61 protein-coding genes and 8 pseudogenes (1 of these 69 running past the window's edge) are annotated in these 55,706 nt (G+C 56.8%); 33 read left to right on the plus strand and 36 right to left on the minus strand.

What is annotated here, in order from left to right; genetic code table 11:
* Positions 1-798: FAD binding domain-containing protein (locus tag LB462_RS28080; protein WP_224514894.1), on the plus strand; the 798-nt coding region annotated here is incomplete at its 5' end.
* 3 nt (positions 799-801) lie between these two features.
* Complete coding sequence (gene paoC, locus LB462_RS28085) at positions 802-2,997, plus strand: aldehyde oxidoreductase molybdenum-binding subunit PaoC (RefSeq protein ID WP_224514896.1); 2,196 nt, start codon at positions 802-804, stop codon at positions 2,995-2,997.
* Between the two features lie 228 nt (positions 2,998-3,225).
* Here the strand turns inward: paoC and LB462_RS28090 are convergent.
* A pseudogene (locus LB462_RS28090) lies at positions 3,226-3,881 on the minus strand (IS6 family transposase).
* 309 nt (positions 3,882-4,190) lie between these two features.
* On the opposite strand from LB462_RS28090, the gene LB462_RS28095 reads away from it, so the two are divergent.
* The 3 genes from LB462_RS28095 to LB462_RS28105 all read left to right on the plus strand — a co-directional run bounded on the left by LB462_RS28095 (position 4,191) and on the right by LB462_RS28105 (position 5,529).
* Positions 4,191-4,502: an aldo/keto reductase gene (locus LB462_RS28095; protein ID WP_224515011.1), complete on the plus strand. Its 312-nt coding sequence runs from the start codon at positions 4,191-4,193 to the stop codon at positions 4,500-4,502.
* Positions 4,503-4,540: 38 nt separating this feature from the next.
* Complete coding sequence (locus tag LB462_RS28100; protein ID WP_224514898.1) at positions 4,541-5,095, plus strand: nuclear transport factor 2 family protein; 555 nt, start codon at positions 4,541-4,543, stop codon at positions 5,093-5,095.
* A 107-nt stretch (positions 5,096-5,202) separates the two neighbouring features.
* A complete protein-coding gene (locus LB462_RS28105; protein WP_224514900.1) occupies positions 5,203-5,529 on the plus strand; it encodes an Atu4866 domain-containing protein in 327 nt (108 codons plus the stop codon).
* 104 nt (positions 5,530-5,633) lie between these two features.
* Here LB462_RS28105 and LB462_RS28110 read toward each other — a convergent pair whose 3' ends face one another.
* Together LB462_RS28110 and LB462_RS28115 are read right to left on the minus strand one after the other, a co-directional pair.
* Positions 5,634-5,849, minus strand: coding sequence for a LysR substrate-binding domain-containing protein (locus tag LB462_RS28110; RefSeq protein ID WP_370637327.1), 216 nt, complete (start codon positions 5,847-5,849; stop codon positions 5,634-5,636).
* 418 nt (positions 5,850-6,267) lie between these two features.
* Positions 6,268-6,795 (minus strand): invasion associated locus B family protein, encoded by a 528-nt coding sequence (locus LB462_RS28115; RefSeq protein ID WP_224514902.1) that lies wholly within the window; start codon positions 6,793-6,795, stop codon positions 6,268-6,270.
* 728 nt (positions 6,796-7,523) lie between these two features.
* Between LB462_RS28115 and LB462_RS28120 the strand changes: the two genes are divergently transcribed.
* The 7 genes and pseudogenes from LB462_RS28120 to LB462_RS31840 form a co-directional block, all read left to right on the plus strand.
* Positions 7,524-7,988 carry a DUF992 domain-containing protein gene (locus LB462_RS28120; RefSeq protein WP_224514904.1) on the plus strand — a complete coding sequence of 155 codons (465 nt, stop codon included), beginning with the start codon at positions 7,524-7,526 and terminating at the stop codon, positions 7,986-7,988.
* Between the two features lie 2 nt (positions 7,989-7,990).
* The gene (locus tag LB462_RS28125; protein ID WP_370637328.1) at positions 7,991-9,268 is read left to right on the plus strand and encodes an alpha/beta hydrolase; all 1,278 of its coding nucleotides are present in this window, start codon (positions 7,991-7,993) and stop codon (positions 9,266-9,268) included.
* A gap of 12 nt (positions 9,269-9,280) precedes the next feature.
* The gene (locus LB462_RS31675; RefSeq protein ID WP_224514908.1) at positions 9,281-11,143 is read left to right on the plus strand and encodes a mechanosensitive ion channel family protein; all 1,863 of its coding nucleotides are present in this window, start codon (positions 9,281-9,283) and stop codon (positions 11,141-11,143) included.
* A 362-nt stretch (positions 11,144-11,505) separates the two neighbouring features.
* Positions 11,506-12,558 (plus strand): AraC family transcriptional regulator, encoded by a 1,053-nt coding sequence (locus tag LB462_RS28135; protein WP_224514920.1) that lies wholly within the window; start codon positions 11,506-11,508, stop codon positions 12,556-12,558.
* Positions 12,559-12,913: 355 nt separating this feature from the next.
* Positions 12,914-13,399: a hypothetical protein gene (locus tag LB462_RS28140; protein ID WP_224514922.1), complete on the plus strand. Its 486-nt coding sequence runs from the start codon at positions 12,914-12,916 to the stop codon at positions 13,397-13,399.
* A gap of 197 nt (positions 13,400-13,596) precedes the next feature.
* Positions 13,597-13,935 carry a nucleotidyl transferase AbiEii/AbiGii toxin family protein gene (locus tag LB462_RS31835; RefSeq protein WP_444359188.1) on the plus strand — a complete coding sequence of 113 codons (339 nt, stop codon included), beginning with the start codon at positions 13,597-13,599 and terminating at the stop codon, positions 13,933-13,935.
* Between the two features lie 72 nt (positions 13,936-14,007).
* Positions 14,008-14,631 (plus strand): annotated as a pseudogene (locus LB462_RS31840) (nucleotidyl transferase AbiEii/AbiGii toxin family protein); the annotation flags it as partial.
* A gap of 13 nt (positions 14,632-14,644) precedes the next feature.
* Here LB462_RS31840 and LB462_RS28150 read toward each other — a convergent pair.
* The 7 genes and pseudogenes from LB462_RS28150 to LB462_RS28180 form a co-directional block, all read right to left on the minus strand.
* Positions 14,645-14,857 carry a hypothetical protein gene (locus LB462_RS28150; protein ID WP_224514924.1) on the minus strand — a complete coding sequence of 71 codons (213 nt, stop codon included), beginning with the start codon at positions 14,855-14,857 and terminating at the stop codon, positions 14,645-14,647.
* Positions 14,858-15,022: 165 nt separating this feature from the next.
* Positions 15,023-15,256, minus strand: a pseudogene (locus LB462_RS28155) (MFS transporter); the annotation flags it as partial.
* 301 nt (positions 15,257-15,557) lie between these two features.
* Positions 15,558-15,956: a hypothetical protein gene (locus LB462_RS28160; protein ID WP_224514926.1), complete on the minus strand. Its 399-nt coding sequence runs from the start codon at positions 15,954-15,956 to the stop codon at positions 15,558-15,560.
* An 18-nt stretch (positions 15,957-15,974) separates the two neighbouring features.
* Entirely contained in the window at positions 15,975-16,211 is a 237-nt protein-coding gene (locus LB462_RS28165) for a hypothetical protein (protein ID WP_224514927.1), read from the minus strand.
* 147 nt (positions 16,212-16,358) lie between these two features.
* Positions 16,359-16,802: a DoxX family protein gene (locus tag LB462_RS28170; protein WP_224514929.1), complete on the minus strand. Its 444-nt coding sequence runs from the start codon at positions 16,800-16,802 to the stop codon at positions 16,359-16,361.
* A gap of 53 nt (positions 16,803-16,855) precedes the next feature.
* Complete coding sequence (locus LB462_RS28175) at positions 16,856-17,317, minus strand: tetratricopeptide repeat protein (RefSeq protein ID WP_224514931.1); 462 nt, start codon at positions 17,315-17,317, stop codon at positions 16,856-16,858.
* Between the two features lie 20 nt (positions 17,318-17,337).
* On the minus strand, positions 17,338-18,312 hold the full coding sequence (locus LB462_RS28180; protein ID WP_224514932.1) for an MBL fold metallo-hydrolase: 975 nt from the start codon (positions 18,310-18,312) through the stop codon (positions 17,338-17,340).
* A 594-nt stretch (positions 18,313-18,906) separates the two neighbouring features.
* Between LB462_RS28180 and LB462_RS28185 the strand changes: the two genes are divergently transcribed.
* From LB462_RS28185 to LB462_RS28195, 4 genes and pseudogenes are all read left to right on the plus strand, one after another.
* Positions 18,907-19,443 carry a sigma-70 family RNA polymerase sigma factor gene (locus LB462_RS28185; RefSeq protein WP_370637329.1) on the plus strand — a complete coding sequence of 179 codons (537 nt, stop codon included), beginning with the start codon at positions 18,907-18,909 and terminating at the stop codon, positions 19,441-19,443.
* 5 nt (positions 19,444-19,448) lie between these two features.
* Positions 19,449-19,556, plus strand: a pseudogene (locus tag LB462_RS31680) (anti-sigma factor family protein); the annotation flags it as partial.
* Between the two features lie 114 nt (positions 19,557-19,670).
* Entirely contained in the window at positions 19,671-20,237 is a 567-nt protein-coding gene (locus tag LB462_RS28190; RefSeq protein ID WP_370637331.1) for an anti-sigma factor family protein, read from the plus strand.
* A gap of 207 nt (positions 20,238-20,444) precedes the next feature.
* A complete protein-coding gene (locus tag LB462_RS28195; protein WP_224514936.1) occupies positions 20,445-20,738 on the plus strand; it encodes an anti-sigma factor family protein in 294 nt (97 codons plus the stop codon).
* A 587-nt stretch (positions 20,739-21,325) separates the two neighbouring features.
* On the opposite strand, the gene LB462_RS28200 is transcribed toward LB462_RS28195, so the two are convergent.
* Positions 21,326-21,454 carry an ABC transporter gene (locus LB462_RS28200; protein ID WP_106666649.1) on the minus strand — a complete coding sequence of 43 codons (129 nt, stop codon included), beginning with the start codon at positions 21,452-21,454 and terminating at the stop codon, positions 21,326-21,328.
* Between the two features lie 339 nt (positions 21,455-21,793).
* Complete coding sequence (locus tag LB462_RS28205) at positions 21,794-22,456, minus strand: tyrosine-type recombinase/integrase (protein ID WP_224515015.1); 663 nt, start codon at positions 22,454-22,456, stop codon at positions 21,794-21,796.
* 158 nt (positions 22,457-22,614) lie between these two features.
* Here LB462_RS28205 and LB462_RS28210 point away from each other — a divergent pair, with 158 nt between their 5' ends.
* On the plus strand, positions 22,615-22,836 hold the full coding sequence (locus tag LB462_RS28210; protein ID WP_224514938.1) for a hypothetical protein: 222 nt from the start codon (positions 22,615-22,617) through the stop codon (positions 22,834-22,836).
* A 19-nt stretch (positions 22,837-22,855) separates the two neighbouring features.
* Here LB462_RS28210 and LB462_RS28215 read toward each other — a convergent pair whose 3' ends face one another.
* Both LB462_RS28215 and LB462_RS28220 read right to left on the minus strand, forming a co-directional pair.
* The gene (locus tag LB462_RS28215) at positions 22,856-23,083 is read right to left on the minus strand and encodes a hypothetical protein (RefSeq protein WP_224514939.1); all 228 of its coding nucleotides are present in this window, start codon (positions 23,081-23,083) and stop codon (positions 22,856-22,858) included.
* A gap of 277 nt (positions 23,084-23,360) precedes the next feature.
* Complete coding sequence (locus LB462_RS28220; protein ID WP_224514941.1) at positions 23,361-23,576, minus strand: hypothetical protein; 216 nt, start codon at positions 23,574-23,576, stop codon at positions 23,361-23,363.
* Positions 23,577-23,982: 406 nt separating this feature from the next.
* On the opposite strand from LB462_RS28220, the gene LB462_RS31685 reads away from it, so the two are divergent.
* Complete coding sequence (locus tag LB462_RS31685) at positions 23,983-24,234, plus strand: helix-turn-helix domain-containing protein (protein ID WP_224515017.1); 252 nt, start codon at positions 23,983-23,985, stop codon at positions 24,232-24,234.
* 767 nt (positions 24,235-25,001) lie between these two features.
* Here LB462_RS31685 and LB462_RS28230 read toward each other — a convergent pair.
* Both LB462_RS28230 and LB462_RS28235 read right to left on the minus strand, forming a co-directional pair.
* Positions 25,002-25,187: a hypothetical protein gene (locus tag LB462_RS28230; protein WP_224514942.1), complete on the minus strand. Its 186-nt coding sequence runs from the start codon at positions 25,185-25,187 to the stop codon at positions 25,002-25,004.
* A gap of 291 nt (positions 25,188-25,478) precedes the next feature.
* Positions 25,479-25,631 carry a hypothetical protein gene (locus LB462_RS28235; RefSeq protein WP_224514944.1) on the minus strand — a complete coding sequence of 51 codons (153 nt, stop codon included), beginning with the start codon at positions 25,629-25,631 and terminating at the stop codon, positions 25,479-25,481.
* 496 nt (positions 25,632-26,127) lie between these two features.
* Between LB462_RS28235 and LB462_RS28240 the strand changes: the two genes are divergently transcribed.
* Both LB462_RS28240 and LB462_RS28245 read left to right on the plus strand, forming a co-directional pair.
* Positions 26,128-28,857 (plus strand): aminotransferase class I/II-fold pyridoxal phosphate-dependent enzyme, encoded by a 2,730-nt coding sequence (locus tag LB462_RS28240; protein WP_224514947.1) that lies wholly within the window; start codon positions 26,128-26,130, stop codon positions 28,855-28,857.
* A gap of 13 nt (positions 28,858-28,870) precedes the next feature.
* The gene (locus LB462_RS28245; protein ID WP_224514949.1) at positions 28,871-30,568 is read left to right on the plus strand and encodes an aspartate:alanine exchanger family transporter; all 1,698 of its coding nucleotides are present in this window, start codon (positions 28,871-28,873) and stop codon (positions 30,566-30,568) included.
* Positions 30,569-31,234: 666 nt separating this feature from the next.
* Here the strand turns inward: LB462_RS28245 and LB462_RS28250 are convergent.
* A complete protein-coding gene (locus LB462_RS28250; RefSeq protein ID WP_224514951.1) occupies positions 31,235-32,329 on the minus strand; it encodes a porin in 1,095 nt (364 codons plus the stop codon).
* Positions 32,330-32,837: 508 nt separating this feature from the next.
* Between LB462_RS28250 and aspT the strand changes: the two genes are divergently transcribed.
* The gene (gene aspT / locus LB462_RS28255; protein WP_224514953.1) at positions 32,838-34,529 is read left to right on the plus strand and encodes an aspartate-alanine antiporter; all 1,692 of its coding nucleotides are present in this window, start codon (positions 32,838-32,840) and stop codon (positions 34,527-34,529) included.
* A gap of 54 nt (positions 34,530-34,583) precedes the next feature.
* On the opposite strand, the gene LB462_RS28260 is transcribed toward aspT, so the two are convergent.
* The 4 genes from LB462_RS28260 to LB462_RS28275 all read right to left on the minus strand — a co-directional run bounded on the left by LB462_RS28260 (position 34,584) and on the right by LB462_RS28275 (position 38,078).
* Positions 34,584-35,240 carry a MarC family protein gene (locus LB462_RS28260; protein WP_224514955.1) on the minus strand — a complete coding sequence of 219 codons (657 nt, stop codon included), beginning with the start codon at positions 35,238-35,240 and terminating at the stop codon, positions 34,584-34,586.
* A gap of 242 nt (positions 35,241-35,482) precedes the next feature.
* Entirely contained in the window at positions 35,483-36,580 is a 1,098-nt protein-coding gene (locus tag LB462_RS28265) for an AraC family transcriptional regulator (protein WP_224514958.1), read from the minus strand.
* A gap of 547 nt (positions 36,581-37,127) precedes the next feature.
* Entirely contained in the window at positions 37,128-37,655 is a 528-nt protein-coding gene (locus LB462_RS28270) for a hypothetical protein (RefSeq protein WP_224514959.1), read from the minus strand.
* Between the two features lie 165 nt (positions 37,656-37,820).
* Positions 37,821-38,078 carry a hypothetical protein gene (locus LB462_RS28275; RefSeq protein WP_224514961.1) on the minus strand — a complete coding sequence of 86 codons (258 nt, stop codon included), beginning with the start codon at positions 38,076-38,078 and terminating at the stop codon, positions 37,821-37,823.
* Positions 38,079-38,361: 283 nt separating this feature from the next.
* On the opposite strand from LB462_RS28275, the gene LB462_RS28280 reads away from it, so the two are divergent.
* A complete protein-coding gene (locus tag LB462_RS28280) occupies positions 38,362-38,577 on the plus strand; it encodes a hypothetical protein (RefSeq protein WP_224514963.1) in 216 nt (71 codons plus the stop codon).
* Between the two features lie 73 nt (positions 38,578-38,650).
* Here the strand turns inward: LB462_RS28280 and LB462_RS28285 are convergent, their stop codons facing one another.
* On the minus strand, positions 38,651-38,854 hold the full coding sequence (locus LB462_RS28285) for a hypothetical protein (RefSeq protein WP_224514965.1): 204 nt from the start codon (positions 38,852-38,854) through the stop codon (positions 38,651-38,653).
* A 429-nt stretch (positions 38,855-39,283) separates the two neighbouring features.
* Here LB462_RS28285 and LB462_RS28290 point away from each other — a divergent pair, with 429 nt between their 5' ends.
* From LB462_RS28290 to LB462_RS28310, 5 genes are all read left to right on the plus strand, one after another.
* Positions 39,284-39,679 (plus strand): hypothetical protein, encoded by a 396-nt coding sequence (locus LB462_RS28290; RefSeq protein WP_224514967.1) that lies wholly within the window; start codon positions 39,284-39,286, stop codon positions 39,677-39,679.
* A 155-nt stretch (positions 39,680-39,834) separates the two neighbouring features.
* Positions 39,835-40,158, plus strand: a complete 324-nt coding sequence (locus tag LB462_RS28295) for an aquaporin (protein WP_224515019.1) — start codon at positions 39,835-39,837, stop codon at positions 40,156-40,158.
* 312 nt (positions 40,159-40,470) lie between these two features.
* Complete coding sequence (locus LB462_RS28300) at positions 40,471-40,671, plus strand: hypothetical protein (RefSeq protein WP_224514970.1); 201 nt, start codon at positions 40,471-40,473, stop codon at positions 40,669-40,671.
* Positions 40,672-40,912: 241 nt separating this feature from the next.
* Positions 40,913-41,290: a hypothetical protein gene (locus tag LB462_RS28305; RefSeq protein WP_224514971.1), complete on the plus strand. Its 378-nt coding sequence runs from the start codon at positions 40,913-40,915 to the stop codon at positions 41,288-41,290.
* 593 nt (positions 41,291-41,883) lie between these two features.
* Positions 41,884-43,413, plus strand: a complete 1,530-nt coding sequence (locus LB462_RS28310; protein ID WP_224514973.1) for a phospholipase D family protein — start codon at positions 41,884-41,886, stop codon at positions 43,411-43,413.
* A gap of 344 nt (positions 43,414-43,757) precedes the next feature.
* Here the strand turns inward: LB462_RS28310 and LB462_RS28315 are convergent, their stop codons facing one another.
* From LB462_RS28315 to LB462_RS28335, 5 genes are all read right to left on the minus strand, one after another.
* Positions 43,758-43,973: a zinc-ribbon domain-containing protein gene (locus LB462_RS28315; RefSeq protein WP_224514975.1), complete on the minus strand. Its 216-nt coding sequence runs from the start codon at positions 43,971-43,973 to the stop codon at positions 43,758-43,760.
* A 92-nt stretch (positions 43,974-44,065) separates the two neighbouring features.
* On the minus strand, positions 44,066-44,389 hold the full coding sequence (locus tag LB462_RS28320; protein ID WP_224514977.1) for a hypothetical protein: 324 nt from the start codon (positions 44,387-44,389) through the stop codon (positions 44,066-44,068).
* 25 nt (positions 44,390-44,414) lie between these two features.
* Positions 44,415-44,624: a hypothetical protein gene (locus LB462_RS28325; protein ID WP_224514978.1), complete on the minus strand. Its 210-nt coding sequence runs from the start codon at positions 44,622-44,624 to the stop codon at positions 44,415-44,417.
* Positions 44,625-44,782: 158 nt separating this feature from the next.
* Complete coding sequence (locus LB462_RS28330; RefSeq protein ID WP_224514980.1) at positions 44,783-45,025, minus strand: hypothetical protein; 243 nt, start codon at positions 45,023-45,025, stop codon at positions 44,783-44,785.
* A 77-nt stretch (positions 45,026-45,102) separates the two neighbouring features.
* Positions 45,103-45,288, minus strand: coding sequence for a hypothetical protein (locus LB462_RS28335; protein ID WP_224514982.1), 186 nt, complete (start codon positions 45,286-45,288; stop codon positions 45,103-45,105).
* Between the two features lie 387 nt (positions 45,289-45,675).
* On the opposite strand from LB462_RS28335, the gene LB462_RS28340 reads away from it, so the two are divergent.
* Positions 45,676-46,353, plus strand: a complete 678-nt coding sequence (locus LB462_RS28340) for a sugar transferase (protein ID WP_370637330.1) — start codon at positions 45,676-45,678, stop codon at positions 46,351-46,353.
* Between the two features lie 338 nt (positions 46,354-46,691).
* A complete protein-coding gene (locus tag LB462_RS28345; protein ID WP_224514984.1) occupies positions 46,692-47,207 on the plus strand; it encodes a hypothetical protein in 516 nt (171 codons plus the stop codon).
* Between the two features lie 136 nt (positions 47,208-47,343).
* On the opposite strand, the gene LB462_RS28350 is transcribed toward LB462_RS28345, so the two are convergent.
* The gene (locus LB462_RS28350) at positions 47,344-47,547 is read right to left on the minus strand and encodes a hypothetical protein (RefSeq protein ID WP_224514986.1); all 204 of its coding nucleotides are present in this window, start codon (positions 47,545-47,547) and stop codon (positions 47,344-47,346) included.
* 107 nt (positions 47,548-47,654) lie between these two features.
* Between LB462_RS28350 and LB462_RS28355 the strand changes: the two genes are divergently transcribed.
* Entirely contained in the window at positions 47,655-47,885 is a 231-nt protein-coding gene (locus LB462_RS28355) for a hypothetical protein (RefSeq protein ID WP_224514988.1), read from the plus strand.
* Here LB462_RS28355 and LB462_RS28360 read toward each other — a convergent pair.
* Entirely contained in the window at positions 47,878-48,315 is a 438-nt protein-coding gene (locus LB462_RS28360) for a VOC family protein (RefSeq protein ID WP_224514991.1), read from the minus strand. The two genes, LB462_RS28355 and LB462_RS28360, sit on opposite strands and share 8 nt — an antisense overlap.
* Positions 48,316-48,515: 200 nt before the next feature.
* Positions 48,516-49,250, minus strand: coding sequence for a DUF8692 domain-containing protein (locus tag LB462_RS28365; protein WP_224514993.1), 735 nt, complete (start codon positions 49,248-49,250; stop codon positions 48,516-48,518).
* A gap of 622 nt (positions 49,251-49,872) precedes the next feature.
* Between LB462_RS28365 and LB462_RS28370 the strand changes: the two are divergent.
* The 3 pseudogenes from LB462_RS28370 to LB462_RS28380 form a co-directional block, all read left to right on the plus strand.
* Positions 49,873-49,992 (plus strand): annotated as a pseudogene (locus LB462_RS28370) (oxidoreductase); the annotation flags it as partial.
* A gap of 87 nt (positions 49,993-50,079) precedes the next feature.
* Positions 50,080-50,235: pseudogene (locus tag LB462_RS31290) on the plus strand (PPC domain-containing DNA-binding protein); the annotation flags it as partial.
* Between the two features lie 85 nt (positions 50,236-50,320).
* Positions 50,321-50,741 (plus strand): annotated as a pseudogene (locus tag LB462_RS28380) (IS5 family transposase); the annotation flags it as partial.
* Between the two features lie 45 nt (positions 50,742-50,786).
* Here the strand turns inward: LB462_RS28380 and LB462_RS28385 are convergent.
* The 6 genes and pseudogenes from LB462_RS28385 to LB462_RS28410 all read right to left on the minus strand — a co-directional run.
* Positions 50,787-51,857, minus strand: coding sequence for an alkene reductase (locus LB462_RS28385; protein ID WP_224514995.1), 1,071 nt, complete (start codon positions 51,855-51,857; stop codon positions 50,787-50,789).
* Between the two features lie 50 nt (positions 51,858-51,907).
* Positions 51,908-52,894: an NAD(P)H-quinone oxidoreductase gene (locus tag LB462_RS28390; RefSeq protein ID WP_224514998.1), complete on the minus strand. Its 987-nt coding sequence runs from the start codon at positions 52,892-52,894 to the stop codon at positions 51,908-51,910.
* A 49-nt stretch (positions 52,895-52,943) separates the two neighbouring features.
* Positions 52,944-53,837 (minus strand): alpha/beta hydrolase, encoded by an 894-nt coding sequence (locus LB462_RS28395; protein ID WP_224515000.1) that lies wholly within the window; start codon positions 53,835-53,837, stop codon positions 52,944-52,946.
* Between the two features lie 12 nt (positions 53,838-53,849).
* Positions 53,850-54,674, minus strand: coding sequence for an enoyl-CoA hydratase/isomerase family protein (locus LB462_RS28400; protein ID WP_224515002.1), 825 nt, complete (start codon positions 54,672-54,674; stop codon positions 53,850-53,852).
* A 196-nt stretch (positions 54,675-54,870) separates the two neighbouring features.
* A complete protein-coding gene (locus tag LB462_RS28405) occupies positions 54,871-55,221 on the minus strand; it encodes a DUF1330 domain-containing protein (protein WP_224515004.1) in 351 nt (116 codons plus the stop codon).
* Positions 55,222-55,418: 197 nt separating this feature from the next.
* Positions 55,419-55,706, minus strand: a pseudogene (locus LB462_RS28410) (response regulator transcription factor) (its annotated part continues 21 nt past the right edge of the window); the annotation flags it as partial.

Raw genomic sequence — 55,706 nt, forward strand, 5'->3', positions numbered from 1 at the left:
AACGGTCTTGGTCTGGATAAGATCGAACCGACTCCAGAGGGTGGCGTCCGCATCGGCGCCCTGGTGCGTAACACCGATCTTGCCGCCGACGAGAGGATCCGCCGCGATTATGGTCTTCTGTCGCGCGCGCTCGTGGCGGGAGCCTCCGGCCAGTTGCGCAACAAGGCGACGACCGCGGGCAACCTCCTGCAACGCACGCGCTGTCCGTACTTCTACGACACCAACCAGCCGTGCAACAAGCGCCAGCCGGGTAGCGGATGTTCCGCGATCGGCGGGATCACACGCCAGCACGCCGTCGTCGGCACGAGCGAATCCTGTATCGCCACCCATCCGAGCGACATGGCCATCGCCATGCGAACGCTCGACGCCACGATTGAGACAGTGAATGCTGACGGCGTCCGGCGCTCTATCCCGATCGCCGACTTTCACCGCTTGCCAGGCGACACGCCTGAGCGCGATACTGTTCTTGAAAAGGGCGAGTTCGTCACCGCCGCCATGCTGCCGCCCCCGATCGGCGGCAAGCATATCTACCGCAAGGTCCGCGACCGCGCATCCTACGCCTTCGCCCTCGTTTCCGTCGGAGCGGTTATCCAGCCCGACGGGACCGGCCGTGTCGCCGTCGGCGGTATCGCGCACAAGCCGTGGCGCATGGAATCTGCGGACGCCGAACTGCCCAAGGGCGCAAGAGCGGCGTCCAGCGTTCTTTTGTCGGACGCGCGTCCCACCGATCAGAACCGGTTCAAGGTCGCTCTCGTCGAGCGCACACTCAGCGCTGTCATTGCGGAAGCCAAGGGGTAAGCCATGCAGTTCGATACACCAGTCACCAACAATCCGATCGATCGCCTCAAAGTGGTCGGCCAGCCGATCCACCGTATTGACGGTCCGCTAAAGGTGACCGGCCGGGCGATCTACGCCTATGAATGGCATGATCCCAAAGTACAGTGCGCCTACGGATATCCGGTAGGCGCCGCCATCGCGAAGGGCCACATCAAGTCGATGGACGTCTCCGGCGCCAAGAAGGCCGCAGGCGTGATTGCCGTCGTGACCGCGCCCGAAGTCGGTGATCGGAAGAAAGGCAAGTTCAACACCGCGAAACTGTTCGGCGGCGACGAGGTGCAGCATTATCATCAGGCGATCGCAGTCGTCGTGGCAGAGACGTTTGAACAGGCGCGTGCCGCCGCTGCGCTCGTAAAGGTCGACTATACCGAGGAGTCAGGCGCGTTTGATCTGAAGCAGGCGATGCAAACCGCGGTAAAGCCTGAGTCCGGCGATCCGGACTCAGGCGCGGGGGATTTCGAGGCCGCCTTCAGGTCTGCGGCAGTCACGCTTGACCAAACCTACACCACGCCCGATCAGTCGCACGCGATGATGGAGCCGCATGCCTCCATCGCCGCCTGGGACGGAGACGAGCTGACGGTCTGGACCTCAAGCCAGATGATTGACTGGTGGCGGACCGACCTCGCCACGACCCTCGGCATCGATAAGGAGAAGATTCACCTGATGTCGCCTTTCATCGGAGGCGGCTTCGGCAGCAAGCTGTTCCTGCGTTCCGACGCCGTATTGGCGGCATTTGCCGCCCGGGCCGCCGGCCGCCCGGTCAAAGTGGCACTGCCCCGCCCGTTCCTGATGAACAACACGACGCACCGACCGGCGACAGTTCAGCGCCTGCGCATCGGTGCCGAACGCGACGGCAGGATCACCGCGATTGCGCATGAGAGCTGGTCGGGCGACCTTCCCGGCGGACAGCCCGAGACTGCCGTCATGCAGACCCGGCTGCTTTATGCCGGAGCAAACCGCATGACCGCAATGCGCCTTGCAACGCTCGATCTTCCGGAGGGCAATGCCATGCGGGCTCCGGGTGAGGCGCCCGGCCTGATGGCGCTTGAAATTGCCATGGACGAAGTGGCGGAGAAGCTCGGTATCGATCCGGTCGAATTCCGCATCATCAACGACACCCAGGTCGATCCTGAAAAGCCGGAGCGGCCGTTCTCTCACCGCGACCTTGTCGGCTGTCTCAAGCTCGGCGCGGAGCGTTTCGGGTGGAACGGACGCGGCAGACCCGGCTTGCAGCGCGACGGCAACTGGCTGATCGGCACAGGCGTCGCCGCGGCGTTCAGAAACAACCTGCTCCTTCCCTCGGGAGCACGCGTGCGGCTCGACCGGGAAGGTGTGGTCAGCGTCGAGACCGACATGACCGACATCGGAACGGGGAGCTACACCATCATCGCGCAGACCGCGGCGGAAATACTTGGCGTGACTGTTGACAAGGTCAGCGTCCAACTTGGCGATTCACGTTTCCCGGTGTCTTCAGGTTCTGGCGGGCAGTTTGGCGCAAACTGTTCCACGTCAGGCGTCTATGCGGCCTGTGTGAAGCTGCGGGAGGCCGTAGCACAGAAGCTTGGCTTCAACTCCGAGGACGTTCTCTTCGAAGACGGCGAAGTCCGCTCCGGCAACAGGTCGGTGCCGCTCGCCGAAGCCGCGGGCCCAGACGGTCTCGTCGGCGAGGACACCATCACATGGGGCGACCTGTCAGAGACGCACCAGCAGTCGACCTTCGGCGCGCACTTTGTCGAAGTCGGCGTCGATGCCGCGACCGGAGAGAGCCGTATCCGCCGCATGCTGGCGGTTTGCGCGGCTGGACGCATCCTCAATCCGATTACGGCCCGCAGCCAGGTGATCGGCGCGATGACCATGGGTGCGGGCGGGGCCTTGTCCGAAGAGCTTGCCGTAGATACCCGCCGCGGCTTTTTCGTCAACCACGATCTCGCCGGCTACGAGGTGGCAGTGCATGCCGATATCCCGCACCAGGAGGTGATCTTCATGGACGAGACCGATCCGATGTCGTCGCCTATGAAGGCGAAGGGGATCGGCGAACTTGGCCTGTGCGGCGTTTCCGCCGCCATCGCCAACGCCATCTATAACGCCACGGGTGTCAGGGTTCGGCACTATCCGATCACGCTTGACAAGTTGATCGGCGGGCTGCCGGACGTCGCCTGACGCAATTGATGGCGGTCGTCGTTATGGCCCGTCCCTCCAAGAAGGAATAGCTCTGACCGAGATCATTATTCAGGTTCTCTGCCGATGCCTTTTCAAGGGGGGCTTGCGGTTAGCGCCGGACCGGATCTCAAAAATCAATGGCGTGGGTAGCTCTGAAAGTCCAGCAAATATCCCCGGGGGGTTGTCACGTTGTGTGAAGCAGGCGGCAACAATGCCCGTCAGAGAATTTCAGTCACGCGTGCCAGTGACGGCTTTCCACGCCGCCATGGCGTTAAGACGGAGCAGATGAATTTGGAATGAAGAGCGGCTTGTGCGGGGTGAGACGAAGAGATTGCGGATTGCCGAGAAGATCGAGACGAAGCGCTGTAGCCCTCCCGGAGATCGGAAGCCTTGCATCATTCGCTCCCTTTTCCGCAGCGGCACATGCGAGTTTTCCGCCCGGTTGTTGAGACCCTTGTGGGAGCGATGCTCGACTTCTGGCATGACTTGACGCTTTGCTGCTCCGTATGAGCGCAGCTTGCAGTGATTATGCGCTTTGGCGCCAGGCCTCGTTTCTTCAGCAGGCGGACGAGTAACCGCTTGGCTGCCTTGGTGTTGCGGCGGGTCTGGACAATCTCGTCGGGCACATATCCGTCCTGATCGACGGCCGGCCACAACCAGTGTCTCTTGCCGGCGATCGAGATCACGACTTCGTCCAGATGCCCAATATCATTCGTCGAAGGCCGCTTGGGGCGAAGACGACGGACATAGCTGAAACCAAACTTCCGGCCCCATCGACGGATTGTTTCAGAGGAGACGACGACGCCGCGCTCCAGCAGCATCTCCTCCACCAGCCGCAGGCTCAAAGGGAACCGATAATAGAGCCAGACCGCATGGGCGATGATCTGCGGCGGAAAGCGATGGTTCTTGTAGCTGAAGTTGGGCTCAACGAATTAGCCCCGAACCGTTAAATCACAAATAACCTGACAGCTCCCGTTAATGACGTGTCTAGGCCATCAAGGCGCTATTCGGCAGGCGGTGCCAATCGGGCGCTTACAGATCATTTCCTCGCAACTAGGTCCTACAGTTTGTGAGGAGTGCTCGATTTCTGTACGGCCCTGACTAACCGTCAGCTCGCTGCGACTAAGCAGAATTGAAGGCTGACCAGCCGGAAAGGTGTCATAGCTTCGTCCGGGCATCTGAACGAACGTGCGATCGAAATTGCGGACGAGGTTCGAGCCGTCGCCGAGGAGGCCAACTCCACACCATCGCGCGTGGCGCTTGCCTGGACGCTGGCCAATCCGACCGTCGTCTCCCCCATCATCGGCGCCCGCACGCTCGCCCAGGCCGAGGACAATCTCGGAGCTCTGGATCTGGTGCTTACCCCGGAACAACTGGATCGACTGAACCGGATCAGCGCACCGAGCCCCGTCTTTTCCGGTCGCTTCACGCAGCGCCCCCTCGTCCAGCAACTGATCTTCGGCGGCGCCGCAGTCGAACGCCGCAACTTCATGGCAGGTCGATAGGCCTGGCAAGCCCTCAGCAACAGGAAAGGATAAATACCATGACCATCCTCTCGACATGCCACCGGGTCGCCGGCGCGAGCCGAACAGCTCTGATCACACTGGCATTGCTCTCACTCGCCCTGCCGGGTGCAGCCATTGCCACCACCACGGCAACGCAGGCGCCGGTTCCAGACAGTGCAGCGATCGAACGGCAGAATAGGGCGATCGTCGAAGCCGCCTTCGAAAAATGGCGCGGGGGCACCTACGTCTTCGCGGAACTTCTCGCTCCCGACGTCGTGTGGACGATCCATGGCTCCGGGTCGGTCGCCGGCACCTATCGCAACCAGAAGGACTTCATCGAACAGGCATCGCTTCCTCTAACCAGCCGTCTAGCGACGCCGGTCGTGCCGGCGGTGCATGACATCTTTGCCGACGGCGACACGATCATCATCCGCTTCGACGGAACGGCGACCACGACGTCGGGCGCACCTTATCGTAACCAGTTTGTCTGGATATTCGAGATGAAGGACGGCCTCGTCGTGAATGCGGAGGCCTTCCTGGACCTCGTTGCCTATCAGCAGGTTGTCGATAGCAACGCGCCGCGTCCTCAATGACCGACGCCCGCGGCCTCGGCAGAACTTAATGTCTGCCGAACCGGCACCGCGCACCGATGGGCTATCGCCTCCAAACCGAGAACAGCAACGTTTAAAGGAGCCAGACTATGCGACAGGCTTTTGCAGCACTCATCACGGCCACTCTTTCGATTCAACCCGTAGAAGCACAGGAGACCAATTTGCAGCCGAGCCATCCCTACGTTGGCATGTGGGTCACCGACGACAACCGTGTTCGCCATGAACTTCTGCCGAGCGGACGCTATGTCGAGGCCCGCGGTCAGCGAGAGCGAGCCTATGAGGGTCGCTACGAAGTCGACGGGACGCATATCGAGTACTGGGACGACACGGGCTTCACTGCCGACGGCGATTTCGTCGATGCCAACACATTGCACCATGGCGGCATGATCTTGCGTCGCAAGCCAGCGACGCCCTGACATACCAGGCGAGCATCCGCAATGCGAAAACAGCTCAAAGCGATGGGAGCCGCAGGTCTTCCTCATCCATCTGACAGGGTCGGATGCCATTCACCGTCGCCCCGTCATCGTGTTCTGTCCACTTCTCGCAAGAGGTCGATGAAGGCCCGAAGCGGGGATGGGACGTGCCGGCTGCGCGGGTAATAGAAGGCCAGACCAGGCGTCGGCGGGCACCAGTCATCAAGCACGGTCACCAGGTGACCGGACCCCAGAAACGGCTGGGCGAAGTATTCCGGGACATAAGGATACCGCGCCCGTCCGCCGCCGCATGAAACGCACATCGCCACCGAACTTCACCGCGACCATGTCTTTCGGGACGATACGGCGCTTCAGTTGTGCGGCATTGTGTGGTCGCTCACTGGAATGTTAGGACGCTTCATCAAGCCTTCTTCCGCTGCGATGGAGCAAAAAGCGCACCGAATTCAGCAACGCCAACAGGTCCGGCTTGCATAGAGAGAATGATTTCGGGCAGTTGATCAAGCCAAGCATCACACAGATTGAGGAAGACCCAAATTAAGAGGGAAAGCGACAAGAAGCCAGACCGAGGACCTGTCCCATTGCATAAACTCAACAGACATACGCCCCTGCGCGCAGCTTCTCCCGATCGTCATCGACGAATATCGAGGAATCGACAACCGGGAGCGGAAAGCTACACCAGTCCTCGTCCGACCTCCAGTGCGTTCGCTTACGGGTGGCGAGTCAATGCTTGAGACATTTGCGGCCCGCTGCCATTGCCTTGTACGTCCCCTTCAGATCGACGACGAAGGTTCCCTTGGTTTCCGGAAACACGATCATTGTGTATTTCTTCGCCACGTCGCGCTTGAACTTGGGGTCGTCGGTCAAGATGTAGCCGCCAGAAAGTCCGCCCTTGAGTTCGCCGCTCGTGCTGGTGGCGACGCCCTTGTAGAGATTGCCGTCGATGGAGACGAAGATGTCTGAGGTGTTCCCGTTTTTCAGGCCGATATCCTGCTTCGTGAACACGCCGAGATACCCGACCTGCTGATCTGCGGTAACGCCCATTTGCACCGAACTTGGGCCGTCCGAGCGCACGATCAGGCAGTCTCCGCGGGTTTGATTTGTATAGACGGTCCATCCCTCGATATCGTCCCCATAACGGACAAGCACATCGCTGGCCTTGGGAAGAGGATTTGCGTCTTGTGCGTAGGCTGCCGTCGCAGACAAAAGTGCGAGTGACGTTGCAGCGATGAGTGTCATGAAATTTCGCATAAATACTCCCCTCGTTTGCGGGCTGAATTGTTCTGTGAACGTGTGCAACATATTGGATCGCTCCGAGAACGTGTTGCTCTTCCAGTGTCTTCACTCGCACATCCGCGGGTCAAAGTCGCGTAACCTACTGTATGCTACTGGATCCACGACAGGCAGCAGGAAGATGCCTAGGATGAACCAGCAATGGCATCATCAGGTCACCGGTTTTAGAATGGTTAATTGGGGTGGAGTGCCCTCCATGAGAGGCCGGATATGGAGTGCCGCCTTGCAGCCCAGCGATGGCCGAGGTTTGTCGCTTAAACTCGGCGCGGTCTTGACTGGTTGGAATCTGCAGACTTGGAAGAAGTTTGAGATCCAAACATGGAGACATTCAAAGAGACGCAAAGAAAGGCGCTTGCGAGCATCAGGTCTGGCGCTGTTGCCTGTAAGCTACTGTAACATACTCCCGGGCCCGCAAATCATTGCCTAGATCGAGCCAGCTGTGGTCATGAGCAGCTAACCATCGGGTGATGCAACACGGGGATCATATGCAATGACTAGACTTGGTTTGCTCAGTGGGGCGATTGTGATCGCTTCGCTATCCTTGGCTGGGATTGGTCGAGCCGATACAAATAGCAGGGCTGTAACCGTTACGTACTTCACATCCTTTTCTGAAAAGAACCTATGGAGGTTCGCCGGAACCCGACTGAACGGTGTTTCAACTGACCAAAGAAGACTAGGAGTTGCAAATGACTTTCTTTCATAAGGTGCTTGCCGGTGCCGCCGCGTTCATACCGTTCGACGCAAATGCGGAATCTGTCCAGATTGGAACGCTCGCCTGCGACGTTTCCAAAGGGATCGGAATGTTTGTCGTGGAGAAGCAAAAACTGACCTGCTCGTTCAAGCCAAAAAGCGGCAACGCCGAGAACTATACCGGATCGATCGACGAATACGGTATCGCAATCGGCGAAGTCGCATCAGGCCACCTGATCTGGGGCGTCGTCGCAGCCAACAGCGGACTTCCGGCAGGCGCGCTCACAGGCACCTATGCCGGTGTTGGAGCCAATGCCTCGGTCGGGCCCGGAGCAGGTGCAAACATTCTTGTCGGGGGTACGGGCAAAGCGTTTTCCTTGCAGCCGATTTCGGTCGAGGGACAAGAGGGCATCAACTTCGCCGGAGGGGTCACGACCGTTACTCTAAACCCGGCACCTTGATCATGGTGCGATACGGTATGGGGTGGACCTTAATGCTTGTGCTCGCCGTTTTGACGGCGGGCTGTGCCGGGCGACCGAAAAACGTATTGTTGCCCGTCGCTGAATCGTCTCCGGGCGCAAGCAAAGTCGAAATGCTGGTGACGACGACGCGAAGCCGTTCCAGCGTCCCCGGCCAAATGTTCAGCGGCGAACGTGGGCTTACCCCTTCCTTTGCCGACATCACCGTATCGATCCCGCCGAGCAAAGTGCGCAAAATCGGTGAAGTCTCCTGGCCGAAGAGGCTTCCCTCCAATCCTGCGACGGACTTTGCAGTCCTGAAGGCCGACGCGTTGACGCTGGATGCAGCAAAGTCACGGCTGAACGTTTTGGTGAGGAAGAATCCGGATCACAGCGTCATCGTCTTCATTCACGGTTTCAACAACCGATTTGAGGATTCGGTTTATCGTTTCGCACAAATCATGCAGGATTCCGGCATACCCAATACGCCGGTTCTGGTTACCTGGCCTTCGCGCGGCAGCCTGCTGGCCTATGGATATGACCGCGAGAGCACCAACTACACGAGAAATGCCCTCGAAACGCTGTTCCAATATCTGGCGAAAGATCCTGAGATAAAGGATGTTTCCATCCTCGCCCACTCCATGGGCAATTGGCTTGCCCTGGAGTCGTTGCGCCAGATGGCCATCCGCAACGGCAGACTGCCGGCGAAATTCAAGAACGTCATGCTTGCCGATGCCGACGTCGATGTCGATGTTTTCCGCTCCCAGATTGCGGACATGGGGCCGCAGCGCCCCAAGTTCACTCTCTTTGTCTCCCGCGATGACCGCGCCTTGGCGCTGTCCCGGCGAGTGTGGGGCGATATCCCGAGAATAGGCTCCATCGATCCGGAACAATCGCCCTACAAGGAGGAATTGGCCGCGAACAAGATCGCGGTGATTGACCTCACAAAAATCAAGGCCGGAGACAGGCTTCACCACAGCAAGTTCGCCCAATCTCCACAAATCGTGCAGCTCATTGGTGCGCGCATCTCGCAAGGCCAGACCTTGACCGACAGCAGGGTCGGGCTCGGCGACAAACTTCTCGCCGCCACGACCGGAACGGCGGCGGCAGCGGGGAGTGCAGCCGGGTTGATCCTTTCCGCGCCAATTGCCGTGGTCGACCAGAACACCCGGGAGAACTACGCAAACCAGATGGCCGGGTTGAGCGGGGCGAAGAGCGGTGCAAAACGACCAGTTGTTAATGACTGTAGTGCTACACCTGCTTCCACGAAACGATGCGATTGAGACGGATGCGGCGTGAGTGAAGAAACAGTGGTGGACCTTGACGTCAATTCGGCCATAGCGACCGTCGAACGGGTTGCCGAGGGTTTTGCCGCTGGGCTGCACGCGCGATTTTCTGCTTTCTCGGGGCTGCCAAACGAGTGGAATAGCTTGCAGGACTCCATGGCCACAGCATCGACGTCCCGCCTCCATCTTTTCTCTGCTGTCTTTCTGGTGGTCGTGCTCACTGCGGGGACCCTTCTTGCGCTTGAGCGACAAGTGAAAGTCCGGTACGCCGCGCAGGGTTTGTTGCGAAGATTTATGATGGATATTGTAGCGGCGGGCATTGCCCTGGCTGTGGGCCTTATTGCAGCAAAATTGCTGGAGCCGTCCGGATTGCCGTTGCGGACGCTCAGATTGTGGGCGGTCGTGACGGTCATCGTCTGCAGTGTTGTGTGCCTCACGCGGTTCGTCCTGATGGCATCGCGTCGGCCTGAAGTTCGCCGCCGTTCCTTTCATATGCTGGCACTGTCCCGGGATCTGTCGATCGCCGTCAGCTGGGCAGTCGTGGGTATCGCCCTTGTCACTACGTTGCAGGTTTGGGATGCAGGACCTGCATTGAGGGACCTGACCCGAACCGTCTTGATGGCGGTGCCGACTTATCTCCTGCTTGCGGCAGTGGTGTGGCGGCACAGGCGCACGATGGCGAGTGCCGTTGCTGGTCCGCGCCCGAGAAGTCAATGGCGCAATCGTCTCGCCCGGCGCTGGCCGGCAATCAGCATCGTATTCCTCGTCGTTACGTTCATCATCAGCCAAGCGGCGCTCACCCTGGGAACGCCGTTGCCCGGATCGGCGGTGATTGTGACCGTCCTGATGGTGTTTCTGACTCCCCATCTTGACGCGATGATCGCCAATTGGGCGCAGCGAAAACTCGAGCGGGACCATATTTCCATTGCGGCGGCGGCGGCACGCCAGACAGCCCGCTTCGCCATTCTCATCGGCACGGTTGCCATGGTGAGCACCTTATGGTCAACGCCGCTTGCCATGGGATTGGGCTTCCAATTGCGAAGCATCACGCGCGAAGCGTTCGAAATTACCGTGATCGCGCTTTTGGCAGCATATTTGTGGAACATGATCGGGACAGTGACGAGCCGCGCCTTGCAGGGAACACATCCCGCATCAGCGCCTGACAATGATGCACTGGACGCACCCCGATCAAGGTTGGGGACGATTGTTCCGCTTATCAGCGGGGTGGGAAAATCGAGCATTCTCGCGCTGGCGCTCCTCTCGGTTCTGATTTCTTTCGGTGTCAACGTTTGGCCGTTGATCACGGGTCTGAGCGTTTTTGGCCTCGCCATCGGGTTCGGTTCGCAAACGCTGGTGAAAGATGTCGTGTCAGGACTTTTCTTCCTGATCGACGACGCCTTCCGCTTCGGCGAATACATCGAAACGTCGGGTGCCAAGGGAACCGTCGAGAAAATTTCGATACGGTCCGTGTCCCTTCGAAACTCTCGCGGCTCGATCGCGACGGTGCCCTACGGGCAGATAGGGAAGATCCAGAATTTCAGTCGCGACTGGGCGATTGAAAAGCTGACATTTCGGGTTGCGTTCGATACGGACGTCGACCTGGTCCGCAAGCTTTTCAAGAAAATCGGACAGGACATCGCCGCAAATCCGGAGCTTGCTCCGGACCTGATAGAGCCCTTCAAGAGCAAAGGTATCGGCGACGTTGAAGACGGCACGCTGATCATCAAGGCATCCTTCACCGCAAGACCTGGCAAACAATCGATGATCCGGCGCACGGTTTTGATGGCGGTTCAAAGCGCCTTTCGGGAGAACGGCATCAAAGCGGTTCCAAAACCGATGACGGCAAATCCGGAGCCAGAAGCCGCTGGTTAGGATGGGGTTAACGAAGGCAACTGTGGCTCCGTCGACTGGCGACGATGATGATGGGGTTCTGGCATTGGCCGTGCCGACTGCGATGGAGGCGAATACCACGACAATTGGTGTGCCCGCCCACAACAACGATCTTGCATTTGTTGCGACCAGCTGTCGAAACCAATAAAGTCGCGGGCTACTCGGCCACACATGACATTCAGCTGAATTTGCAAGTTCGGTGCAATCCGGTACAGGAAGAGACTACCTAGAGGAAATGCTTCTGAACGCTTCGTCCGATATCCGGGGCCGATCGAAACACGCGGTGTTTCGCTTGGGGCTGCCAGCGGGCGTAATGATAACTGCTGCCATCTGTGAGCGCGCCCATGCCGCACAATTACGGTAATACCGTTCAGACACTTGTCTCAGATCCAACAGGTATGGGCGTGCCCGCTCGTTTGGCCTTGGCCTATCTCGAACGAAAACACATCGATCCGGACCCGCTGCTTAAACGGTGCGGCCTGGAACGCGCTTCTCTCGAGGCGGGCAAACGTATCAAGCTGACCTCTCAGATCGCGTTTCTGAGCGAAGTCGGCGAAGCAGTCGGCAATGAGTGGTTGGGGCTCGATTTGGCCGATGAGGTCGATCTGCGCGAGATGGGGATGATCTACTATGTGACAGCGTCGTCGCATACGTTTGAAGAGGCACTCCGCCGTCTGATGCGATATGTGCGGTTGGGCAATGAGGCACTCGTGCTCCAGATGGACCAGGGAGCAATCTGTAGGGTAACGCTTTCCTATTCAGGTGTCGCCCGCCACAGGGATCGCCATCAGACAGAGTTTCTGACAATGGTGCTCCTGCGTCTGTGTCGCAAGCTTCTCGGCCAGCATATTGTTCCGGTCTCCGCGAGTTTTGTGCATCACCGTATTCGTGATCTTGGTGCAATCCGGAAGAGATTTGGCTGTGATGTCGCGTTCGATGCCTTTGCCGACCAGCTGAGCTTCGATGGAACTTTGCTGGAGCGACCGATCGTTGGAGACGACCCCCATCTCAACGAATTAATGGTCAAGCTCTGCGAGGATGCGCTCGCTGTCAGGGCATCCAACGTAAGTGCGTTTCGCACGCTGGTCGAGAACACAATCGCCCCGCTTCTTCCTCACGCCGAGGCAAATGCGGCCATCGTGGCAAGGCGGCTGGGCCTAAGCGAACGGACGTTTGCCCGGCGCCTGGCCGCGGACGGAGTTTCCTTTGGCGAGATACTCGACGGCCTGCGCCGTGAGATGGCGCTCGACTACCTCCAGGAGGGGCTTCAGGTCTCTCAGATCGCCTGGCTGCTCGGCTTTGGACAATTGAGTTCGTTCAGCCATGCCTGCCGTCGCTGGACGGGCAAATGCCCATCGGAACACCGGCGTGCCTCCAAGCAAAGATTGATTGCCTGAACTACTGCCTTGCAGCGACGCAAATTGATCTTTTGCCGGATAGAGGCAGCCAAAGTTTGTTTCTTTAAGCCAATGCTTTGCGCTTTGACGCCAACTCACTTGCAGATTTGACTGCGACTACAATCTTTCCGTTCGAGTTGAGGAACGGGGCAATCGTCACTTAACCTCATTTTCGACCACCCGACGTGAGCACGAACCAAGTGCTGCAACATCGAACCATTTGGACACAAGCCCGGCTGTGCGGGGGCTCGCGCAGGAAGTTGCCTCTCCCGTGAAGATGCAGGCAGCCGCAATTTCGTGTGCGACTGCAATGACGCGTGTTCCCATTCAGGAACAGGAATAAGGAAGCTAGCCGATGACAAACAAATTGGACGAGATAATGCAAATGATCCATGCCGCCGACAGGGCAGCGGAGTGGCGCTTCATGCAGATTGGACCGCTTGGCCGCTACCTGATCCTGGAACAGTCCATCACGCCGACACTCCGGGGCGAAGATGTCGGGATACAATGGGTGAAGAAACAGTGTGAGATGGCGGACGACTTTGACGCAGCCCATGCGGAAGAGCGTTACCGCAAGCCCGTCAAGCGGCTGGCGGCGGCACCGTTTCCTGCCGCTGGTTCGGGTTACGATGCACTCGTTGCACTGTTGCGCATTGCACACGACAGTCCATCCCATAACCCGCAATCGGATGAACTGGGAAACTTCATCTGCCTGCATGGCAATGACGGCTATGACTACGAAGAGCGCGCAGAAGTCCTGCGCAATATCCCGTTGGAATTCGTCAACGGTTTTTGGGCCGGCGTGAAGGAAGGCTATGAAGAATTCAACGAAGCTCGATAACTGTTGGATGCAGGCGACATTAATGCCAAGCCTTACAAGCCACACGCAGCGAGACGACTGTGTCAACTCGGTTGATCCGGTTTGCCGACCTTTTTCCTGAGCTCACAGTGTGCCACCCAGACACGCAACAACTAAGACCGCGATGATCGCCACCTCTAAGGCCGCAGCATAAAACCTACGCGGACACCGTCCGGCTTTTGCTGGCAGTTGCACCAACCGTATTTGCGAATGAAATATTCGCGATGAAGGGAGGCACTGCCATCAATCTTGTCGTCCGGGACATGCCACGGCTGTCGGTGGATATTGATGTTGTCTACACGCCTTGGCAGGTGCCGCGCGAGGAAGCGCTGCAGGCGATAAACTCGGAGCTGGCGGCGATAGCGGGCAGAGTTGACGCATTGGGTCTCACATCATGCTTGATAAAAAGCCAGGAACTCGGTGAGACGAAGATGGTCGTTGAAATGACTGAGAGGTCAAGGTCGAGGTCAATGTCGTGTTCCGTGGCACTGTGCTCCCGGTTGAGCGGCTGCCGCTAATTCGCGCACACAGGAACTTTTTGCGGTCGAATTTGAGCTTCCCGTCCTTGCAGTTGATGAACTCTATGCGGGAAAGCTGTCGCAGCTTTGGATCGGCAGCATCCGCGCGACCTTTTCGACGTCTGGCAACTGTTTGAGATCGGTGGCTTCACAGACAGAATGGTTGAATGCTTCGTGATCTATCTTCCGGGCCATAACCGCCCCACTCACGAAGTCCTGTTTGGCAACGACAAGAATATCGCGGGGGACTACAACAGCAGTTTCGTCGGCATGCCAGAAACGGAATGCCCTTTGGCTACGCTTCTGGAAACCCGGCTACGCTTGAGAAACGAACTTCCGGCGCGACTGACTAAATCACACCGGAATTTCCTGGCAGGACTGGCACACTCCGAACCTGGCTCGTCGTGCTGCAATACCCTGCGCTCCGATGGAAGGTTGCTAACCTTGAAATTTTCCGCGATCACCGCCCGAAAGATTTCGAGGCACAGGCGCGCACTCTTAAGCAGCGGCTTTCCGTGTAGGGTGAAGTCACTCGCACGTGTGTTCGCCAAAGCAAAGGCCTTGCGATCACGTCACCGCTCACCGTGGCAGGGGATAGTGCTCTGCGATGAACGCTATCTCCAGTGCATCTGTAAGGATTGCCACGACACCATCAAGCAGCAGGAAGAGCAAGCTACGCTGCACCTGCGTTGGTGATTGGGATTGTTCCTCAGGTTTTATCTCTGTTAGCCCGCTCGAAGCCTTCGTTCCATTGCTTCCAGTGACGCGAGTTTTCGCGGTAGGGATTGACCAACTTGACGCCGGTTTCTCTTGAGCGGCGAGCGTCTCTCAGCCCATTGTTGTAAGGGACACCCTGCCTCCGGTCGATTTCGGGTTTTGGTTTGGCCGCTCCGGGTTTGATCGAAGCTTTGACTACGGCCATCAGTGCGTCGAAGTGCTGTTTGAGGTTCATCTTGTCAGAATACTTATCTGTAACGATTGAACAATACATGCCCAATGCGTTGGACCAAGCGTGACCCCGAGCAGGCGATGGCTGATCCAATCCTTGTCTCGCACAAGGAACATGGACTGATGCTTGCTACGTGGCAAGAGCATCGCGGTTCACGGGCCGGCGCAGGTTCATCATGCCAAGCGCCATGAATGCGCCGCCTCCCAGGCCCTGCGCGAAACCGGCGAGGATCAGCAGTAGAAGGTTGCCCGCGAAGGCGCTCACTGCGGGGGCCACGGTGAACAGAGCGAAGCCGCCCAAGAAGACACGTCCCGCGCCGTAAATTTCCCCGCGCCACAGGGGAAGAATGGTGACGAGTACGGCCAGGTGATAGGTCCGGCGCTCTCTGACTGCGAGAAGTTTCGGTCGCATATAGTCGGCATCATTCAAGTAGACGGTGGTGCTGCGCCGTTCCACCCGTATTCGATGTTTGGCCGGCACCACTTTTTCCGGGAGCATTGTCCCTACCGTCGGCGGAGGCGCCATCGGGTTCGCAATAGCTTTTCGCGGTACCGGAGGTGAAATCGTCTGCGGTTGCGCAATTTTCGGCTTCGCCGGTTCAATGGCAACAGCCGCCAGGTCTTGGCTCGTGCGCTGAAGCGATGCGAGGAAGTTCGATTCCATCGCCATGAGATTACTCCGCAGCTTCAGACATGGCGTTTTCGCCAAACAATTCATTGAACAGGGCGGCGCCATCGGCGATCGACTTCGGGTCGGCATTCGGGACCGTGTAGAGAGTGCCCCCGAGCTGCATGGCTTTGTAGACCTTGCGGGACGGCAACGTGGCTCTGGCCACCTTCATGTCGCTTTCGGTCAATAGGTCCCAGAATTCCCGGATCTTCCTCGCCCGTTGATCGATGATATCGTGGTCCGTCAGGACCACGGTGATCGACGGCAAGATCGGGCGCTGCCGGCCCAGTTCTACTTCCAGGCGATCACCCCCAAGAGCGCTGAGCCACCTCAGATATCGCGACAAATTGCGGGGAGAAGGCGCATCGCCGGCTTTCAAAGCACGCGTATAACTAAAGAACAAGGCGATTTGGGTCCGGTTCTAATATTGGCGTTTGCTACTTCCGATCCGGGTATCATGGGGCGAAACGACCTCTTTCAAATGCGTTACCACACGGCGGTAGTGGTTAGCGGTCTGAGAGGATATATCTTCGACTTTTCCCATCCTGTCTTTACGGTGAGCAGTCTGAAGGCCCTTTTCAAGGCGATCAGCCTGAGCTTCATGTTCCGTTTTTGCATTTCTCAGGCGTTCGATAAATTGATCTTGTGTTCTACCCATTTTGCTCTCCACGGACGTCGTCTCGGTTAAAAGTTTATTGCGGAGGGATATTTCAATAGGTGATCATCCTGCTGCGAAATGACTTGCCAGCAGATCAGATTCTTCTGATGAGTCTTTATATTGGGAACCAAACTATGCCCCGAATATTCAAGACATCAGCAACTGGCCCAGCCATTGGGATTTGATGGACCTCGACAGGATATTGTCGAAGGAAATTCTGCCTGGACCGCGGATGGCCAAAGCCAGCATTCCGCCCGCGATGGCCAAGTCTTTTTCAAAATGCAGCAACTCGTTCTGGTCAATGAAATGTGTGTGAAATAGAACCGCGGTCATTATGCAAAAAATGCCAAGCCCAAGTGCTCCCAAGCGTGTGCAAAATCCAAATGCGATCAATGATCCTGCAATAATTTGCAACGCGATTGTAGCCAGAACCAGCGGCGTGCTGATCCCAGCCTTTGTCATTACCGTGATGGAGCCGTCCAAGTGCGTGGCGAGGGTAAGTCCCTCGTGCAGAAATATCCAGGCCAGCAAAAGGCGGCTGATGAGCACGGCAAGATCAATGCCGCGTATGCCTTTGAGTGGTGTGTTCACCTTCGCTACTCCTTGTGGGAAAGAAGCGCGCGGCGTTTAACCGCGCACTATCCTTAGTTAACGCCTCTCGATGCTATGTATTTTTGGAGATCGCCCAGTTCGTCGCAGCCAGCCGGGCAAAGCAGGGTCAACGAGGTGAGCTGCTCCTTGGCCTTGTCCATCTTGCCGGTATCGACATATAATTCCCCAAGATATTCCCGCGCAGCCTTGTGATCGGGCTCAAGGTCCAGGGCCTTTTGATAATAGGTGAGGGACGTATCGAAATCGCCGGTTTTGCGCAGGGTAAATCCCAGCAGATTGTAGACGTCCGCCTGCTGATTGTCCTCGGCCAAACCACGTAGTTCCGACAGCGCGCTTGTGTAGTCTTTGGCGGCTATTTTTGCGCGAACGGAGGTCAGATCGGCGGTTCCTGAGGTTTCCATATTGTCGACTGCAAAGGCCGGATAGTGACCTGCAGCCGACGCAATCGTCACAAGGGCTAGGCCGATAGTAGCGGCGAATTTGTTCCTGCTCATGATTATGCGCTCCTTGTTGGTTAAGATTGGATGGTAGGGGTAAAGCCGTAGGCATTGCCGTCCTTGACGAACGTGCCTGAACCTGGAAATGGAAAATGCGAGCCGCAAATGCTCATATTATCCGCTATGACTCGATCGATCAGATGATGGCGCGTTGAAACCGCTGTCGGTCCATCTTGATCATAACTTCCCTGCCATTCCGGATGGGGCGCAAGCAAAGCCGGAACGTACATCGTGTCTGCCGAGACAAGAAGTTGGTCTTTGCCTGACGTTACGAGAAAAGCGGAGTGGCCAGGCGTGTGGCCGGGCGCTTGGATAAGATGGACACCGGGAGCTACTTCCGCGCCGTCCTTGACCAGGTTCCAGTTCTTCCAGGTCGGAAAGACACTTGCAATCCTTTTACCCGCTGGCTTCCTGCCATCGGCGAGCTTGTCAACGCGGCCAGGATCAGTCCACCAATTGTATTCGGTCTCGTTGACGATGAGCTCAGCATTGCTGAAGACCGGTGCATTCGTCCCCTTTTCCATCAATCCCCAAATATGATCCGGGTGGAAATGCGAGATGACGACCGTGTCGATCTTTGTGTAGTCTATACCGGCCGCTTTCATATTTGCCGGTAAGTGCGTGGCATTCGCTTGCCACTGACCGACGCCGGAACCTGCATCCATCATGATCAGCCGGTCGCCCATCTTTAGGACGACGACAGTCAACGGGATGGGCATGAATTCAGTCGTAAGGCCGGCTTTCGCGAGCGCCTCCTTTGTTTGTTCGATAGAAGCATTCCCGATGAATGTCGCATCATGCGGTTTACGCCAGATTCCATCATAGACAGCGGTCACTTCAATTGATCCGACAGTGTATTTGTGAAATCCAATCGTTGGTTCAATCTGGGCCCCGGCTGATGCCGGAAGGACAAACTCCAGCTTTCCTGCTAGCCCAAAAGCCGCCGCTGCAAGTCCTGATCCGAGTACCGTGCGGCGTGTCATATCAAACATGTGCGTTCTCCTTTATCGATTTGGCTTCTGCCAGGCGGAGAACATGAAAAGACAAGCGCCTCCGCTGATAGAGTAGATTGGGCAAGGCGCTGGTTTATTCCGTGAAGCCCAGCCTAAATAAATAAGTCGTTGAAATGGCTAGACTATATTTGCGGCAAACGCGTTTGGCGCGTTCAATCGACCGGATTAGACATAAGCCATCGACGCGTGCATCGTTGCTGCGCGTCAAACTGTTCAATCGGGTCGCGCAGTAAAAATATTTGAAATAGGGAATATTTTAAGCGCTGATTTGATCTAGGTGTTGAGCGTCGTGGGCGAGGAGCTTTCACGGCATGAGGCAATCGCCTGAAAGATGAAAAGATAGAAGCCATGCGTTCAGCACACACATCTGCATTCTATATGGAATCGTTATTCGCAGGGATTGGTACATATCTTGGAGCAAAACTGAGGCGTTCTGCTTGGACGATTCTGATCAACAACAGCCATCGCACGCGGCAGATTTCGCCAGACTTCAGGAATGAGGCGTTGGCGATGGTGTCGTCACTGGCAAGCAGTCAAACCAGCTCGCGATCTGCAAACTCTGACAGATCGCTCTTGTTCCAAGATCTGATTATTCCGCATTTGGATGCCGCCTATAATTTTGCGCGCTATCTCAGCCGGGATGCAGACGCGGCGCAGGATATAGTGCAAGAGGCATTTTTGCGGGCCTATCGTAACTTCGATGGTTACCATGGCGGCGATCCCCGCTCCTGGATCTTTGCGATTGTACGAAATTGTTTCCATGCCTGGTCACACGACCTGAGACGCAAGCATCGCTTCGAGATGCCTTTGACAGATGGATTTCACGATGGCGGGCCTTCCGCGCCGTCCGTGCATGACATTGCTTCAGAGGAGGACACTCCAGAAATTGCGCTAATGCGTACGTCTCAATCGGAGTGCGTTCGCTCCGTCATCAGTGAACTGCCCGTCGACCTGCGCGAAATCTTGGTCCTGCGCGAGCTCGAACAACTATCATACCGGCAGATTGCGGACATCATTGACTTGCCTCTAGGCACGGTCATGTCGCGCCTCGCCCGGGCCAGGCGAGCATTTGGCAAATTATGGCATAACACAAACCCGGGAGAGGAATAAGTACGATGGCCGATTCCCAAAATTGCCCCGACTGGGTTGTTATGATGCATGGTTACCTCGATGGTGAACTCGATGCGGTCCATTCCTTGAAGTTTGAGCAACACCTCGAAAGTTGCGACAATTGCTCCAAGCAATTGGAAAAAGCTCAACGATTACGGCAAGTCATCGGTCAGGACGGTGTGAGCTGGCGCATGCCGGCCGATGTCCGCGAGCGGGTCCTCGCAACCGTGGCGCATCAGGCGACCTATGCATACCACATTGGAAAATCGAGCGCGTTCGCCAATTGGCTCAATTTCCTAAAGCGCTGGAGCTATATCCCATCGCTTGCAGGCATAGCGGCGAGTCTTTTTCTCGTATTCTCCCTGCCGCCCCAGGAGGGATCGCTTCAGAACCAACTTGTTGCAAGTCATGTCAGGTCGCTGCTCGCCAATCATCTGACCGATGTGCAAACGTCAGATCAGCACACCGTCAAACCTTGGTTCAATGGAAAGATTGATTTTTCTCCACCGGTTGTTGATTTGGCGACACAAGGCTTTCCACTCGTAGGAGGGCGTGTGGACTATGTTGACGGAAAGGTCGTAGCAGCGCTCATATATCGCCGGCATGCCCACGTCATCAATCTGTTCATTTGGCCTTCGACAAAGCTCGATCTCAGCAGCGCTTCTTACGACGGATACAATCTTGTCAAATGGACCGACAAAGGACTGGCTTTTTGGGCGGTTTCTGATGTTGGGGCGGAGGACCTTGCATCTTTTCGCCAACTGTTTTTGGGAGCTGCCGGAAAATTGAATTGATCAGGCGCGGCTTGCCAAAATGCAAGGGTAGCTGACACCCATCGTCGATGTGACGACTTGTTGCCGGAAACTCCAGACCCGCCGGCAACAAGCTCAAATCAGCGCTCGGTGTCATTCTTATTGGGACCATGTGGAGAAAAACAACTCTGCGGTCGGGCGCGAATTCGGCGAGGGCTGGGGCGCATGCAACGAAAACGAGGCGGTACGATGAGCCAGGCGCGACTGAAAGGCTGCCCCGAATGGCGCGTGATGCTGCATGGTTTCGTCGACGGCGAATTCGATCCCGCGCATGCATCGCAGTTTAAGGATCACCTTGCCACCTGTCCGGGCTGCCGGACGGCGATGGAACAGGTGCGGGTCGAGAGGACGGTCATGAACCAGGATAATGTGAAATGGCGCCCGCCCCAAGTATTGCGGGCTCAGGTTCTTTCGATGCACGTCTTCGAGCAGCGCCAGCAGTCGCAGAAACCCGGCTGGCGGCGCGCGCTCGGCCTGAAGTAATTGAGCCTTGTGGCTTCGGTTGCAGCGCTTGCCGCAATCGCCAGCGCCGATAGTAAAGCGAGGCCGCTGAGGCAATGGCGGCGCCGAGCCCAACAACCCAGTATTCAATGTGCTCCTCCTTGTACAGGAACGACATTATCAAAACAACGGGTTGGTGCTGCCTACACTAAGGAGCGTGGGTTCGATTCCCATCAAGGCGGGCATTTGAAGTGAGATTTCCAATGAGCCATGGATATACATCATGTACCGTCACTGCGGCAACTGAACTAATGCCATCAATGACCGAGATGGGGCCGATTCCGGTCAGGCAGCTTTCAAGAACAGCCCTGCGAAAGCAGCCGTTTAGGTCGGCTGTCGTGGTTTCTGGGTCTGGCCATAGCGGTCACTTGTCAGTCGTTGGATGCAGCGGCGAAAACTGCTGACTCGGCGGCAAGGCGCGATTGTAATACGCTCCGGACAAGGCACAAGCTAAGTTCTAACCGGCGCTAAATATTTACGGCGGGAACGCACGTCGTGTACAAGGCCGGTGCTTTGCAATTAATTGAATGGGAAGGTGGACTCACCTTCCCATAACACAGAAGCAGCCTTTATTTATACACTGGCGCTGCAGTCGGTTCTGCCATTGGCGGAGGCGCTTTTCCTTTGCCGATTGATCCGCAGGCACTTAAACTCATAGCTGTTAGTACGGCTACGACGGTGATCAGAGCTCTATTCATTCGAAGATCCTTTTCATCAAGTTGAAGTATGCCAACCACTCTAGGCTACTATGGCAAGTGTTAAGAACTGGTCGTCGGATCGAGAACGTATGAATAGCGCCCATAACCACACTTAGTTCTTTCGAGGCGCTGTGCGGACCGCGACCGCTAAGCTTTCTTCTCAATGGACCGCTTCGAGGAGGCAGTAGTCGCTTTCATGCTCCTCCAGCCGAGACTATGTTACTGTATCAAATACCCGCGTATTTCGCCCGCACTCGTCCCAGAATGTGGACTTATAGGCATTTCAAATGGTTACGTCGCAATTTCTCAAACATGGAACCCAGAAATCGCACTGCTTTCTCAAACGGTACGGTCCGGCTTGCGTTGCAGGTCGACGATCTTTGTTTGTTGTTCAACGTTCGTCTTCAAAGCGTTTCGCCTTTCGACATTGGCGCGACGCAATTGCATTGCCTGTACAGCAGCGCGCTGCCGTTCCATGTCCCTGACGTAGTGATCGACATTTTTACTCGACATATGGCCGCTGATCGACATGATCTGCAGTACGTTGCCGCCACCTTCTGCAATGGCGTTGATGCTGCCCTTGCGCAGTCCATGGCCGGAATAGGCCTCCTCGTAAGTATCCATGCCTTTCTCATAAACGGGGAGACCGGCGGCAATACATGCGAGACGCATAATGATGTTGTAGGACGACTTTCCTAGTGGCCAACCACGGCGACTGCGGAGGATGAAATCGTGATCGCGTCGATGTTCGAAGTTATATTTGATCCTTCCCGTTGAGTTGCGAACCTCACGTCGCATTATCCTTGTGGCCTCCTCTAAATCAAAGCTCATTTTATAAGCGTCGAGCGCTTCCTGCAATTCGGGGTCCACAGGAATCAGAACGGTCGCTTTGGTTTTTTGCTGCGACGGCACGTGGATGGCACGATAGATGGCGGCGCGGATGTTTCGTCCGTATTTCTGCCGTCGAGCGCGCCGGGAATGCGCAGTTTGAACGACGGGCATCAGCAAGCAAACTGTTCCCGGGTATTTCCCTCGTGAGCGTTGGCACTCTCGCTAATCCAACCCTTAAAACGCGTTCCTTGGCCCGCTGTGTGGCAATGACGGTGGCTTGTGGCGCAGTTACTCCATCCTCTCAGTGTCTTTGTGGTATGTATCGGCGCATGAAAGAATCGCGCAAGGCACAGATCATACTTCGGGCGACGTTCTACAACGGCTTGGCCATTACTCTGTTTGCTGTCGGCGGACTCGGCTCTTATTTCTTTTTTGCCAGGTTCAGTCATGATCGGTTATGGGGCCTTGTCATCCTAGCATCGGCGCTTCTCGTCAGCATTATTCTGCATCAAATAGGCTACCGGCATCTGCGCAGGCTGGACGAGGATTAGATTGCCGGGACTTCCGGCGTTATCCGCGCGCGCTGCGAGCGGGCCTTCCACTGCCAGGGGTCCAAAAGAGACTGTGCTTCTGCCAAGCGATGATAAGCTGATCCTCAATGTCGCCAGCGTCGCGGTGCGGAAAGCGGTACCGCAGCAAATCTGCGAGAGCAGCGCGATCCATAGTGTCCGGCCTTATCGCCTCGGCCATCTGCACATGCTTAATAATCTCGTCTATGAGTTTCTCATCGTCGGTCATTTAGTTTTAGTCCCCCGTTCGTGGGAGAATATCAGAAGCGTTAGGGATCGCAACGATGGATAAATCCAGCTTGATCGCACCTTCATCCACCCCAAAACTGGCGAGCCAACGACGATGGATACTGTCGTTAACAACAGTAAGGATACTGCGGAAATCCGCAGTGAGCGTTCGTCACTGGAGGTTCCGCCAGTGAGAAAAGCATGATAAATTAGATGATAGTTTACCCATCTGGCCCAGTGCCATGCAGACAAGCCGCCCGACCGCTGGTCGCGCACGATCACATTTGAGGCTCCCCGCGCAACGCGACGATTATGCGGTGTACTTCCGTCAGTCCCCAGCCCGCCCGAAGCGCTGCAGCAACCAACGGCTGGACATCGGCTTCGGCGCCAAGCGCCATTACGCTTTCCCGTAACGCATCTGCCAAGTCGGTTTCGCGCTCGACGTAAAACCCTGTTCGAGGTGGCGGTTGGATAGGGCCGAGTGTGTCAGCCATGGCAAGCGAAAACTATCAAGGGCGGCTCCGGTGATTGGAAAACTAAGAACTGCCGACCGGGGAGAAGGTTCCATGCGCCTCGTTTATCCACCGGGGGCACCACGGATCTAATGTCCGTTTGACGTAGTTTTGCAAACGAACGTCGCGGCCCAGCCCCCGCAGAGTCCACAAGCCATGCGGGCTGGGTCTCTTTATTTCCGCCCCAAAAGGGGACTCTCCGAGCCCGCTTCAGGGAAACCCCGGATTGTGGCCCGCTTTCTCGCAGCGTAGGTTATCGGGTAAGCGAACGGCCTTACCCCGCCGACGCCATCATTTACCCCCCGCCGCTGCGGCCCGCCCCGAGGCCAAGGCGGCGGTTTTTTTACTTAAGCAATCCTTTAACCGGCGGCATGGTTCTTTCGCCACGATGATAACGGTAACGCGAAATTCGGCAGCAGCCGCCATTAATAAAGACCTTGGCGCAAAGCTGAGGGGCTTCCGTTTGGCCGCTGGCCTCAGCCAAATCGACCTCGGCGCTTCCATGGGAATTTCGGGAACGCAAATCCAAAAGTACGAGGGCGGCAGCAATCGCATGGCCGTCTCGACTTTGATACAGTTTTGCGGGGTCCTGCAACTGGACCTGTCGGCGTTCCTTGGAGATTACCTCGCCAAGCGATGACAAACTGGCACCGACGCGGCGGATGAGTTTACCGCGACCCTAGCCCAGTGCCATGCAGCAGACCGCCTGACCGCTGTTCCCGCGCAATGACTTCCTGAACGGCGGCATTAATCCATCGTCGACCGCTTTGGCGGTTGGTTCCCGCTATGAAAGCATTCTTTACGAAGCAAGCGTTGCTTTTGGGTGCACTGGCGATGGCGGGATGCCAATCCCGACCGCCGCTGAAGCAAATGTCCTATAGTCAGTTGGGACGCTTGCGGAGCAAATCGAGCCAACGTGCACTACCCAAGGTAACAAGCAGGGGGAATTTTTCGGTTTAACAGGTCGAATGCCTTAAGTACATTAATCGCAGTGTCAACGCCTTCATAGCGCCATTCCGGTGCCTGCCGCCAAATGAGCATTGCATGACAAACTGGACGAGCGCTTGAACTTCCTGCGCCTTCAATTGTTTCCGGGTCTTTTCAATTGAGATGATGAACGGCAACGGTTTCCAGCAGCGAACGTGCCAGCACCATACAGGCCAGCGTATTGCCTTGCTGCCATTGTTCGATAGTGGCATCGGCCAGATCGACAACGCGGTGTGGAAAACTTTGCCGGAGGACTGCATATTTCCATGCGAGGTTGGACCGCTAAAGGTCACCAGTCACCGTTGGCACGGCAACGCATTGCCAACGAAGCTCATCCATCGCTTCGTTAATCTCGCTCGTTGTGGCCCAGTCACCACCTGCCCCCTCGACAACAGCTCTGGTAAAACCCATCTAGGGTTCTCAGTCCATTCCGCGCTTGCGCAGTGCCTCTTCGAGCTTCTCCTTGATATACTCCTCACAGCGATGCGGGAACTGCGCGTGAATGTCCTTCACTTCTTTCGACATATACCGGATATCGAGATCAGCAGCCCTGGCACGTTCTGCCCGCCTGTCGATCTCTGCCAATAATTCTGCATTTTGGCTCATCGTTCGTTCCTACCTTGGAGGCGAGCATAACAGACTTCGCGTGGACTTCCGACCATCCATGATGGAGCATCCAATCCGCGATGCACAGGCCCAACGCAAAGCCTTCGCTTGCGCTTTCGGAACCGACGAGTGCGGACAGCGTTTCCACTGGGTCTCTTGGGCTGCGAGGGTCCGCCAAATGATCGCGCTTCTGATGATCTTCGGAATGACACTTGTGTTCGGTGTCTATGCTGTCGCGCTTGTCGTCGGGCTCTGGAGAACCGCAAGGCACTACTATGTCGGGCATAACACTTAGATGCTTTGCAGCACGGTCTCGTCGTCGGCGTTCATTTGATCGACCTCAACATCGAGATGCCATCGGCCGCCTTCATTGCCAGCGATCCGCAGATGCAGCTGGCATTGAATCGAAATGGTCCATTCGCCTCTCGGTAGGTCTTGAAACATCCCGCAATGCTCCTCCAGCCGAGACTATGTTACTGTATCAAACACCCGCGTATTTCGCCCGCACTCGTCCCAGAGGAAGTGCGGCGGTGCCGGAAGTTGCGACCGCCAAGCTGCGTGAGGATCGACAGAGGTGGCGTCTCACCAATGGCGGGTAGACCTAATTGACGCATCTGCGGTGGTGCGTTCTGTCCGCTTTGGTGCTGATATCATTGCCGATTTTCGCCACTTTCCATGGAAGATGCCCTCGTCACCCACCAAAGTGATCGTCGCAGTCGGCACGAATACATGGGCGTGAGACCAGCAGGCGTGCAAGTAGCATGAGTATCGGCCGCCCTTCGCGACTGTTGGATACAGTAACGTACTTGCCCTTTGCCGCAGGCAGAACCCATGATCGACAAATCTGATTTTGCAACACGACTGTGCGACCCCGCTGAACGTGGCCCCTTCGATGATGCCGACTGACCCAACTCGACACTGGAGGCAAAGGAGACCGGTGATGACGACAAAAGCCAAGACATCCGATCACAGAATCGACCATTTCTTTTCAATGCCGGCTGCACGCGCCGATCGCTGGCGCGACATCGTGGGTGCTTCGCGGGCCTGGTCGAGCGGGCGGTCCGACAAGGCCACGGTTGAAGCAGCTTTTGCAGAGTTGGGGCCCATCGAGGAGTTCCACGCGTTTCCCGGCCCCGGACTGATGGGCGCGCTGCGCGAAAAGTTGCAGGGCGACAATGCTGTTGGCTTCACCGAACTGGTGCGGCGTGTCTCTGCCGCTATTGTCACACGCGACTTCAAGTACGACGCAGCCGAGTGGGGTACCGCCGACGAGGTTGCCGACTCGCCCGCCGACGTTCTGCCGCCGACGCTGGGCGGCAGAGAGGCAAGGCGGCCCTATTTCGAGATGCTGATGGTCGCACCTGGTGCCACCACGCACGCTGTCTATCAAATCGCAGAAATGCGGAAGCTGCGCCGGCCGGAAGATGCGTTCATCTACGAGATGGTCGCGGTGGAAAGCTTCGAGGATGCAATCTGCGCCGCCATCATAAATCCCTATATTGCCGCCGTAACCATTTTCGAGGGTTTCACATATACCTCGCGCCACCCGGCTCCCGTGCTGCGGAGTGTTCTGGCCAACCTCGTGCCTGAGGAAGCGAGAAGGGAAGACGCTGATCTGTCGCTGCTGTTGGCCAATTCGCTGAAGCGCTTGCGCCCGGAGCTCGACGTCTATCTGCTCTCGGATCGCCGGGTTGAGAGTTTGGCCGGCGATCCGCGCGCCGCTTCCATACGTCGGGTGCTTTATGCCATCGAGGAGCCGTTGGAGCTCCATCTATCCGTGCTCGAAGGCATTCAGCGGCGCTTCGAAACCCCTTTCTTCGACAATTTGAAGAAGTACGCCCGGCGGCCAATTAGCACCTTCCATGCGCTTCCCATCGCCCGTGGCAAGTCAGTGTTCAAGTCAGACTGGATCCGCGATATGGGCGAGTTCTACGGCATCAATCTGTTCCTTGCAGAAAGCAGTGCGACAACCGGCGGTCTCGACAGCCTGCTTGAGCCGACGGGCAATATCAAACGTTCACAGGAGATGGCCGCGCGCGCTTTCGGGGCCGACCACGCGTTCTTTGTGACCAACGGAACCAGCACCTCGAACAAAATGGTGCACCAGGCGATTGTGGCCCCGGGTGACATCGTCATCCTCGACCGCAATTGCCACAAGTCCCATCATTACGGCTTGGTGCTTGCGGGTGGGCAACCGCTCTATGTTGACGCGTTTCCGATGACCGAATACTCGATGTACGGCGCAGTGCCTCTCGCCAGCGTAAAAAAGGCGCTTCTGGACCTCAAGGCGGAGGGCAGACTCGATCGGGTCAAGATGGTGGACCTGACCAACTGCACCTTCGACGGCCACATCTACAACACGCGCCGCGTCATGGAGGAATGCCTCGCCATCAAGCCAGATCTCGTGTTCCTCTGGGATGAGGCGTGGTTCGGTTTTGCGCGTTTTTCACCAATATTGCGACCCAGAACCGCAATGGGCGCAGCGTCCGCGATCGGCGCTTGGATACACGATCCCGCCTCGATCAAGGCATACGAGAAGCAACAGGACGAGCTCGGTTCGGACCCTTCGGCCGATAAGCTGCTGGCGACGCGGCTGATCCCCGACCCGCGTAAGGTGCGGGTTCGCGTCTATCAGACCCATTCTACGCACAAATCGATGTCGGCGCTGCGTCAAGGCTCTATGGTGCTCGTCAAGGACGTCGACTTCCACACAGTCGAATCCCAGTTCCATGAGGCAGTTTTCACCCATGCCTCGACCAGTCCGAACCAGCAACTGATCGGCAGTCTGGACGTGGCGCGGCGGCAGATGGAGCTGGAAGGCTACGGCCTCGTGCTGAACGCGATCGAGATATCGCTCTCCATTCGGCGCGAGATCAACTCCCATCCCTTGATCTCGAAGTATTTCAAGGTGCTCGGTGCCGATGGCATGGTACCGGCAGAATACCGCAACAGCGGGTTCGTTGATTTCCTGGCTCCAGGCACGACGTGGGCCGAGCAGGTCCGCAGCATGCACGAAGACGAGTTTTGCCTTGACCCCACCCGGATGACGTTGGTATGCGGAACGGCAGGTTTCGACGGAACCGAGTTCAAGGCGTTGCTCGCCAATACATACGACATCCAACTCAACAAAACCTCGCGCAATTCGGTTCTTTTGCAATCCAACATCAACAATACGCGCAGCGACATCGCGCAGTTGCTCCGCGTTCTGCTGGAGATCTGCAACAGCATTGAGGCCCGCCTGGTTCATGGGGGCAGCGGAGAGCAGGACGCTTTTGCAGCCCGCGTGAAGTCGTTGATGACCGATGTGCCGGACCTGCCGAACTTCAGTCATTTCCATGAGGCGTTCCGTCAGGACGCGGGGCGGTCCACGCCCGAGGGAGACATGCGCACCGCCTTCTACGGTGCCTACGACGCCGCGGGTTGCGAATACGTGACCCTGCACGGAGAAGAATGCGACCGCCGGCTTCGCGAAGGGCCGGAAATGGTCTCGGCCAATTTCGTCATTCCTTATCCACCCGGCTTCCCGATCATGGTGCCCGGCCAGGTGATCACACAAGAGACCATCGAATTTATGCGCAAACTCGATGTGAAGGAGATTCACGGCTACGAGAAGGCGCGCGGGCTGAAGCTGTTGAGGCCGGATGTCATCTCCGCCAAGTCAAAACGCTAAAGGGGAAAGCGACATGCAAACATTCTTCGAGTTTCTCAATGCCAACCCCTTCATGCTGCTCTTCCTGACGGTAGGGCTCGCGGTTTGGATAGGACGGCAAAGTGTGATGGGCTACGGGCTCGGCATGGTGGCGGCTGCCATCGTCGTTGGCTGCGGGCTCGCCGTCGTCGGATCGATTTATGGCGTGAAGCTGGAGTTGAACAATTTTACGAAGAGCATGTTTTATTACCTGTTCATGTACGGCGTTGGACTGCGGGTCGGACCGTCGTTCATGAACAGCTTGGGCGGGGACGGGATCAAATTCACCATATTGGCCTTTATCAGTTGCATCGTGGGACTGACGATCGTCGTGCTCGGCGCAATTATCTTTGATTTACCGTTGGGGACCGCAGGCGGAATGCTGGCCGGCTCTCAGACCATGTCCGCGGCGATTGGATCGGCCGAACAAGCCGTGACTTCAGGGGCGCTGACTCTACCGGCCGGCACAACACCCGAGCAGGCGAGCGCGATGATTGCGCTCTCTTATGGCATCACCTACATCTGGGGAACGGTCGGCATCATCTTGATCACCAAGTATCTGCCCAAGTGGTGGGGAGTGGATGCCCGTGCCGCGGCCCGCGCATACGAGGCCGAGCACGGGGTGGCGAGCGGCGATGCACCGACGCTGTCCGGCTGGACGGCCGGAGGGCTACGCGCCTATCGGCTCGAGAACGCGGCCTGGAAAGGGCGCACAGTCCGTGAGTTGCTGCACGAGAATCCGGAATACCGCGTAGTGAACGTGGTGCGGGGCGGTGCGCCCCAAGAACTCACTGGAACGCTTTCACTCCAACTTGGCGACGTCATCGCGCTCGGCGGCCGGCGGGAGACGCTCTCCGACAAGATGGGCTTGATCGGGCCGGAAGTCGCAGACAAAATTGCACTCGACATCCCGCTCGACTCTGCGGAGATTCTCGTTACCAACGGCGAGATCGTCAAGAAAACACGCGAGGAATGGCGAGCTCTGCCGGGGGTCGATCAGCTGCAGGTAACGGCACTGGAGCGAGGCGGAGTGCGGCTACCCATCGGAAACGATACCAAGCTACAGCGGATGGACGTGGTGACCGTGGTCGGACTGAAGGATGCGGTCAACAAAGTTGGAGCACTGTTCGGACGGGTAGTAAGGCCGTCCAGCGCGACCGACCTTCTAACGCTGTCGCTCGGCATGATCTTGGGCTTGTTGATTGGTGCAATCCAGTTCCCTGCGTTTGGGGCATCGATTGGACTCGGCAATGCGGGCGGGCTTTTGGTCTCAGGCGTGATAGTCTCGTCGGTGGCATCCCGTTTGCGCTTCTTCGGCAATACCCCGTCGGCGGCGCGCAACATCCTGGAAGATCTCGGCCTCGTCGTGTTTGTCGCCATCGTTGGAATCAATGCCGGCAACTCGCTCCTTGCTCAGTTGACCGGGGCCCTCGCGCTCAAGATTTTCCTGGTTGGCTTCGTCGCCTGCTCGGTTCCGCCAGTCATCGTCTGGGCCATCGGCTTTCACATATTCAAAATGAACCCAGCTATACTTATGGGCGCTGTAGCCGGCGCGCGCAGTCACAGTGGGCCTTGCCGAGAGGCAGCAGTTGAAATCCAATCGAATGTACCCTGGATCGGTTTCCCCGTCGGCTATGCGGTTTCAGGGGTCCTGCTTACGGTGTTTGGCTACTTCGCGATGATCCTGTCTTGACAGCCCGCTTTGGACGATACGGATGCTTTGGCGATGACGTCGTCAAGGCTCCGCCGATGACAACAAACTGCAAAATGTGCCCTGTGGTGTGACGGCTGAGTGTCGAGCAGAATCAAAGAGAGGACCACTTGGTCAATTGTCTGGAAGCTTGGACATGAATAGAAATCAGCTTCTGACTTCGCTACAAACGACCAAACGCGATGGACTGGGATTCCGGGATACTCGTTACGTCCGACGCCTATAATGTCTGCTTGCCGTTGACTAAGAGGCGGTGAAAGCGAACAACTCAATCAGGCTCGGGCTGAACATCGGTGGGCAAAGACCAAACCGCTTCGGCACATCCAACTCTCGGTATATTCAGGCCTTGGGGCAGGGTAACTCAATCCGCTCACGTGACGACAGCAGAGGCCAAGCTCAGTCGTCCACTCAAGCCGGTCAACGTTGCCGGCGTGGCTCGGCGCTGCGCCGGTGGCGTTATAATTGCCGAGGCTGTGAACCGAGAGCAATACTACCTATGCCAGTTGAGCGACAAGGTTCGTCGTTGTCGCACGCGACGCAGTGGGCCTTACTGTTCGCGCTTGCCATTTCGCCGCGGAATGCGGAGGGCCGGTGGAAAGGACATAGCGGTTCCACGCACCCTCCCGGCGTCCTATCCACGCCCTGCACTTAGAAGTTGCGTTGGAAGCGAACGATACCCCCGACTGCGTCGTCCTCTCCGCTTTCGAGGAGGGCTTCCTCTTTGCGTGCACCGCCGAACTTGGTGTAGTTGACTTCCGGTCTGATCATGAAACCCGGAACAAGCTCGTAGTTCACGTTGAGAGCAAGCGCCCAGGTTCCTTGTTCTTCATAGGCGGCTTGCGCGTTGATCGTTGCCTTGTCGGTGACCTTGGCGGCAAACCCGCCCCACGCGGCCCAGTCGCCTTCCCATGGTCCGTACCAATTGCGATTTTGATTGGTGATGAACGAGTCCTCGTCGTAGTCGGATTGATAGCCGCCCATTATCCAGGCGGATAGCGTGTCGGTAAAATTGACGTCCAACCGCGCTTTGACCCCGATGTCTTCCTGCACCGAGTCGTAGCCGATGACCCCGGCGACCGTCCCCCAAGACTGTTCATATTTCATGCCGGCGAGAACGTGGGGCATATAGTCTACGATGACATAGTCGTAACCATTCGTCTCCGAACCTTGTTCGGCTGCAATAATGGCGGAAAACCCGTTGCCGGCTTTATATGTATAGCTGATTGCGTTGGTGGACATGCTGTCGGCACCGTACTGGATGACGTCGTCCCTGATGATGTTACCGGCATAATTTAGCCATGAACCAAAGATGACGTCATTGACGCCGATCTGGAAACCGCCGAGCTCGATGAAGGCCTGATGAAGGATGCCGCCGGCGTCGTCGCCGTTCGTGTATTGGAACCGGCCGTCGATGTAAGAGCGCAAAGTGCCGAGTTCGGTTTCGGAGCGCGCATCGAAACGCAGCTCGGCACGCGTGCGGGAGTACCATGTGTCGTTCTCACCGCCGACATGACCGCCGGTATAGACATTGTCGCCTCCGGCCACTTCAAAACGCAGATAGCCGCCAAATTTCAGGCAAGTTTCCGTGCCGGGAATATAGAAGAAGCCTGCGCCATAGGCATCGCAAACACGGACATATTCGACGGGATCGGGTTCAGCCACAACCACTGCATCCGCAGCATGCGCTGCCGATACGGCAATAATTGCTCCAGCAGAGGCTAGAAGAAGAGTTCGAACAACCATGCGGTCCCCCATCGGCGCTTGTATTTGGCAACGTTCGAGTAGGTTCAAGTACTGCAGTTTCAATGAATTTCGCAGCCATCCCTCAACCTGGATAAGAAATACCACGACAGGGTTGTCATTGCTGTCACTGAAGGGCCACACTATGCCGCATTCGACCGGAAGCTTAAACAAAAGACAGCCTGGCCTACCTATGATGGAGCCTCACCTCGTGTCGTTACTGTAACGTACTTTCTTTTTGTTTCGACGGCTCGCATGCTTGGTGTGGACGACCGGCCTTGAGATAGCGGCCGCGACAACCTTTGTCGGGCAAGGTGCTGACCCAAGAGACGATCGACTGCGAAAACTTGATGTGAAGGAAATCCACGGTACGAGAAAGCCAAGGCCCTCAAACTACTGCCACCTGAATGCGATCGCTGCAAAAGCGAAGCGTTGAACGTGTTTTCCACGGCGCCTTGATACTGAGCTGATCGTGTTCAAGCGCGAAGGTCGTCGCGGGGGAGATATGGCTATGGTTTGGTTCGAGCAATTCCTAGTCAAGTATCCGGAGCTCGCCGTGTTTCTTGCGATCAGCATCGGCTACCTGATCGGTGGCGTGAAGGTCAGGGGCTTCGGCCTTGGGCCTGTTACCGGCTCCCTCTTCGCCGGGATTTTGATCGGTCAATTCGCCCACGTTCCGATTGCCGGCATGGCGAAGTCGTTGCTGTTCCTTCTGTTTCTTTTCGGCATTGGCTATTCGGTCGGGCCGCAGTTCCTGCAGGCCCTCAAACGAGACGGGTTGAAGCCCGTACTGCTCGCCGTGGTTGTGTGTGTGACAGGGCTGCTCACTGCCATCGTCATCGCCAAGGCCCTGGGGCTTGATCCGGGCTTTGCTGCGGGCCTTGTGTCGGGCGCGCTCACGGAGAGTCCGGCGATGGGCACCGCGACTGAAGCCATCAACGCGCTCCCGCTTATGGAGGATGAGCGTGCCCGGCTGGTCGCACATATCGCGGTGGCCGATGCGGTTTGCTACGTCTTCGGCGCCGTTGGCGTCATTTTGTTCTGCAGTGTGCTGGGGCCCAAATTGCTTGGCATCGACCTGGCGGCCGAGGCGCTCAAGCTGGAGCACGAGCTCGGCATTACGCGGACGGCGGCGGGGGTCGCGTCCGCTTGGCATAGGTTCGAGTTACGCGCCTACCGGATCGCGGAGGGCGCGCCAATCGCAGGACTATCCGTAGCTGCAGCTGAGGCTAAATTTCCGGAGCACCGGCTGTTCATCCAGCGCGTGCGACGCGGCGAGCGAGTTATTGAGGCAAGCCCGGAGTTCGTCTTGAGCCCAGAGGATGTGGTCGCGGTGTCTGGCAGGCGAGAGACCCTGGTGGAGTTGCTCGGCCAGCGTGCCGCCGAGGTAGAGGACCGCGAACTCCTTGATATCCCAGTGTCAGTCGCCGACGTCCTTGTAACAAGCCGCGACCTTGACGGCCGGAGTATCGCGGACGCGGCCAAGGAGGATTGGACCCGCAGCCTCTATCTGCGAGCCATCACGCGCGGGAACCAAAACCTTCCGCTTGCACCTGGGATCTTGGTGCAGCGCGGCGACATTCTGCGGTTGGTGGGGCCGGAGGCCGTCGTCTCGCGCGCCGCCAAACGGGTAGGTGTCATTATCGCACCGACGGCTTCGACCGACTTCTTCGTTCTCGGCCTCGCAATCTTCCTTGGAGGGCTTGTTGGCGTTCTCGTCACCTTTCCTATCGGGGATATGCGGATCTCTTTGAGCACCAGCGTGGGAACCTTGCTGGCGGGGCTGGTCGTGGGGCATATGCGCACGCGCTTTCCGCTCTTCGGCCGCATACCGGATGGAGCCGTCTCGCTGATGACGGCACTTGGTCTTGCCGCCTTCGTGGCAATGACCGGCCTCCATGCCGGCCCCATCTTCTTCTCAGCCATCGCGGAGGCGGGCGTCGGCCTGCTATTTGGCGGCGTGGTCGTTACCCTGATGCCCATGTTCGTAGGACTCTACGTCGGGCGCTACCTGCTCGGCATGAACCCCATACTGCTCCTCGGCGGGCTGGCAGGAGCGCAGACAATGACTGCGGGCATGGCAGCTGTGCAGGACCGGTCGGGGAGTCCGGTTGCCGTGCTCGGCTATACACCAGCGGTCCCCATCGGGCATATCCTCCTTACAACCTGGGGAACGGTGATCGTGGGGGTCATAGCCGGCTAGATTCGACTTACCCCATAACCGATTAGGCGGAGGTAGCGGTGGAGGAGAACCTGCTTAGAGAACGGATCTCAACAGCTCGCTTCCGCCCGACCAGAGGATCTGCAAGCCGAGGCAAAACAGAATGAATGCCGAAAGCCGCACGGCGATATCGGTGCCGCCAGGGCCCAGAATCCTTTGGCTGCGATCCGCATAGCTGAAGCAAAGCAGGATGGTCAATGCCAGAACGGCTATAGCGACGACGCTTGCTATGACGAATATGAGCCTTTCGGCAGGACCCGTAACCGTCGCCTCCGAAAGCCCGATGCTGATCACCACGGCCATGGAGCCTGGCCCTGTCGTGAGGGGGAGGGTCAGCGGATAGAAGGCCTGATCCAGCAGATTGGTGCGCGGAACTCCGCCTGCCGGCGCTTCCAGTTCCTTCTTGCTTCCTTCATTGAGGAGTTTCCAGCCTGAGACAGCGACAATGAACCCGCCAGCGACGCGAAGTATGGGAATTGAAATCCCGTAAAACTGGAGGATGAGCGCGCCAAGCAAGAACGAACAGACCAGGAGAACGAACGAGTTCAACGCGATCCGCCGCGCAAGGACAGCGCGGATCTCAGGTGTTGCACCACGGGTCAACCCGAGGAAGACGAGTGCGGAACCTGGCGGATTGACCACCGGAAAGATCGATGCCAAGACGAGGACGAACGTATTTATGGTCGCGTTCATTTAGGCGGGTCCATCTTGATGAGCCGGCGGTGCCGGGACTTCGGGATGTTTTCATGGCGATCTCGGCTGGACGTCTCGGTCATCCATCGCCTTTCGAACCATGCGCGGTTTAACGACTCGGCCGTTCTCTTGCAGAACAGACCATACATCGATCCCGAGCAGCTTGCTACGCTACGTTTGTCAGGGCAGGCCGAATGGAACCTACGGTCCGGTTGAAGATTTCTTCCGCCTGTTTCAAATAGTTAATTTGGGAGGAAACAGGTTTCTGACGGCAAGGTTCGGCACCCTTCAGCGCCGGCTGACGATGTGACGACAATCAACGCGAGTGCTTTCAGAGACGACAGCTTTTGCGATGAAAGACCGCCGAAATTCTGAAGGGCTCTTTCCGGTCCAGCGTCGGCACGCGTGGCTGAAGGCGCTGGGTTGTTGGAAACAAGCCGCCAAGTGATGTCAGACGCTCGAAGGTTTTGTTCGAGATAACGTAAGGCGAGATCGCGCCGCATCTGGTCGAGGATTTCTCCAAAGCTTAACCCCTCGGCCGCCAACCGCCGCGCGAATGTCCTTTCGCTGAGGTTAAGTTTTTGCGCGACCGTCCTTGCCTGCGCTTCCCCGTGCGGCAGAAGCGGCCTGATGGTGTTCTCAACCTCTGTCCGGAACGCATTGGCGCTGGATGCTCGTGCAGCAATCGCCTCGTCGCAACTCTTCACCATTAGGTCGTTGAGATACGGGTCATAGCCAAGCAGAGGCAAGTCCATCACGCTCGCGTCGAAATTTATCTCGTCGACATGGGCGTCGAAGCTGACCTCGCAGCCCAGGAGCTGTTGGATCTTTCGGCCGTCCGCACGATGATGCATGAAGCTTACCGAAAGCGGCACAATCTTCCTTCCTAAAAGATGGCGGCAGAGGCGTACCAGGGCGACCGCGAAGGACTCCATCAGGTGCCGGTCGATGTGGCGCGGCACCCCATGATATAAAAGTTCCACGCTGCCGCCAGAACTTTTGACAATCCGCAGGTCTAGAGCTTCATTGGCAATGCGTTCATACCGATCCAGGCGTTTGAGTGCGTCGCCCAATCGCTCCGATGACGCGGCCACATAGTAGAGCATGCCAAGTTCGCGCAAGTCGAAATCCGCTGCAAGAGTTAGGCCGAGACAGTCGTTATCGAGGACGCGCGCTACTCGCTCCAGAAAATCGATCGCCGCGATGACCTTGATCCGCTTGTGGCTGTCGACGGCAGCCAGCGACAGGCCGGACCGCACAAGAAGGGGAGCCGGGTCGATGTCGCGACGTTCAAGCACTCCAAGTGCCAAGTGAACAGCCAAGCCTATTGACGTTGGCACAGCCGTCGATCTCCCCAAAATTGCACCGTGCCCAACCGGACAGTCCTCATACTATGAGCGCTACGGCAGCTTAGCGCAACTTTCGTCGAGAGTGTCAAACCACTTCGACTGGGCCGAGGCATGGAGGTCATCATAGGCCAAGTCCTAATTGGCATCTCAGCACAAAAGAATGGCAGTCAAACGCACGCGCGAAATTATTCGCCCCACTAGGGAAAGTCCACGCGAAGCCCTTCGAGTCGACTGGGCTGATTTGCCTTGTCGCAGGGAAAAATCAAATGCACGAAGACTGGGACATCAAGCCTGTCATATTCGGAGTTCTAATTGTCGCTGGCGCACTATGGCTGCTTTACGAAAGTATCCGGTGGGTCTTGGGTTAACAAAGTGACCTTGTTACTAGGGAAAGTCCCGATTGTGGCAAGGCCTCTTTTGCCACATAATAAATTCTCCAATCGTGTCCACACCCGTCCCGATTGGTAACCCCTACCCGTCGTTGTGCTTGAACCCCAACGGCGGGTCTTTTGCGCCAGTGCTCGCTACGAGCGCGCGGTCAATGCTTGAGGCACTTTTTTCCCGCTGCCATTGCCTTGAAAGTCCCCTTCAGATCGACGACGAAGGTCCCCTTGGTTTCGGGAAACACGGTCATTTCATATTTCTTTGCTACGTCTCGCTTGAACTTCGGGTCGTCTGTCAAGATGTAGCCGCCAGAAAGTCCGCCTTTGAGTTCGCCGCTCGTGCTGGTAGCCACACCCTTATAAAGATTGCGGTCGAGGGCGACGAAGATGTCCGTTGTGTTCCCGTTCTTAAGGCCGATATCCGCCTTCGTGAACACGCCGAGATACCCGACCTCCTGATTTGCGGTAACGCCCATTTGCACCGAACCTTGGCCAAAGTCGCGCACGATCAAACAATCTCCGCGAGTTTGATTTGTATAGATAGTCCAGCCCTCGATGTCCTTCCCATACCGGACGAGCACATCGCTAGCCTTGGGGAGGGGATTTTGGCTTTGTGCGTTAGCTGCTATCGCAGACGAAAGTGCTATTGATGCAGCCGCGATGATTGTCAGGAAGTTTCGCATGAATGTTCCCCTTTGTGGGTGCCCGTTGCACCTTGTTTAATTGCTGAGGTTTGCATGGTGGTCGTCGTCAACTGTGCTAACGACTAACCCGTCTCGATGGTTGGTTAGACCAATGGGTGATCCGGCTATCAAAAAAAGGCTCGACTGAATGCCGAGCCTCCACTCTCAATACTTTATGTCTCGGCCCGTCTTACGAGCGTCCTGCTTGGTATGTCGCTTGTCTTGACGGCACGCCGCGTTGCTTTTCTGGTTGGCGGCACGACAATCTTGCTTCGTTTGTCGAGCTTCGGGGCGAGCTTGTTGGCGGACGTCACGCGCTTGTTGGCGCTGTTGCGCTTGCTGAGCCGCAAATGATATTTCTGAAGAACTTAAAAAAGAAATTGCAATCACCGCAGCGGTGATTAGAGGCTTTAATTTAGGCATAATCAAAACTCCCCTATAGGGCTGCCATTTATTGCTGAACGCAGGATTGCCAGTTCAGCAGGCCTTGGTCTTCATGGCTGGCTATTTCACGAACTTCGACCAGGGTACCCCGATAATTTACGCTCCGATAGGGCAAGCGACAATCAGGAGTTCCCCTGAGGCGGGCCGGGATAGTTCCTTTTGGGAGCGAAAACAAAGAGGCCCAGTCCGCCTATGGAACCCCGCCGCTGGTCCAGCAGTTGTTTAGTTACGGACCACGGGAGCCACCCTTGATACTTCCCGCTTGCCATGGCTGATAGGCTCGGCCCCATCCCACCACCACCACCGGACGGGGTTTTACGTCGAGCGCGAAGCCGACTTGGCCAATGCGCTGCGGGCATGCGTCATGGCGCTTGGGGCCGAAGCCGATGTCCAGCCGTTGGTTATGGCGGCGCTTCGTGCAGGCTGGGGACTGACGGAAATCCATCGCATGATCGCTGTGCTGCGTGGGCAGCCATAATAGCGCTACTTGTTTTTATTTGATCCGGCCAAAACAATTTCAGCTATTGCACACATCCGCTCCATGGCCTCAGTTACGACAGCACTTCCCCGCCCTTCTCATCGGCAATTTTCGCGGCGATTCCCATAAGCGTTGCGTTGACGTGGAGGAGGTGGTGGTCGGGATTGCCATGCTTGGTCGCATCGTGTGCCAGCAAGAAGCCGCAGACCGCCTGAACGACGATAGATTCCAGTTTCAGGTCGGCATAGCGCTTCTCCCAATTCACTTCGTCAGCCATGTTCGATACCTCTCGGCTTTCATTTAAGGAATTGCAGAATTCCACTCGGTGTGGATCCTATAAGCGCGCCTGCAACCAAGCCAACGAAACCGAGGGCGATGGCTCCTATCCAGCCATGATTCTCCCAACCTGCTACTCCGCCAATCATCGTACCGGTCATGACGCATCCCAGCATCCAAGCCCAACGAAAAATCGTGACTAGCTTTCGCAGGAAATGCTCTCCCGGATGCGCACAAGGCAACCCCTTGTTACTATTTCGCGGTACATTGGCAGAGAACCATTGAGAACCGGTTAGCAGCGGTCAGTGAGAATGTTGGCGCACCGGACCTGGGTCGCCAACACCCAAGGCAGGTCGTGGCCAGCGCAGTGCTTTGACGGAACGCGTTTTCCTGTATGTTGGTTTTATCCTATCCATTAGAAGGGGTCGCCATGCGTATACTTCTGATAGCAACCATCTTGATCTCGTCCGTCTTACCCACAACAGCGGCAGACTTCGAACTCATAGTGCATCAGGCTGGCGGCGACGCCGGTGAATACACGTCGCAAGCTTACTTTTTGAATCGTAAGACGAAGAAGGTCTACGATTGTTCGGCCCTATGGCAGCAAGCCTCGGGAAATTTGCAAGTGGGATGCGAGAGATACGCACTGTTCGACACCAAAATTCCGGATGCATCAAACGTAGCGACTTATACCGCTGGATTTTATTTTCCGTCCGGCGCTGGTGCGATATGGCAATTGGATCAGGTCACAGGCGAGGTGCAGTATTGCCGGATGTATGCCCTTCAGGGGGAGCCGGTATGCAAAAAAGCCGACTTTAAAGATTGACGGCGATGCGCGGTTACACTTCGCCGTTGTCTTAATGGTCTAAGTGAATATTAGCCCCAACGTGCTGCCATACTGGGGCGCGCAATTGCTCGGCGCGACCGTTGCGGCTTGGATCGTCGGCTTCGCCCTTAGGGGCGCGGCGGCTGGTCCATTCGTTGCTCCCGTATTGGGCGTTTCTGGCCGAGTTCCTTTTCACATTTGCGCTGGTTTACGTCGTGTTGAACGTGGCTACGATTGACGCAACAAAAGGGAATTCCTACTTCGGTCTCGCTATCGGCTTCACCGTTCTGGCTGGCGCATTCGCCGTCGGCCAAGTATCCGGAGCGGCATTCAATCCGGCGGTCGCGATCGGCGCTTCGATCCGAGTCATGCTGCCGTGGTCTAACCTTTGGCTTTATATCGTTGCGGAACTGCTCGGAGGGGCGGCAGCGGCGCTCGTCTTTAAAGCACCCAACCCAACCAGCCCGCCGCCCTCATAGCATCGTCAATCCCGGCTTATCACTCGCTCACAATATCCCCGGGTCCGAGCTGGAGAAATGTCTAACCTCGGCCCTCCCGATCTGCCGCCTCAACAACGACGGCTCTGGTACTGGGCAGAGCGGGCGGCGCACCACTTCACGCCTTGGCAGTTAACAGCAAGAGATTGGCACCTAGCATCAAGCGCGGCGTCCGTCACGCCACTATCTAACCAACAGAAAATCCAGCCTCGGCGCAGATTCAGTGGGTGCTGTCGCGGTAAATCTCGTTGCGCCAACTTGCGCAACATTAACAGCCAAACGAAAGGCAAAAAAGTGAAGACTCTCATCGCGTCGATCGCATTCGCATTCCTCCTGTCAGGTCAGGCTTTCGCCTATACCTGCACGCATGACGTCGGACCGGATAACGGCAATATCGTCACCTGCGAGCAGGCGCAGTCCGATCTCAAAAACGGAATGTCAAAGCTTGACCGGGACAATGATGGTTACGCGTGCGATCGTCAGTGCGGTGATTGATCCTCAGGACCTGAGATCGACACACCAGTGGTAAAAGACCCCTGGGGCTCCTGCCGAATCGCAGGTCAGTATCCGCCACCCCAAAGGACCGAGACGCGTCTGATCGCAAGTAATTGGCAGCCAGGAGCAAGCCGCGGCTTTGACTGAGTGATAGTCGTGCTCGCATGGAGCAGGCCCGTCGAACCGACGCTTGCTTAAAAAGACGAACAAAAGCCCTTCTTGGGTAGGAGCAAATACCAAAATGCAAAAATTCATTGTCGCGTTGTCGGCGTGTGCCGTCCTCGCTGGCTGTGCCTCACGCGCTGACAGCATAGCCCCGGCATATACTTCCGCGCTTAGCTATCAATCACTGTCGTGCAACCAACTGGCCTCAGAGGCGACTGAAATCTCGTCTCGGGCCGCAGCGGCTGCCGGTATGCAGAACCAAAAAGCAACCGGCGATGCCGTCGCAACTGGTGTCGCATTAGTTGTGTTCTGGCCAGCTTTGTTTCTCGTCAAGGGCGACGGAGCACAGGCGGCTGAAGTCTCCCGGCTCAAGGGTGAGATGCAGGCTATCGAATCGATGTCTCGCCGCAAGGGCTGCAGTATCGTTTTCAATGCGCGACCGAAGAAAACATAAGAAATCTGCAGGCGAGAAACATACCAGGATCGAACCGGACTTGAAGCTTCGAGCCCAATGAACGGGAAAAACGTCAAAAGAAACTAGAAAAACAGGTTAAAGCCCATCGAACGCGCTCCGCTGGGGCGCGTTTATTTTGTCTGGTTGCCAGCCTGAATTCACTGATACGGTAGGCAGCAACATAAGATCGGGAGGACGCATCGTGAAGCGATTTGAGTTCCCTGTATTCTTTGTCTGCGCAACGCTGATGATGTTCAGCGCGAACGCCGAGAGTTTCGCATTGAAGATGTTCGGGCACGAGGTATCCGTGAGGCGAGCGATCTTGACGGCAACATCCTTAAAATCGACGGACGCGAGGTTCACAAAACCAGGTCATTTCAGCGCTACCACGGCGATGAGTGGAGAGATCGATCAAGATCTGCGATGACACCGCTAATACCGGCCCAGAGCGACAACGATGTCACTCCGGGAATGGTGCTCAATCTCAAAACGTGACATGTCTGTACTAGCGGCAAAGTGCGCAACACAGCCAAAGTCAAGCTTTGCGAGCCGCTAAGGGACGGTGGCGTGGAGTATTCTGGATGGGGCGTAGTATGAAACCATTTATCTCGGCCGCGGGGCTCTCTTTGTTTCTTCTCGCCGCCTGTTCGCACACTGTGCGAACATTCGAGCAAACACCGTCATATTCGCCCGCGCAGCCGACAAGCACGCGTCTGACACAAGCTGTCCAAAGGCTTGGTGATCCCAGGGACGGTCGCTCCGGGGTCAGGCTCGTCGGCAACGGCGAAGAAGCGCTGGCGGCGCGCTTGGCGCTTGCAGCGGCCGCTGAAAAGACGATCGATGCGCAGTATTACCTTGTGCACAATGATCCTACCGGAAAAATCTTTGCGTGGAGCTTGCTGCAAGCCGCGGATCGGGGTGTGCGGGTGCGGCTACTGCTCGATGACATGGACACTAAGAGCTATGATGCCGTGACTGCGGCTCTGGACTCGCATAAAAACATCGAAATCCGGCTCTTTAACCCGTTCTGGCGGGATCAGAGCCTTGTCGCGGCCGGCCTCACCGACTTCAAGCGGATCAACCGCCGGATGCACAACAAGTCGATGACCGCCGACAACGCCATGTCGATCGTCGGTGGCCGCAATATCGGCGATGAGTATTTCCTGGCCAAGAGGGAATTAAACTATTCGGATCTCGATCTGCTGGTTGCTGGACCCGTTGTCGACGAAGTCTCGACAAACTTTGATGAGTACTGGAACAGCAAGTTTGCAGTGCCTGCGCGCGCCGTCGTTGGCAAACCGAAGGGGTTCAGTCTCGACGAAGCGCGCGATCGCCTTGACGAGATCATCGGGAAAGCCCGGGAGACGGAATATGCCAGCGTCGTGCGTGCGGCTGCTAAGCAAAACCTAACGCCATCGACGCTGAAGCTTGAATGGGTTCGCGCCAAAATGTACTCGGACCCCCCTTCAAAAGCGGCCGGTGAAGACAACAAGGAAGCGATTCTTGCCTCTCAACTGGCAAAGTATTTCGCCCATGCGACATCAAAGGTTGAGATCGTCTCTGCCTATTTCGTGCCAGGCAAACGCGGCACAAAGTGGTTGCGGGAACTTGAGGCGCGGGGCGTCGAGGTGTTGGTTGTAACCAATTCGCTGGCATCGAACGACGTGAAACCCGTCTATGCGCATTATGCAAAGGACCGGCGGGCTCTTCTGGAAGGTGGAGTCCACCTCTACGAACTTCGGCCTGACGCAGATCAAGAAGCGCGGCGCGGCGTCAATTGGGGGGAATCACGATCGGGTCTGCATGCCAAGGCGTTTACCATCGACGATCGTTACCTGTTCGTCGGCTCGTTCAACTGGGACCCGCGGTCGGTGAATATCAATACGGAGATGGGCATTCTGATCGACTCGCCTGAATTTACCAAGAAGACGTCGAATGCCCTAAGAGGCGTTTTAAGAGAAGAAACCTTTGCCGTAAGGCTGGACAAGTACAAGCGGATCTCGTGGACGGAGACCGAGCCGGACGGGACGCAGCGGATCTATTATCATGAGCCGACGGGTTCGCCCTGGGATCAATTCGTGGCGGGATTTTATGCGATTCTCCCTATCGGTTCGCAGCTCTGAGGTTTTCGCGACGCAACCAGCCTAACCGGCGCTCTGAAGTGACGTCTTTGTCCGCCACCTTTCGTCATCGAAAACGGAAAGATCCAGACCAAGCTAGACTGTAGCGTTCGCCGCGAGCGCGAAACGGCTCGCTATCGGGCTCAGTTGCCGGAGGCGGGACAGTCAATATTTATTATCAGAGAGCTTGGATCTAAAAAAACATTGGATCCTTTTGTTCTAAGCACATTAACAAGCAGGCCACGCCAGCAAGGACAAGGCCGATACAGACGAGCGCGAAGTAATGGTGAAAGGCCAGTTCACTACGCCCTTCTCCTGGACCGTCATCGAAATCTATTCGCATAGGATCATTCCCTGCGTATGATTTGACCTTCATGCATTTCAAAGACGCCGTGGCCGCCGCCTTGGGAGTAGAAATCTATTTCGAGTTCGCTCCATCTACCAAGCACCCTGTCACATAAACTGCATTGAATCAGGGTGCGGTCCTGCACGTCATCCGGGATCCGAAGGTAGATCGTTCCGCATTTCGGACATTCAAGTTTGCGATCGAGGCGTTTGTTCATCTGCCACCCCTTTGAAAGTCGTCCCAACCTCAATTTTACGCTCAATTTTCTTTGCTACAATCGTATGTCCGCCAGTGGACAAAAACACGGTCTCATCCACCCTTCTCAGAAGGAAACTCTATCGGCGGCAACCCCTGCAGAGCACGCAGTTTGTTTGCGGTTGAAATTGAAAGGTCCGCCCACGTATCGGCAATGTCTGCGGCGGCTTCGAGAAGATCGTCATCAACATCGTCATGCTGTTCCATTTCTTCGATGATCCGGTCAAACGTGGATGCTCCCTGTTCGACAACTCGATGGAGCCTCGACACCTGGACATCACTCAGTTGCGGAAGCTCGAGCGTGAGTGTCACATCCTCCGCTATGCGCGTGACGAATTCGGCTTGTTCTTGCAGTGTTGTTATCCAGTCGACGGCCATGTTAGCTCCCGGCACCGAAATGACATTAACTGCCCTTTGCGTTGGCATATGCTTTTGAACGCGCTTTCGACTGCGGCGATGGCAGGTCGCGCCCGCCACCATTGTCAGATGGATATTCCAGATAGCGCGCAAAAGCCGCTTTGATCTTGTTGGCCGCTTCCTGCTCGTCATCCTCAACACTGTTGAACTCTCCACGTCGAAAGTCACTGTGTCCAAGCAGAAACGACCATCCCACTTTGCCTTCTGCAGTCCATTGTCGAACTTTCTTACCTTGCCAATGGTCACGCCTTCAGCCTCGGCAACAAAGTCGCTGGGTGGAGTCCCTCCGCCGATGACGGTGCGTTTCCATTCAATAGGGTGTGGCAGAGTGCCTTGCAAGTCATTGATATCTAGTCAGTGTTTCGCATATTTGCCGATCTTCATTTTCAACTGCACACCTTTGTAATTTTGGGGAATGCCCGCCTTGGCATGGGCTTTCGCCAGCTTGTCGAGCCAAAGTGCAATGTCGTCGGGAATAGGTTGTATTTCATTGGCCCAAGCGTTGACCAAAAATACATCACATTCTAAGGCCGCTGCCAAATCCAGTTGAGACCAACGTAGAAGTTTGAGACAGTCATTAAATCGTTCTGGCGTCAAAATCACTCCAGGTCCGGAAACAGAATCGCCCATAGTCACCGATAGCAAATTAAACCCGATCAGCTGGAAGGGTAAATTCAGCTGATCGGGCTATTGTTGGCGCCACCGCCGCCTCCGCCTTTGCCGCCATCTTTTGCCAAGGCCGTTAGTGTTTGAAACTCAAGGGAGTGATTTTCGAGTGTCACTTTATAGGGCATTGTGACGAGGCCCAGCGCCAGGACCGCGCTGCAAAGAATTGGAACCGGCTTAGTACGGATGAGCATCGGCGCCTCCTACATGCCGTGGGATTAGAGTGGTATCATCGACATCGCTTCGAACCTGGTGGCATAAATAGCTCGATGCGCGACTGTCAACAGTTCCATGCCGATATGACCCTGATCAAAACCATTGCTGCATCATGACAAGACTTTGGTCTTACTCCTGAGCTGCCATACGTCTCATCCTGCATAGGTCTGAAGACCAAACGTGGAACGGGTGCCTCCGTTCCACGTTTGGCGTGCGGCAGCCCGACTGGTCCGAAGCATTGGGACGACATCTGCAAAGTCAAATTCCATCCGTCTGCCGTGCTGGAGGCTTTGCCTAGCCGTCCCTGACACGAAGCCTGCAACCAAGCCGAACTTCGTGGATCACAGATTCGAAAGGAACTTCTCGTGAATACCAAACTCATTCGGCAGTCGGACGAATTGGCAAGTCTGCCGGTTGGAGGGTTCTTGAAACGATCGTTCGATGTGTTGATCGCGATCCTTGCCCTCATCCTGCTCAGCCCGCTGTTTATACTGCTCTCCTGTCTGGTTAAATTGTCGGATGGTGGACCTGTTCTCTATGGCCATCGCCGCATCGGGCGTGGCGGGAATGCGTTCTATTGCCTCAAATTTCGTACCATGGTTACAGACGGTGATGCCGTCCTTGAAGCCCATTTCGCTGCAAATCCGGAGGCACACGCAGAATGGTTGGCGGCGCGAAAACTGCAGGTCGATCCACGGGTCACAACTGTCGGCATCGTGTTGCGGAAATTGAGCCTCGACGAATTGCCTCAGCTGGTTAACATTCTTCGCGGCGAGATGAGTCTGGTTGGGCCGCGTCCTGTAGTGAAGGACGAGATCGAGCTCTATGGTTCCGCCGCAACCTACTATTTCAAATCGCGCCCGGGCCTGACTGGCGTGTGGCAAATCAGCGGACGCAATGATGTCAATTATGACGAACGGATAGCTTTCGATAAGCATTACGTTGAAAACTGGTCCTTTCAGAAAGATATCATAATCATTCTCAAGACCATTCCCGCCGTATGTGCGTCTCGCGGATCGTACCGAAGCGGTTCGGTAGGTTAACCTCTTGGGAGAAGCGCGACCCGTGCGAAAATCGGACACATTAGATGAAGCAGGAAATGCGCCAACGAAAGACGGCCGAACCGGCTATGTCTCCGGCCCGCCGTCTGAAGTCAAAGGCGCGGTTAAAAGTCATGAGGCGGTCTACAGAAATCCAGCGCCATATCTACTACATAAGCAGCTTGTCGACGCTCAGCTTGCAGCTGTGGCGGCACAGCAGGCAGCGACAGCCGAGATGAGAAACAAAGATGTACTGGTCCCACTATAGGCGTCTTCCTGACTGCCCTGATTGCGCTTGGGATCGCCATCGTACAGCAGATGAATAGCTAAGGGGGCCGGAAATGGTTGTAGGTATTGGCGAGGCTTACGGGGCACTGAAAGTTGCCTTTGATATTGCCAAAGGCATCAAAGATATAAGCGACAAGGTCGCACTTAATAACGCGGTGATTGAGCTTCAGGGGAAGATACTCGAGGCACAAGCGGCCACACTTTCAAGCGCTGACCGGGAACGGGAACTCGAAGAGAAAATGACTGACCTCAAACGGCAGCTTTTTGTTTACGAGGATTGGGACGAGATTGCCGCCAACTACGTAATCATGGACTATGGTGGGAACACATATGCTTACGAGTTCGTGGTAGACCCCAGCGAACCGTCAAACGCGCCTCATAGAGCCTGTCCGAATTGTTTTGGCCAGCGCAAAAAATCCATTCTGCAATTCACACTACGCGACCCTTATCAGCGCGATCATTACAAGTGTCACGCATGTGGGGACACATTTCTATTCGGCGCAAGCCAAAATCCGCCGTCCGTCCATACCCGAGCAGTATTAATGACCTTTATAATCTGCATGGTGTGACATGCTCGGGGATAGGCTTTTTTTTTGGGACAGGGGTGTCCCACCGTAGTGTCCCAACTTATTCGTCTGCATATTCTAGCACCGCAATGCCTTGCAACGCTGCACCTGCGCGGCGATTGGGATTGATCCTCAGGTTTTATCTGTTAGCCCGCTCGAAGCCTTCGTTCCATTGCTTCCAGTGACGTGAGTTTTCGCGGTACGGATTGTCCAGCTTGACGCCAGTTTCTCTTGAGCGGCGAGCGTCTCTCAGCCCATTGTTGTAAGGGACACCCTGCCTCCGGTCGATTTCGGGTTTTGGTTCGATCGCTCCGAGTTTGATCGAAGCTTTGACTACGGCCATGAGTGCGTCGAAGTGCTGTTTGAGGTTCATCTTTTCAGAATACTAATCTGTAACGATGGAACAATAGGTGCCCAATGCGTTGAACCCAAGGTGAACCCGAACCGGCGATGACAAATCCCATCCTTGTTACGCACAAAGGAACATGGACTGATGCTTGCTGGCAGGCGCATCGCGGCTCCTATATCGGCGTCAAGGCGACCGGTGAGACCTATGACCCGTTCTTCCATGGCATCATTGAGCCAGGCGCCAGGCACCGTCACGAAGTGGTTCAAGCCGTCATGAACCGTCGCCGCATTCTTGCACTCGTCGCCATTTGTCTGTGTATTGCGCTCAGCTGAGTTCTTGGGCGAGTCCGATGAGGAGCCCTCCGGGCCCGCGGATGTAGCACAACCGGTACACGTCTTTATATTGGACTACTTCGCCTACAAGCTGCGCGCCGCGCGTGCGGAGCCTTTCAAGCGTCTCGTCGACGTCATCTACAGTGAACATGACGCGTAGGTAGCCGAGGGCGTTAACCGGGGCGTTCCTATGATCTGCGACGACAGGAGGCCTGACGAAACGTGAGAGCTCGAGTCGGTTGTGGCCGTCAGGTGCGCGCATCATGGCAATCTCGACCTGCTGATCGCCCAACCCAGTGACACGTCCGGCCCATTCTCCTTCGATAGTGGCTCGCCCTTCGAGCTCAAGACCGAGTTCGCTAAAGAAATCAATCGTCGTTTCGAGGTCTTCGACGACGATTCCTACGTTGTCCATCCGCTTGAGCGCCATGTCTCCAGTCTCCTAGATGCCCTTCCAATCTACAAGTCGTCTAGCCTAACAACAAAAGCTTGTGCAAGGTGGGGTACCGGATCGCTGAAAACAGTCGCCGCGAAATGTAATGGGAAGCCATGACCCGCCATAAGCGATGGCAACTTTTATCAATGAAGCTGCCGAGTTCTTCAACCTTGATATCCGGCAGGATGGGGAAATCAGGCGCTGGGGTAGAGTGTTGGTCCCGAACGCTTCAGATGGCACAGCAACACATAGATGAAGACCAGCATCCCGGCCATTTCGAGACCTTCCTCGAGGTTCGTCAGTATTCGGTAACGAAATGATTCAATCCCTTCAACTTCAGCAACGCTGCCGCCAATCATCTCGAATCCGACGGCACCGCCAAGGAAGATGAGAGCTGAAAGCACGAGGAGCCCCGCGAGCGTCAACGGAAACGACCTGATGAAGGGAATAAAGGCCGCAAGACCGATCAGGCTGAGGATACCAGCTGGCGCTGCCCAGGCAAAATACATCAGGCCAGTGTGCTCTATCCTTCCGGACAAAGCGGCAGAAATCTTTTCATGAATACCGGCGAACTCGTCGAACGAAAGCAACAGAAAAAGTACTGTGAGCGCATACCAGTGGTATTTAAACCTGCTACCGCACATGGCTGCGTCCCTGCTTGCCAGAAAAAGCAACCATGCTGCGGAAAACGCTACCACCACCGAAAGCCACGTAAACGCACTTTCCTCGGAGTCGACGTCGAGCAACCATATCTTGTTGGAAAGTTCCGGCTTGGCACCAGAATAGAGGATCAGATCCTGCATAAAACCTGCACCGAGCAGCAACGCCGAAACGGCACAGGCCAACGCAAACACCCGGCCCGGCTTCACAAGCGTGCGCGCTCTTAACGGAATGTCGCTATTGGCCACATCAGTGAGCCGGACACTCATCGATCACCTGATTTGCATGCACTTGACATGTCACAAAACCATCACAAATCTGTCGCATTCCTTAGTTGATGGTCAACGCATGGAGACAGCAAATGGCTCCCTTCGGAGGACATTTAAATTTGACGGTCGGTGTAGCCGTGCTGGCGACGCTGATGCTACTTACCGTGCTCGTCGTGGCTCTGGACATCGAGATTGCGCTGCCGAGAGGCTGACAGGGCGTGCACTCGTTATGAGAACCAGCATTGTTGCGGATTCTTCCGCACAGTGCCCATGTTATTTGTCGGTTTCATGCTCGACGCAATAAGCGACGAATTCTCCGCGTGTCATAGTGCCATGACAGTCTAAATCAACTTTGCTGGTGTTGTGCTCGTGGACCGCGGCACATGCCTTTTGGATGCCGTCTGAGCCATTTCAGATTGTCATCTCAATTCTGACCCAGGGTGCCTACGTCACCGTTTGGCCGCCCGGGGTAGGCCCTCGACAGGAAGCGAGTTTCTTCGCGAAGTCTGCGCGAGCTGTTCTCACTTGAATCAATGCCGCCCGCTTCCTCTGCAATGACGATGTCAGCTTTTGGTGAATCGGCGTGATTGTAGGAATGGCCGAAATGCGGGCGCGGAGCAGCCGTTCGATCGAACCCGAAGAGACCGCCGATCTGGTGGCATATGTGGCGAGTCCGCTGTCAGCGGCGACCAATGGAGCAGCGCTTCGTGTCGAGGGCGGGATTACCCCAACAATCGCATAGGAGGCTATCGTGGCCAGCGACACCGGGACGGTTAGGTCCACAAAGACTCCGACAGGCTATCTCATGGTATTGCTTCAAGGAGACAACATGTTTGTCCAACTTGAGGCGTTGATGGAGAGCGAAAAGATCCCCTCAGCGAGCTTCTCAGCCTTCGGTTTCGCAAAGATTGTAACTTTTGGCTTCTTCGATTTCGTCAAGAAACAATACGATCCAGGATCGTTCGAGAACGTCGAGATGGCAAGCATTACCGGAACGCTGGCTTGGCAAGACGGCAAACCTTCAGTTCATGCGCACGGGGCTTGTGATAAGAGATTCGCAGCGGTACCCATCACGCGGTGGGCTGACGACCAAGATCCACGTCGTCGTCGATGCGCAAGGCCTCCCGATCCAGCTCTGTGTGACCGCTGGGCAGGCACACGACGGGCAGATCGCCGACACGCTCCTCGACCACCTCGGCCCGCGTACCATCGTGCTGGCAGACAAGGCCTATGACGCCGACCGCATCCGCGACTTAATCTAACGGCTCGGTGCCACGCCCAACATCCGCCTAAGAGCAACCGGCGCCGCAAACCTTGCTTTAGCAAGCGGTTCTACCACACCAGCGCGATCTGATCGAGCGGTTCTTCTCCAAGCTAAAGCACTTCCGCCGCGTCACCACCCGCTACGACAAGCTCGCCGCCAACTTCGTCGCCATGGTCCAGCTTGCCTCAATGCGGCTTTGGTTGCGCGCTTATGAGTTTACGGCCTAATGCCGCATCGACCACCAAATAAAGGCCGACCTGCGGGCGCGGCGCCTATTCCGCTGCTTCGCCGAGCAGCGGATAGTCGTTGTATCCGGTCTCATCGTCCATGTAGATCGTCTCGGACTTGATCGCGTTGAGCGCCGCACCACGCCGGAAGCGCTCCACAAGGTCGGGATTGGCGATAAACAAGCGACCGAAGGCGGCGGCATCTGCCTCGCCACGTTCGATGGCCTGTTGCGCGCTGTCCTGCGTGAGGCCCTCGTTGACGATGTAGGTGCCCTTGAAGAGCCGTCGCACGTCCCGGCCGATCTGCTGGTCGCCGCGATCGAGTGCCTCGCGGGCGAAGATGAAGGCGATCTTCCGTGCGCCAAGCTGGTCGGCGACGTAGCTGAAGAGCGCGCGGGGGTCGGTATCGCTCATCGAATAGCTGCTCGACATGAGATTGAGGTGCACGCCTATCCTGCCCGCAGGCCATACCGTCAGTAGCGCATCCACTGTTTCCATGAGGAAGCGGGCCCGGTTCTGGATGGGGCCGCCGTAGCGGTCGGTTCGCTTGTTCGAGCCATCATGCAGGAACTGATCGAAGAGGTAGCCATTGGCGGCGTGAAGTGCCGCCCCATCGAAACCGGAACGCAGCGCGTTTCCGGCCGCGACCCGAAAGTCCTCTACGAGGCCTGGGATTTCGTCGGTTTCCAACGGCCGCGGAACCGGATATGGGCGCTTCGGATTGAGGCGGTTCACCTGACCCTCCGGTGCGATCGCGCTCGGAGCGACGGGCAGCCTGCCGTCATGATAGACCGGGTCTGAGACCCGGCCGACGTGCCAGAGTTGAGCGACGATGAGGCCACCGGCGTCATGAACAGCCGACGTCACGCTGCTCCAGCCGGCGATCTGCGCGGGCGACCAGAGCCCGGGAGTGTCGAGGTAGCCAACGCCCTGCGGCGTCACCGAGGTCGCCTCGGTAATGATCAGGCCGGCGCTTGCCCGCTGGACATAGTGTTTCACGTTGATGGGCCCGGGACTGCGCTCGTTGAAATTGCGCATCCGTGTCAGTGGTGCCATGACGATCCGGTTCTTTAGCTGCAGGTCGCCGATCTGGACGGGGTCGAAGAGAGTGGCCATTGGTTTGCCTTTCATGCGTATGGTAGAGTGGGAGCCAAGAGCGGCAGCAATCACGTGGTGAGGATGATCTTGCCTACATGTTCGCCTGCTTCGAGCCTGGCATGCGCCTGAGCAGCTTGCTTGAGCGGGAACGTCTGGTTGATGATGCAGTCGATTTGCCCCGCCTCGACCATCGGCCAAACATGATGCTCGACTTGTGCCGCGAGGCGCGCTTTCTCTTCCGGGCTACGAGACCGGAGAGTGGAACCGGTGATGATCAGACGCTTCTGCATCAGATCTGGAAGTGACAGCTCCACCTTTGCGCCAGCTTGAAAGGCGATCTGCACCAGACGGCCCATTGGCCTGAGGGCGCGGAGGTTCCTTTCAAAATAGGAGCCGCCGACCATATCGAGGACGACATCGACTCCGCCGTACGCACCTGCGACATCTACGAAGTCATCAGCAGTCGCGTCCACAGCTATGTCGGCTCCCAGACTTAGCGCCTGGGTTACCTTCTGAGCCCCCCGTCCGGTCGCTATCACGCGAGCTCCAATAGCCTTCGCCATCTGAATCGCCATCACGCCGATACCCGAGGTCGCTCCATGGATCATAAAGGTTTCGTTACGCTTCAACATTCCTTGCTCGATGACGTTCGCGTACACCGTAAGGGCCACCTCCGGAAGAGAACAAGCCTGCAAGAAATCAAGCCCCCGTGGTACAGGGAGAGTGAGACCCTGATCTGCGATGGCATATTCAGCGTATCCGCCGCCGCCCAGCAAAGCCGCGACCCGGTCGCCAACCCTCCATCTGTTCACCGCAGTGCCCACTGCCGCGATCTCTCCCGACACCTCAAGGCCGAGCGTTTTTGAAGCGCCTGGCGGCGGTGGGTACAGGCCCATGCGCTGGAAGACATCAGGTCGGTTAACACCCGCCGCGCGGACTTTAATCAGCACTTCTCCTGACTGGGGTACGGGGACTGGTATCTTGACAAGCTTCAACGCCTCGGCAGGCCCAGTGCCACCTGCGACCGCGACGGCTTTCATCGAACTAGATATCATGGGCCCATTACTTCCTTGCTTGACCGAAATTCAACATTCGAAACAAGTTTCAAAGGTGTTGCCTGAACCAGGCGATTGACGCCTGTGTCCCTTTCTCAGCCTCGCCAAGGTACTGGTCGTAGTGGCCGCCCTTTGTGATGATCAGCCTCTTTGGCTCGAGAGCGCGCTCGTATGCCCGCAGAGCTACGTCGGTCGCGGCCGTGTGGTCACGCTCGGCCACCAGCATCAGGAGTGGCGTTGGAGAGACCCTCTCGATCCATTCACCGGGAGAGTACATCCGGGTCCAGCGAGTTGAGCGGACTGTGACCTTGTTCTGCCATATGCCCTCCGGCAGAGGCTGGCGATAGAATTTTACCGCATCAGCGTCGTAATACGAGGAGTTCTGTGTCGCCTCCTCGCTTACTATCGCCTGCGTCGCCGGAGGCTCCCCGCGAAGCTGCGCGCGTTCGTCAGCCGCAAACAGAGCCTCCAATGCCGCGACCTTTTGCGGGGCCACGCGCCCCAACCCCGTGGCGTATCCGTCTATCGTGGGACCTTGCGACACAACGGCCTTCAGCCTCCGGTCGGTGGCACCCAAGACGATTGCGTGGCCGCCAGCAAAGCTCGTGCCCCAGACACCGATCCTCGCCTCGTCCACTTCGGGCCGGTCCTGAAGGTATGAGATTGCGCGCCGCCAGTCCGTGATCTGCTGCCAAGGATTCACGTCCTGTCGGGGTTCCCCGCCGCTGTCTCCGAACCCGCGGTGATCATGAAGAAGGACCGCGAAGCCCGCTTCCGCAAAAGCTACTGCGGTCTGTTCTAGCCCATGGTATTTGGTGCCCGCATAGCCGTGAGCCATTGTGATGCCCGGTGCCTTTCCATCTGACCGCTTGGGTAGGAATAGCCATGCTGCCAGTTCTATCCCACCCTCTGCGGGAAAGGCGACGTCGTACTTCGTGAACATGGATGCTGCTCCTCAATCATTGCCAAGAACGCGGATGATGCCCTCTACGGAGAGCTCGGCATCGCGGGTCTGAAGTCCAGCCTGCATGGCGGAACGGACCCTCGCCTGTGTTTCGGGGCGCGCCACGCCCAGACCGAACAGGTCTGAGTCTTTGCGGTATGCTTCAGCGCTACCAAGCGTGATGGCGTTGCAGCTTTCCTGGATGTCGTTGAGCCCCTCGACGGGAAAGCTCGCGATCCGCTGCGCAAGGTTGGACACGAAGCCTCCGAGCTCTGCTTTCGGAAGCGAGCGGTTGATCCAGCCATATCGTTCAGCAAGTTCGGCGCTAAAATCCTGCGCTCCGAGCATAGCCTCCAGGGCGCGGCCGCGCCCCATCAAACGGGAAAGGTGCTGGACCGCCCCGGCCCCTGGGATCAACCCGAAGGCCGCTTCTATTTGGGCGAAGACTGCCGTCTCCCTCGCTGCGAAGCGCATATCGCATGCGAGGATGAATTCGCTGCCTGCTCCGCGGACACGGCCTTCGATCTGCGCGATTGTAACGAACTGCGCTTCACTCATGTAGCGGAACAGGAGACCTATGGACGCGTCGCCTGCGAGCTTTGCCGCTGCCTCGCGGTACTCTCGGACCTTCGTCATGTCCACGTGGGGGATGAAGTAGTCGCGATCGGCACTTGAGAACACCACGACGCGACAGTCTGAGTTTTCTGCATATTCGATCAACCTGACCAAATCGGAAATCAACTCCGGCCCGATCAGGTTGATGGGAGGGGCATCGATGACAGCGTGGACAACGCGGTTGGTGTGCGTAACGTGCAGGGTGGTAAATGATGTGCTCATCTCTCGACCATGGTTCTGTTATTGCCCCGATCGATGGTTACGTGGCTCGATGATCGCAGGGCGTCGAAGGTTACGGGCGGGCTATAATTCGTTGAATCCCGGTGCCTCGGCTGACCGCTGGACCCGGTTCTGGCATAGGATGCAGCGCGCGTATTCCATCCACGGAAGGCGCACGCACGCGGAATTTGCGGGCAGCTCAGCTGCCCCGAGTCGCACGGCGAACCTCGCTGGCAAAGCCCTTTATGGTGAAGTCCTCAGGAATCTGGTCAATTAAAATGAGGTCCGAAATCGCGTTCTTCAGGCGGAGCGGCAGGATCGCTTGATACGCAGGGGAATTGTACCAGGACGTCGCGGCATCGCGGCTCGGGAATTCCATCAACACGACCGAGCCTGGCCAAGCGCCCTCGACGACGTCGGCGGGGCCCTGTGCCAGCCACTTGCCGCCGAAAGGTGCGACCGTTGCTTCGACCTGTTCGAGGTAGGTCAATCCCGCGTCGTTCGGAATGTCGCCGGGAATGCGCAGATGATTGATGAGATAGGTCTTCATGATAATGCTCCTTGTGTGTTGGGGGAAGAATCGTCCTAAATCAATGAGGCGAGCCGTGCCTCATAAGGCCCGAATTCGTCGAGCCGGCCATCGCGCACCTTGGGCGGCAAGGCCGACCGAGCCCACGCGGATTGTCGGGTGCCCGGTAAGTTTGCGGGTCCATCAGGCCAGAATTGGGATCCGACCCGGCAAATCCCGATGGCGCCAGCCTTCATCGCCCGTACAGACATCGGAACATCGCCGTGACCCGTCATGAAGATGATGGGAATATTGTTGCCAAGGTTAGCGAGCTTGTCCTGGAAGTCGAGCCCGCTGACGCCCGGAAGCCGAATATCGAGGACAAGGCAGCTTCCGGCAGAAATTTTGGCAGGACGGTAAAGGAGTTCGGAGGTGGAGCCGAACAGCTCTACACTCATACCAACCGACCTGAAAAGATTGGCCAACGCTTCTCTCAGATGTGCATCATCGTCAACGACAAAGACAAG

The sequence above is a fragment of the Phyllobacterium chamaecytisi genome (genome assembly GCF_020164455.1).
In the GTDB taxonomy this organism is placed as follows: Bacteria; Pseudomonadota; Alphaproteobacteria; order Rhizobiales; family Rhizobiaceae; genus Phyllobacterium; species Phyllobacterium chamaecytisi.

Coding starts and splice junctions, on each gene's coding strand:
- LB462_RS28240 (WP_224514947.1), top strand. CDS start 26,128: ATGACGACAAAAGCCAAGACATCCGATCACAGAATCGACCATTTCTTT.
- LB462_RS28100 (WP_224514898.1), top strand. CDS start 4,541: ATGACCATCCTCTCGACATGCCACCGGGTCGCCGGCGCGAGCCGAACA.
- LB462_RS28110 (WP_370637327.1), bottom strand. CDS start 5,849: ATGTGCGTTTCATGCGGCGGCGGACGGGCGCGGTATCCTTATGTCCCG.
- LB462_RS28385 (WP_224514995.1), bottom strand. CDS start 51,857: ATGGCCACTCTCTTCGACCCCGTCCAGATCGGCGACCTGCAGCTAAAG.
- LB462_RS28405 (WP_224515004.1), bottom strand. CDS start 55,221: ATGAAGACCTATCTCATCAATCATCTGCGCATTCCCGGCGACATTCCG.
- paoC (WP_224514896.1), top strand. CDS start 802: ATGCAGTTCGATACACCAGTCACCAACAATCCGATCGATCGCCTCAAA.
- LB462_RS28205 (WP_224515015.1), bottom strand. CDS start 22,456: ATGCCCGTCGTTCAAACTGCGCATTCCCGGCGCGCTCGACGGCAGAAA.
- LB462_RS28260 (WP_224514955.1), bottom strand. CDS start 35,240: ATGAACGCGACCATAAATACGTTCGTCCTCGTCTTGGCATCGATCTTT.
- LB462_RS28180 (WP_224514932.1), bottom strand. CDS start 18,312: ATGTTTGATATGACACGCCGCACGGTACTCGGATCAGGACTTGCAGCG.
- LB462_RS28270 (WP_224514959.1), bottom strand. CDS start 37,655: ATGCGAAACTTCCTGACAATCATCGCGGCTGCATCAATAGCACTTTCG.
- LB462_RS28335 (WP_224514982.1), bottom strand. CDS start 45,288: ATGCTCATCCGTACTAAGCCGGTTCCAATTCTTTGCAGCGCGGTCCTG.
- LB462_RS28120 (WP_224514904.1), top strand. CDS start 7,524: ATGACTTTCTTTCATAAGGTGCTTGCCGGTGCCGCCGCGTTCATACCG.
- LB462_RS28365 (WP_224514993.1), bottom strand. CDS start 49,250: ATGAGTGTCCGGCTCACTGATGTGGCCAATAGCGACATTCCGTTAAGA.
- LB462_RS28355 (WP_224514988.1), top strand. CDS start 47,655: ATGACAAATCCCATCCTTGTTACGCACAAAGGAACATGGACTGATGCT.
- LB462_RS28310 (WP_224514973.1), top strand. CDS start 41,884: ATGAAACCATTTATCTCGGCCGCGGGGCTCTCTTTGTTTCTTCTCGCC.
- LB462_RS28285 (WP_224514965.1), bottom strand. CDS start 38,854: ATGGCTGACGAAGTGAATTGGGAGAAGCGCTATGCCGACCTGAAACTG.
- LB462_RS28115 (WP_224514902.1), bottom strand. CDS start 6,795: ATGCGAAATTTCATGACACTCATCGCTGCAACGTCACTCGCACTTTTG.
- LB462_RS28290 (WP_224514967.1), top strand. CDS start 39,284: ATGCGTATACTTCTGATAGCAACCATCTTGATCTCGTCCGTCTTACCC.
- LB462_RS28305 (WP_224514971.1), top strand. CDS start 40,913: ATGCAAAAATTCATTGTCGCGTTGTCGGCGTGTGCCGTCCTCGCTGGC.
- LB462_RS28195 (WP_224514936.1), top strand. CDS start 20,445: ATGAGCCAGGCGCGACTGAAAGGCTGCCCCGAATGGCGCGTGATGCTG.
- LB462_RS28220 (WP_224514941.1), bottom strand. CDS start 23,576: ATGGCTGACACACTCGGCCCTATCCAACCGCCACCTCGAACAGGGTTT.
- LB462_RS28105 (WP_224514900.1), top strand. CDS start 5,203: ATGCGACAGGCTTTTGCAGCACTCATCACGGCCACTCTTTCGATTCAA.
- LB462_RS28275 (WP_224514961.1), bottom strand. CDS start 38,078: ATGCCTAAATTAAAGCCTCTAATCACCGCTGCGGTGATTGCAATTTCT.
- LB462_RS28400 (WP_224515002.1), bottom strand. CDS start 54,674: ATGAGCACATCATTTACCACCCTGCACGTTACGCACACCAACCGCGTT.
- LB462_RS28135 (WP_224514920.1), top strand. CDS start 11,506: ATGCCGCACAATTACGGTAATACCGTTCAGACACTTGTCTCAGATCCA.
- LB462_RS28250 (WP_224514951.1), bottom strand. CDS start 32,329: ATGGTTGTTCGAACTCTTCTTCTAGCCTCTGCTGGAGCAATTATTGCC.
- LB462_RS28350 (WP_224514986.1), bottom strand. CDS start 47,547: ATGGCCGTAGTCAAAGCTTCGATCAAACTCGGAGCGATCGAACCAAAA.
- LB462_RS28245 (WP_224514949.1), top strand. CDS start 28,871: ATGCAAACATTCTTCGAGTTTCTCAATGCCAACCCCTTCATGCTGCTC.
- LB462_RS28235 (WP_224514944.1), bottom strand. CDS start 25,631: ATGTTTCAAGACCTACCGAGAGGCGAATGGACCATTTCGATTCAATGC.
- aspT (WP_224514953.1), top strand. CDS start 32,838: ATGGTTTGGTTCGAGCAATTCCTAGTCAAGTATCCGGAGCTCGCCGTG.
- LB462_RS28200 (WP_106666649.1), bottom strand. CDS start 21,454: ATGAATAGAGCTCTGATCACCGTCGTAGCCGTACTAACAGCTATGAGT.
- LB462_RS28175 (WP_224514931.1), bottom strand. CDS start 17,317: ATGAGCAGGAACAAATTCGCCGCTACTATCGGCCTAGCCCTTGTGACG.
- LB462_RS28395 (WP_224515000.1), bottom strand. CDS start 53,837: ATGTTCACGAAGTACGACGTCGCCTTTCCCGCAGAGGGTGGGATAGAA.
- LB462_RS28360 (WP_224514991.1), bottom strand. CDS start 48,315: ATGGCGCTCAAGCGGATGGACAACGTAGGAATCGTCGTCGAAGACCTC.
- LB462_RS28165 (WP_224514927.1), bottom strand. CDS start 16,211: ATGGGTAGAACACAAGATCAATTTATCGAACGCCTGAGAAATGCAAAA.
- LB462_RS28345 (WP_224514984.1), top strand. CDS start 46,692: ATGGTTGTAGGTATTGGCGAGGCTTACGGGGCACTGAAAGTTGCCTTT.
- LB462_RS28125 (WP_370637328.1), top strand. CDS start 7,991: ATGGTGCGATACGGTATGGGGTGGACCTTAATGCTTGTGCTCGCCGTT.
- LB462_RS28215 (WP_224514939.1), bottom strand. CDS start 23,083: ATGACCGACGATGAGAAACTCATAGACGAGATTATTAAGCATGTGCAG.
- LB462_RS28315 (WP_224514975.1), bottom strand. CDS start 43,973: ATGAACAAACGCCTCGATCGCAAACTTGAATGTCCGAAATGCGGAACG.
- LB462_RS31685 (WP_224515017.1), top strand. CDS start 23,983: ATGATAACGGTAACGCGAAATTCGGCAGCAGCCGCCATTAATAAAGAC.
- LB462_RS28390 (WP_224514998.1), bottom strand. CDS start 52,894: ATGATATCTAGTTCGATGAAAGCCGTCGCGGTCGCAGGTGGCACTGGG.
- LB462_RS28210 (WP_224514938.1), top strand. CDS start 22,615: ATGAAAGAATCGCGCAAGGCACAGATCATACTTCGGGCGACGTTCTAC.
- LB462_RS28230 (WP_224514942.1), bottom strand. CDS start 25,187: ATGAGCCAAAATGCAGAATTATTGGCAGAGATCGACAGGCGGGCAGAA.
- LB462_RS28140 (WP_224514922.1), top strand. CDS start 12,914: ATGACAAACAAATTGGACGAGATAATGCAAATGATCCATGCCGCCGAC.
- LB462_RS28320 (WP_224514977.1), bottom strand. CDS start 44,389: ATGGCCGTCGACTGGATAACAACACTGCAAGAACAAGCCGAATTCGTC.
- LB462_RS28150 (WP_224514924.1), bottom strand. CDS start 14,857: ATGGCCGTAGTCAAAGCTTCGATCAAACCCGGAGCGGCCAAACCAAAA.